General features: G+C 45.6%; 58 protein-coding genes and 1 pseudogene (1 of these 59 running past the window's edge). 19 read left to right on the top strand and 40 right to left on the bottom strand.

Going from position 1 to position 57,671, the window contains the following annotated elements; all coding sequences use genetic code 11:
• The 19 genes from TW84_RS06100 to TW84_RS06010 all read right to left on the bottom strand — a co-directional run.
• Positions 1-378, bottom strand: the 5' end (the start) of a protein-coding gene (locus TW84_RS06100; protein ID WP_045974764.1) for a flagellar hook-length control protein FliK. The gene continues 1,608 nt to the left of window position 1, outside the view; the window shows 378 of its 1,986 coding nt (coding positions 1-378); its start codon is at positions 376-378; its stop codon lies beyond the left edge, outside the window.
• 138 nt (positions 379-516) lie between these two features.
• Positions 517-957, bottom strand: coding sequence for a flagellar export protein FliJ (fliJ, locus tag TW84_RS06095; RefSeq protein WP_045974763.1), 441 nt, complete (start codon positions 955-957; stop codon positions 517-519).
• Positions 958-960: 3 nt separating this feature from the next.
• Positions 961-2,286 carry a flagellar protein export ATPase FliI gene (fliI, locus tag TW84_RS06090; protein ID WP_045974762.1) on the bottom strand — a complete coding sequence of 442 codons (1,326 nt, stop codon included), beginning with the start codon at positions 2,284-2,286 and terminating at the stop codon, positions 961-963.
• Positions 2,286-3,086 carry a flagellar assembly protein FliH gene (gene fliH, locus TW84_RS06085; protein WP_045974761.1) on the bottom strand — a complete coding sequence of 267 codons (801 nt, stop codon included), beginning with the start codon at positions 3,084-3,086 and terminating at the stop codon, positions 2,286-2,288. Before fliH ends, fliI begins: the two co-directional genes overlap by 1 nt.
• 21 nt (positions 3,087-3,107) lie before the next feature.
• On the bottom strand, positions 3,108-4,166 hold the full coding sequence (gene fliG, locus TW84_RS06080; protein ID WP_045974760.1) for a flagellar motor switch protein FliG: 1,059 nt from the start codon (positions 4,164-4,166) through the stop codon (positions 3,108-3,110).
• Complete coding sequence (fliF, locus tag TW84_RS06075; RefSeq protein ID WP_045974759.1) at positions 4,159-5,904, bottom strand: flagellar basal-body MS-ring/collar protein FliF; 1,746 nt, start codon at positions 5,902-5,904, stop codon at positions 4,159-4,161. Before fliF ends, fliG begins: the two co-directional genes overlap by 8 nt.
• Before the next feature lie 16 nt (positions 5,905-5,920).
• Positions 5,921-6,232, bottom strand: coding sequence for a flagellar hook-basal body complex protein FliE (gene fliE / locus TW84_RS06070; RefSeq protein WP_045974758.1), 312 nt, complete (start codon positions 6,230-6,232; stop codon positions 5,921-5,923).
• Positions 6,233-6,330: 98 nt separating this feature from the next.
• A complete protein-coding gene (locus tag TW84_RS06065; protein ID WP_045974757.1) occupies positions 6,331-7,731 on the bottom strand; it encodes a sigma-54-dependent transcriptional regulator in 1,401 nt (466 codons plus the stop codon).
• Positions 7,731-8,792 carry a sensor histidine kinase gene (locus tag TW84_RS06060; protein WP_045974756.1) on the bottom strand — a complete coding sequence of 354 codons (1,062 nt, stop codon included), beginning with the start codon at positions 8,790-8,792 and terminating at the stop codon, positions 7,731-7,733. Before TW84_RS06060 ends, TW84_RS06065 begins: the two co-directional genes overlap by 1 nt.
• Before the next feature lie 122 nt (positions 8,793-8,914).
• The gene (locus TW84_RS06055) at positions 8,915-10,381 is read right to left on the bottom strand and encodes a sigma-54 dependent transcriptional regulator (RefSeq protein ID WP_045974755.1); all 1,467 of its coding nucleotides are present in this window, start codon (positions 10,379-10,381) and stop codon (positions 8,915-8,917) included.
• A 257-nt stretch (positions 10,382-10,638) separates the two neighbouring features.
• Entirely contained in the window at positions 10,639-11,049 is a 411-nt protein-coding gene (fliS, locus tag TW84_RS06050; protein ID WP_045974754.1) for a flagellar export chaperone FliS, read from the bottom strand.
• An 11-nt stretch (positions 11,050-11,060) separates the two neighbouring features.
• The gene (fliT, locus tag TW84_RS06045; protein ID WP_045974753.1) at positions 11,061-11,384 is read right to left on the bottom strand and encodes a flagellar protein FliT; all 324 of its coding nucleotides are present in this window, start codon (positions 11,382-11,384) and stop codon (positions 11,061-11,063) included.
• On the bottom strand, positions 11,368-13,392 hold the full coding sequence (gene fliD, locus TW84_RS06040; protein WP_045974752.1) for a flagellar filament capping protein FliD: 2,025 nt from the start codon (positions 13,390-13,392) through the stop codon (positions 11,368-11,370). The genes fliT and fliD overlap by 17 nt, the downstream gene beginning before the upstream one ends.
• Before the next feature lie 20 nt (positions 13,393-13,412).
• A complete protein-coding gene (gene flaG, locus TW84_RS06035; protein WP_045974751.1) occupies positions 13,413-13,841 on the bottom strand; it encodes a flagellar protein FlaG in 429 nt (142 codons plus the stop codon).
• Between the two features lie 70 nt (positions 13,842-13,911).
• Positions 13,912-15,045 (bottom strand): flagellin, encoded by a 1,134-nt coding sequence (locus TW84_RS06030; protein WP_045974750.1) that lies wholly within the window; start codon positions 15,043-15,045, stop codon positions 13,912-13,914.
• A 228-nt stretch (positions 15,046-15,273) separates the two neighbouring features.
• Positions 15,274-16,407: a flagellin gene (locus TW84_RS06025; RefSeq protein WP_045974749.1), complete on the bottom strand. Its 1,134-nt coding sequence runs from the start codon at positions 16,405-16,407 to the stop codon at positions 15,274-15,276.
• A 245-nt stretch (positions 16,408-16,652) separates the two neighbouring features.
• Positions 16,653-17,786: a flagellin gene (locus TW84_RS06020; RefSeq protein ID WP_045974748.1), complete on the bottom strand. Its 1,134-nt coding sequence runs from the start codon at positions 17,784-17,786 to the stop codon at positions 16,653-16,655.
• 145 nt (positions 17,787-17,931) lie between these two features.
• Positions 17,932-18,834 carry a Dyp-type peroxidase gene (locus tag TW84_RS06015; protein WP_045974747.1) on the bottom strand — a complete coding sequence of 301 codons (903 nt, stop codon included), beginning with the start codon at positions 18,832-18,834 and terminating at the stop codon, positions 17,932-17,934.
• A gap of 82 nt (positions 18,835-18,916) precedes the next feature.
• A complete protein-coding gene (locus TW84_RS06010; RefSeq protein WP_045974746.1) occupies positions 18,917-19,375 on the bottom strand; it encodes a DUF2919 domain-containing protein in 459 nt (152 codons plus the stop codon).
• Positions 19,376-19,581: 206 nt separating this feature from the next.
• On the opposite strand from TW84_RS06010, the gene TW84_RS06005 reads away from it, so the two are divergent.
• Positions 19,582-19,926: a DUF2956 domain-containing protein gene (locus TW84_RS06005; protein WP_045974745.1), complete on the top strand. Its 345-nt coding sequence runs from the start codon at positions 19,582-19,584 to the stop codon at positions 19,924-19,926.
• Between the two features lie 19 nt (positions 19,927-19,945).
• A complete protein-coding gene (locus TW84_RS06000) occupies positions 19,946-20,263 on the top strand; it encodes a DUF4156 domain-containing protein (protein ID WP_240478141.1) in 318 nt (105 codons plus the stop codon).
• Here TW84_RS06000 and TW84_RS05995 read toward each other — a convergent pair.
• Entirely contained in the window at positions 20,260-20,547 is a 288-nt protein-coding gene (locus tag TW84_RS05995) for a winged helix-turn-helix domain-containing protein (protein ID WP_021457988.1), read from the bottom strand. The two genes, TW84_RS06000 and TW84_RS05995, sit on opposite strands and share 4 nt — an antisense overlap.
• Before the next feature lie 212 nt (positions 20,548-20,759).
• Here TW84_RS05995 and TW84_RS05990 point away from each other — a divergent pair, with 212 nt between their 5' ends.
• From TW84_RS05990 to TW84_RS23840, 4 genes are read left to right on the top strand one after another with little or no spacing between them, the layout of a single operon-like run.
• Positions 20,760-21,107 carry an ArsC family reductase gene (locus TW84_RS05990; RefSeq protein WP_045974743.1) on the top strand — a complete coding sequence of 116 codons (348 nt, stop codon included), beginning with the start codon at positions 20,760-20,762 and terminating at the stop codon, positions 21,105-21,107.
• Between the two features lie 17 nt (positions 21,108-21,124).
• Positions 21,125-22,258, top strand: a complete 1,134-nt coding sequence (gene dapE, locus TW84_RS05985) for a succinyl-diaminopimelate desuccinylase (protein WP_045974742.1) — start codon at positions 21,125-21,127, stop codon at positions 22,256-22,258.
• A 2-nt stretch (positions 22,259-22,260) separates the two neighbouring features.
• Positions 22,261-22,944 (top strand): M15 family metallopeptidase, encoded by a 684-nt coding sequence (locus TW84_RS05980; RefSeq protein ID WP_205622466.1) that lies wholly within the window; start codon positions 22,261-22,263, stop codon positions 22,942-22,944.
• Positions 22,944-23,114: a DUF2897 family protein gene (locus TW84_RS23840; protein WP_071209556.1), complete on the top strand. Its 171-nt coding sequence runs from the start codon at positions 22,944-22,946 to the stop codon at positions 23,112-23,114. The genes TW84_RS05980 and TW84_RS23840 overlap by 1 nt, the downstream gene beginning before the upstream one ends.
• Positions 23,115-23,143: 29 nt before the next feature.
• On the opposite strand, the gene TW84_RS05975 is transcribed toward TW84_RS23840, so the two are convergent.
• Complete coding sequence (locus TW84_RS05975; RefSeq protein ID WP_045974741.1) at positions 23,144-23,920, bottom strand: Zn-ribbon-containing protein; 777 nt, start codon at positions 23,918-23,920, stop codon at positions 23,144-23,146.
• Positions 23,921-23,922: 2 nt separating this feature from the next.
• A complete protein-coding gene (gene syd, locus TW84_RS05970; protein ID WP_045974740.1) occupies positions 23,923-24,468 on the bottom strand; it encodes a SecY-interacting protein in 546 nt (181 codons plus the stop codon).
• 89 nt (positions 24,469-24,557) lie between these two features.
• On the opposite strand from syd, the gene queF reads away from it, so the two are divergent.
• From queF to TW84_RS05940, 6 genes and pseudogenes are all read left to right on the top strand, one after another.
• The gene (gene queF, locus TW84_RS05965) at positions 24,558-25,403 is read left to right on the top strand and encodes an NADPH-dependent 7-cyano-7-deazaguanine reductase QueF (protein WP_045974786.1); all 846 of its coding nucleotides are present in this window, start codon (positions 24,558-24,560) and stop codon (positions 25,401-25,403) included.
• 15 nt (positions 25,404-25,418) lie between these two features.
• Positions 25,419-27,689 carry a tetratricopeptide repeat protein gene (locus tag TW84_RS05960; RefSeq protein ID WP_045974739.1) on the top strand — a complete coding sequence of 757 codons (2,271 nt, stop codon included), beginning with the start codon at positions 25,419-25,421 and terminating at the stop codon, positions 27,687-27,689.
• Between the two features lie 111 nt (positions 27,690-27,800).
• Positions 27,801-29,366: a GGDEF domain-containing protein gene (locus TW84_RS05955; protein ID WP_045974738.1), complete on the top strand. Its 1,566-nt coding sequence runs from the start codon at positions 27,801-27,803 to the stop codon at positions 29,364-29,366.
• Positions 29,367-29,574: 208 nt separating this feature from the next.
• The gene (gene ppnN / locus TW84_RS05950; RefSeq protein ID WP_045974737.1) at positions 29,575-30,936 is read left to right on the top strand and encodes a nucleotide 5'-monophosphate nucleosidase PpnN; all 1,362 of its coding nucleotides are present in this window, start codon (positions 29,575-29,577) and stop codon (positions 30,934-30,936) included.
• A gap of 70 nt (positions 30,937-31,006) precedes the next feature.
• Entirely contained in the window at positions 31,007-31,792 is a 786-nt protein-coding gene (gene xni, locus TW84_RS05945; RefSeq protein WP_045974736.1) for a flap endonuclease Xni, read from the top strand.
• 109 nt (positions 31,793-31,901) lie between these two features.
• A pseudogene (locus tag TW84_RS05940) lies at positions 31,902-32,132 on the top strand (DNA/RNA non-specific endonuclease); the annotation flags it as partial.
• 24 nt (positions 32,133-32,156) lie between these two features.
• Here TW84_RS05940 and rlmM read toward each other — a convergent pair.
• From rlmM to pomA, 7 genes are all read right to left on the bottom strand, one after another.
• Positions 32,157-33,248: a 23S rRNA (cytidine(2498)-2'-O)-methyltransferase RlmM gene (gene rlmM / locus TW84_RS05935; RefSeq protein WP_045974734.1), complete on the bottom strand. Its 1,092-nt coding sequence runs from the start codon at positions 33,246-33,248 to the stop codon at positions 32,157-32,159.
• Positions 33,245-33,646 carry a DUF423 domain-containing protein gene (locus tag TW84_RS05930; RefSeq protein WP_420806539.1) on the bottom strand — a complete coding sequence of 134 codons (402 nt, stop codon included), beginning with the start codon at positions 33,644-33,646 and terminating at the stop codon, positions 33,245-33,247. The genes rlmM and TW84_RS05930 overlap by 4 nt, the downstream gene beginning before the upstream one ends.
• Positions 33,633-34,256, bottom strand: a complete 624-nt coding sequence (locus TW84_RS05925) for an alpha/beta family hydrolase (RefSeq protein WP_045974733.1) — start codon at positions 34,254-34,256, stop codon at positions 33,633-33,635. The genes TW84_RS05930 and TW84_RS05925 overlap by 14 nt, the downstream gene beginning before the upstream one ends.
• Positions 34,249-35,157, bottom strand: a complete 909-nt coding sequence (locus tag TW84_RS05920) for a transcriptional regulator GcvA (RefSeq protein ID WP_045974732.1) — start codon at positions 35,155-35,157, stop codon at positions 34,249-34,251. The genes TW84_RS05925 and TW84_RS05920 overlap by 8 nt, the downstream gene beginning before the upstream one ends.
• A gap of 400 nt (positions 35,158-35,557) precedes the next feature.
• Positions 35,558-37,006 carry a tRNA uracil 4-sulfurtransferase ThiI gene (gene thiI / locus TW84_RS05915; RefSeq protein WP_045974731.1) on the bottom strand — a complete coding sequence of 483 codons (1,449 nt, stop codon included), beginning with the start codon at positions 37,004-37,006 and terminating at the stop codon, positions 35,558-35,560.
• Positions 37,007-37,146: 140 nt separating this feature from the next.
• Positions 37,147-38,097, bottom strand: coding sequence for a flagellar motor protein MotB (locus TW84_RS05910; protein ID WP_045974730.1), 951 nt, complete (start codon positions 38,095-38,097; stop codon positions 37,147-37,149).
• A gap of 10 nt (positions 38,098-38,107) precedes the next feature.
• The gene (gene pomA, locus TW84_RS05905; protein WP_045974729.1) at positions 38,108-38,872 is read right to left on the bottom strand and encodes a flagellar motor protein PomA; all 765 of its coding nucleotides are present in this window, start codon (positions 38,870-38,872) and stop codon (positions 38,108-38,110) included.
• A 264-nt stretch (positions 38,873-39,136) separates the two neighbouring features.
• Here pomA and xseB point away from each other — a divergent pair, with 264 nt between their 5' ends.
• From xseB to dxs, 3 genes are read left to right on the top strand one after another with little or no spacing between them, the layout of a single operon-like run.
• Positions 39,137-39,379 carry an exodeoxyribonuclease VII small subunit gene (gene xseB, locus TW84_RS05900; RefSeq protein ID WP_045974728.1) on the top strand — a complete coding sequence of 81 codons (243 nt, stop codon included), beginning with the start codon at positions 39,137-39,139 and terminating at the stop codon, positions 39,377-39,379.
• Positions 39,380-39,401: 22 nt separating this feature from the next.
• The gene (gene ispA / locus TW84_RS05895; protein ID WP_045974727.1) at positions 39,402-40,286 is read left to right on the top strand and encodes a (2E,6E)-farnesyl diphosphate synthase; all 885 of its coding nucleotides are present in this window, start codon (positions 39,402-39,404) and stop codon (positions 40,284-40,286) included.
• Positions 40,287-40,305: 19 nt separating this feature from the next.
• On the top strand, positions 40,306-42,171 hold the full coding sequence (dxs, locus tag TW84_RS05890; RefSeq protein ID WP_045974726.1) for a 1-deoxy-D-xylulose-5-phosphate synthase: 1,866 nt from the start codon (positions 40,306-40,308) through the stop codon (positions 42,169-42,171).
• A 66-nt stretch (positions 42,172-42,237) separates the two neighbouring features.
• On the opposite strand, the gene truC is transcribed toward dxs, so the two are convergent.
• A complete protein-coding gene (gene truC / locus TW84_RS05885; RefSeq protein ID WP_045974784.1) occupies positions 42,238-42,960 on the bottom strand; it encodes a tRNA pseudouridine(65) synthase TruC in 723 nt (240 codons plus the stop codon).
• Entirely contained in the window at positions 42,960-43,274 is a 315-nt protein-coding gene (locus TW84_RS05880; RefSeq protein ID WP_045974725.1) for a YqcC family protein, read from the bottom strand. Before TW84_RS05880 ends, truC begins: the two co-directional genes overlap by 1 nt.
• A 75-nt stretch (positions 43,275-43,349) precedes the next feature.
• On the opposite strand from TW84_RS05880, the gene TW84_RS05875 reads away from it, so the two are divergent.
• Positions 43,350-44,387: a DUF3549 family protein gene (locus tag TW84_RS05875; RefSeq protein WP_045974724.1), complete on the top strand. Its 1,038-nt coding sequence runs from the start codon at positions 43,350-43,352 to the stop codon at positions 44,385-44,387.
• Between the two features lie 3 nt (positions 44,388-44,390).
• Positions 44,391-44,690 carry a DUF3301 domain-containing protein gene (locus TW84_RS05870; RefSeq protein WP_045974723.1) on the top strand — a complete coding sequence of 100 codons (300 nt, stop codon included), beginning with the start codon at positions 44,391-44,393 and terminating at the stop codon, positions 44,688-44,690.
• Here TW84_RS05870 and TW84_RS05865 read toward each other — a convergent pair.
• Positions 44,638-45,156: a GNAT family N-acetyltransferase gene (locus tag TW84_RS05865; RefSeq protein WP_045974722.1), complete on the bottom strand. Its 519-nt coding sequence runs from the start codon at positions 45,154-45,156 to the stop codon at positions 44,638-44,640. The two genes, TW84_RS05870 and TW84_RS05865, sit on opposite strands and share 53 nt — an antisense overlap.
• A 719-nt stretch (positions 45,157-45,875) precedes the next feature.
• On the opposite strand from TW84_RS05865, the gene TW84_RS05860 reads away from it, so the two are divergent.
• Positions 45,876-46,163: a hypothetical protein gene (locus tag TW84_RS05860; protein ID WP_045974721.1), complete on the top strand. Its 288-nt coding sequence runs from the start codon at positions 45,876-45,878 to the stop codon at positions 46,161-46,163.
• Between the two features lie 83 nt (positions 46,164-46,246).
• Here TW84_RS05860 and sucD read toward each other — a convergent pair whose 3' ends face one another.
• The 8 genes from sucD to sdhC all read right to left on the bottom strand — a co-directional run bounded on the left by sucD (position 46,247) and on the right by sdhC (position 55,865).
• The gene (sucD, locus tag TW84_RS05855) at positions 46,247-47,119 is read right to left on the bottom strand and encodes a succinate--CoA ligase subunit alpha (protein WP_006881309.1); all 873 of its coding nucleotides are present in this window, start codon (positions 47,117-47,119) and stop codon (positions 46,247-46,249) included.
• The gene (gene sucC / locus TW84_RS05850; protein WP_004744517.1) at positions 47,119-48,285 is read right to left on the bottom strand and encodes an ADP-forming succinate--CoA ligase subunit beta; all 1,167 of its coding nucleotides are present in this window, start codon (positions 48,283-48,285) and stop codon (positions 47,119-47,121) included. Before sucC ends, sucD begins: the two co-directional genes overlap by 1 nt.
• Before the next feature lie 201 nt (positions 48,286-48,486).
• Positions 48,487-49,692: a 2-oxoglutarate dehydrogenase complex dihydrolipoyllysine-residue succinyltransferase gene (gene odhB / locus TW84_RS05845; protein WP_045974720.1), complete on the bottom strand. Its 1,206-nt coding sequence runs from the start codon at positions 49,690-49,692 to the stop codon at positions 48,487-48,489.
• Between the two features lie 28 nt (positions 49,693-49,720).
• Positions 49,721-52,546 (bottom strand): 2-oxoglutarate dehydrogenase E1 component, encoded by a 2,826-nt coding sequence (sucA, locus tag TW84_RS05840; RefSeq protein ID WP_045974719.1) that lies wholly within the window; start codon positions 52,544-52,546, stop codon positions 49,721-49,723.
• Between the two features lie 92 nt (positions 52,547-52,638).
• Positions 52,639-53,349 carry a succinate dehydrogenase iron-sulfur subunit gene (locus TW84_RS05835; protein WP_045974718.1) on the bottom strand — a complete coding sequence of 237 codons (711 nt, stop codon included), beginning with the start codon at positions 53,347-53,349 and terminating at the stop codon, positions 52,639-52,641.
• A gap of 18 nt (positions 53,350-53,367) precedes the next feature.
• Complete coding sequence (gene sdhA, locus TW84_RS05830; RefSeq protein WP_045974717.1) at positions 53,368-55,134, bottom strand: succinate dehydrogenase flavoprotein subunit; 1,767 nt, start codon at positions 55,132-55,134, stop codon at positions 53,368-53,370.
• Positions 55,135-55,479 carry a succinate dehydrogenase, hydrophobic membrane anchor protein gene (sdhD, locus tag TW84_RS05825; protein WP_045974716.1) on the bottom strand — a complete coding sequence of 115 codons (345 nt, stop codon included), beginning with the start codon at positions 55,477-55,479 and terminating at the stop codon, positions 55,135-55,137. It abuts the gene before it with no gap.
• Positions 55,473-55,865, bottom strand: a complete 393-nt coding sequence (gene sdhC, locus TW84_RS05820) for a succinate dehydrogenase cytochrome b556 subunit (RefSeq protein WP_045974715.1) — start codon at positions 55,863-55,865, stop codon at positions 55,473-55,475. The genes sdhD and sdhC overlap by 7 nt, the downstream gene beginning before the upstream one ends.
• Before the next feature lie 396 nt (positions 55,866-56,261).
• On the opposite strand from sdhC, the gene TW84_RS05815 reads away from it, so the two are divergent.
• The gene (locus TW84_RS05815) at positions 56,262-57,551 is read left to right on the top strand and encodes a citrate synthase (protein WP_045974714.1); all 1,290 of its coding nucleotides are present in this window, start codon (positions 56,262-56,264) and stop codon (positions 57,549-57,551) included.
• The last annotated feature ends 120 nt before the right edge of the window (positions 57,552-57,671 follow it).

Genomic DNA, 57,671 nt, shown 5'->3' with positions numbered 1-57,671 from the left:
AGAGAGCTCAGCGTCTCCTTTGTCGGCCAGTGTGTCTTGGTTTGTTTCTGATTTGAGCAACTCATCAGTAGAAGCACTTTTAGCATCAGAGGCTACCACCTCTCCTAGTTGAGACTCATCCTCTATACTGACGTCGTCACTATCGCTAACTTCTTTATCGAATGATGCTTTGATACCATCCTTGCCTTCAACGAGTTGAGCAATTTTTTTTGACTCCATATCAGAAGCTTTTTCTTCGCCAGATTCACCCTTGATAAGTGACGCCAACTTGGAGAAAAAGCCCTCAGACTGCTTTGCGTCCTCACTAGCTTCCACAGATTGAGGTGACGATGTTGCCCCTTTAGAGGCATCGGAAACCGGAGTTAAATTCACATTCATAAATAGATCACTCACGCATAATTGAGAGGACAGTCACGGCCAATAATTCAAACAGTAAGTAGCGGCAACACGTTATTCAACGAGGAAAACTGCAAGAAGTGCGCCAATCAGAAAGGTAAACAGCTCATTAATGTGATGCTAGTTCAGTGTACGACGAGAATATTGGAGGGTTGAGAACTCATCCATTTGTTTTTGTTCACGAATATTCTGTAAGCGTTCTTTCTCGGTCTGCTTTTTCTCAATCAACCACTCGTAAGAGCGGCGTTGTTTGCGACATTCGAGCCAATTTTGCTCACAACTGTCAACTTGTGATTTGAAATGCTCCTCTGCCTGCTTCTGCTTAGCTAAGGTTTCATCTAATGTCGTGAGGAAGCGGTTCAGGTGAGAGTATTGGCTAGCTGTCAGCCCTTGCTTGCCTCTTTCGACCAGTTGATTACAGTAATCAAGACGATAGTTTTCTATCTGCTCCAGTTGCTGATAGTAACCATCCAATTCTACTCGTGCCTGATTGAGCGCAAGTACCGCTTGGTTCTCTCGTTCCTGAGCCTGGCTTAATAAAAAATCCAACGCATTATCCATAAATTACGAATCTCCCTGTAGAAGATTGCGTAACATATTGACACACATGTCGAATGGAACGGTCTCTTTCATCGCCTGCTGTAAATACCCATCCAGTCGTGGTTTTAAAGTAAACGCACTGTCAATGGCTGGATCAGATCCCGCTTTATACGCACCAATCGATACCAGATCCTGATTTTTACGGCAAACAGACAACACCTGACGTACCGCTTTGGACATCAACATTTGCTCTTCGGAGGTAATTTGTGGCATGACACGGCTGACTGATTTCTCGACATCGATCGCGGGATAATGGCCAGCATCCGCCATTTCACGAGACAATACTATATGACCATCTAAGATCGCTCGCGATGCATCAGCAATCGGATCTTGAAGATCGTCGCCTTCCGTCAACACAGTAAAGAATGCCGTAATAGATCCTTGTTCTTGGCTGCCATTACCCGCTCGCTCCACCAAGGCTGGCAGCTTGGCAAATACCGAGGGGGGATACCCTTTGGTCGCTGGCGGCTCACCAACAGATAAAGCGATTTCACGCTGAGCCTGAGCAAATCGCGTCAAAGAATCCATCAACAGTAGTACATCTAAACCTTGGTCACGGAAATATTCCGCAATCGTCAACGCAGTCTGACAACCTTTAAGTCGCATCAGTGGAGAAGAGTCAGCCGGCGCAGCCACGACAACCGAACGTTGACGTCCGTCTACCCCAAGAATTTCTTCAATGAATTCTTTTACTTCACGTCCACGCTCACCAATTAGACCAACAACAACGACTTGGGCCGTCGTTCCTCGAGTCATCATACCTAAGGTAACCGACTTACCCACACCAGAACCAGCGAACAGGCCAATACGCTGACCCTTGCCTACCGTCAGAAGTCCGTTAATGGCTTTGATACCAACATCGAGAGGCTCAGAAATGGGTTTACGCGCAAGAGGATTAATAGGATCGGCGTTGAAAGCTGCTCTTTTCTCTGTATACAAAGGCCCTTGGCCATCTAACGGATTACCAACACCATCGATCACTCGTCCAAGAAGTTCCATACCAACAGGTAAGCCGGCGTCACTCGTCAAAGGCGTTACTTTAGCACCAGGTAACACACCAGTGATTTGCTCGCTCGGCATTAAGTAAAGGTTGTCACCTGAGAAGCCGACGACCTCTGCTTCCATTTCTCCGTGCATGGTTTCGACTTTGCAGAGACTGCCAATGGGAGCGCGACATCCGGTAGCTTCAAGGGTTAATCCAACAACCCGAACGAGTTTGCCTGAAGCAACAGGGCGACAAGTTAACCCTTGAGTTTGGTACTGAGATAGGCGTTCAGCCAGTGCTAACATTACTCACCACCTTGGTGGCGATTTACCCCACAAAAACTCTGCAATACATTACGTACTCTCTCTTCAAGGCGATAGTTAACACTCGACTCACCCGCTTCGATCTGCACATCTCCACGATTTAGTGCAGGCTCTGCCATCAAAGTCCAGTTACGAAATTCCAATTCTTCTTCACCATATGCAGAACGAATGGTTTCAACATCTTCTGGATGAAGTTTGAGGGTAATCGAATGACCAGATACTGGCAGAGATTCAACAGATTGCTTAATCGTATCAAGTACAACTTGAGGGTTGGTTTGTACTTCGACATGAACCACCTCTTTAACCAAAGTCAGTACCATGTCGACTAATTGCTTTTCAACCTGAGCATTCATTAACTCAAGCGGTTGAGCAAACTGATTCGCAAGTCCAACCAATGTTTGGACTTGCTGTTGAATGAATTCTTGCCCTGCTTCGATGCCTTCGGCTTTACCCGCATCCAACCCTTCTTGATGACCTTCTTGCTGGCCTTGTTCTTTGCCTTTATCGTAGCCTTGCTTAAAGCCGGCTTCCTGCCCCTGAAGCAAACCTTCTTCATAAGCTTGCTGTTTAATAAGCTCGATGTCTTCAGCTGTCAGCTCTTTAGGCGCTTCTTCTTCTGGCTCAGAAGAAATGGGCATCCAGCTTGGGTCATAATTCATCGCAGTTTCTTTCGCCTGCTTATGAGTTTCCGGCGTATAGTCCGGCATTCCCCAGCGCTCTGGCTTTTGAATTTGCTCGTCATTGTCCAAGCGCAGAAAACCGCGCTTTCTTTCCCCAGACATAAAATGATTACCTGTTTTTAATTACAAGAATTCGTCTGCACCGCCACCTAGCATTATCTCACCGGAGTCAGCCATACGGCGAGCCACAGCCAATACTTCTTTCTGTGCGGCTTCCACATCAGAGACTTTAATCGGCGGCATCGCTTCAAGATCATCACGCATCATCTCAGCGGCACGTTTAGACATGTTCTTGAAGATCTTCTCACGCAGAGGCTCATCTGCGCCTTTAAGTGCACGTTGCAACGCGTCTTGTGGAACGTCACGCAACAGCTTCTGAATACCTTGGTCGTCGACTTCGATAAGGTTCTCGAAGACAAACATAAGATCCTGAATCTGGGTTGCCATGTCTTCGTCCTGATCGCGAATCTGCTCCATCAGGATACCTTCAACATTGTTGTCCATGTAGTTCATGATTTCTGCTGCTGCCTTCAGGCCGCCAATTTTGGCAGCTTGCGCACCGGCTTGACCTGCGAACTGTTTCTCCATGATTTCATTCAACTCAGCAAGCGCTGAGGGTTGTACTTCTTCTAAGTTCGCGATTCGCATCATCAAATCGAGACGGTCACGTTCGGCAAACTGAGATAAGATTTCTGCAGATTGATCCGGTTCGAGGTAGGACAACACAATAGTTTGAATCTGAGGGTGTTCGTTAATAATGATACTGGCAACCTGACGAGGATCCATCCACTTAAGTGAATCCAAACCCTTCGAGCCAGTACCCAGCAATATTTGATCTACAAGATTATTGGCTTTGTCTTCACCAAGGGCGGCAACCAATGCATTTCGCATGAAATCTTCACTGCCCATACCTATGTTGGTGTATTTCTGAATATCTTCCAGAAAAGCTCGGTGTACCGCTCCGACTTTTTCTTGGCTTAAGTCAGCAGCACGAGCCATCGCGCTACCAACACGTTGTACTTGTTTAGGTTCTAGGTGACGAATGATACCTGCTGCGTCTTCCTCATTTAAACTCAACAGGAGTATCGCTGCACGTTCTTCGCCCGGTATAGTTTCTATATCCACGGTGTTCTCTACAACTTCGCCACCGCCTTCTCCCTGTGGTACGACTTCGTTAGGCATCTTCCATCCAGTTCTTCACTACTTGTGCCGCCAGTTCAGGCTCGTTAGCAACTAGCGCTCTAACTGCTTTCAGCACATCTTCATCTTTATGGAGGTTAGGTAAGTCAATACTGGAGCCAAATTCAAACAACTCACCACCATCCATATCTCCACCAATCAGACTGGTTTCACCATCAGCCCCAATCGGTAACCCATCTGGCCCATATAGCTGATCATCGTCTTCCGATGCAGGGTTGAGCAGTTTCTTCAATGCTGGGCGAACCAGAACAAGCACAACCACTATGATCACCAACGCACTGGCAAACCAACGGACCCAATCGTTGAAGTTAGGGTGCTCCCAGATAGGGACATCTGCAATTACTTCAATTTCTGGTTCCGCGAACTGCATACTCAGTACATTGAGCAAGTCACCCCGGTTTTCATCAAAGCCAACGGCACCAATCAACACCTGACGGATAGACTGCAGTTCTGCATCCGATAGAGGCTGGTACGTCGTTTCACCGCTATCAGGGTTAACCGAAGCGCGGTTTTTAATCGCAACGGCGACCGTTTGACGATTGACGATACCTGTCTGACGACGCTCATGGCTGATGGTCGTATCCAACTCAAAGTTACGTGTTGCTTCCTTATGTACAGAACCCTGTCCCATCAATGAGCCGTCTTTCATTTGCGCGACATCTTGAGGAATAGAAGCGTCTGCTGGAGGCTGGTTACTCAACGCACCGGGAACACCTGCCACTACATTACCATTATTATAGTCTTCCAGCGTGTATTCACTTCTGGTTGATGGTGTATTGGGATCAAAACTTTTACGCGTTTGCTCTATGGCGCTGAAGTCCAACTGGATATCGACTTGTGCGGTATAGTTGCCAAATCCAAGGATAGGAATAAGTACAGAGTCAATTTTGTCACGTAGTGCTTGTTCCTGCTTACGCTCTAACTCGTGCTCTTTACGCCGCGCCGCTGAAGCTGGATCTTGCGAACCCGAACTTAGTAAACGACCATGTTGGTCTGTCACAGTAATGCGAGTCGGTTTCATGCCGGGGACTGCACTTGCCACCATATCCACGACAGAGTCAACTTCTTCTTGCTTGAGTGACGTGCCAGTACGAAGTGTAAGGAAAACGGAGGCCGATGCTTCTTGATTATGACGTACAAAAACGCTTTGTTTCGGTAAGGCCAGCAGCACGCGTGCTTTGCGCACTTGTTTCATTTCTTCAATCGCTTTGGCTAACTGACGTTCACGGCTGAGTTTTAAGCGTTCCTGCTCTAAACGCTGAGAAACACCGAATCCCATGTCTTGCATCAGAATTTCATCGCCAGCTTGCTTCTCATTGTTTAAACCAGCACGAACCATGTTCAACTTGAGCGAGTTGTATTCACTGGCCAGAACAGAGATGGTGTTCCCTTCCAGTTTGTAATCAATTTTCTGTTGATCAAGGTAATCTAGGACAGGAATTAACTCTTCTGTATCGTATGCTCCGAGTGGACGCATTTCTGGCTCTCTTACCCAGAAAAACAGCATCACTATTAGGGCGACACAGATGGAGATGGAAAGCACCAAGACCACTTGACGAAGGAGATCAAGATCCCCCACCGCCATATCAAATTTGGATGAGCTTTGTTCATCCAAGTCTGGGTTTTGAACATCAGTATCCATTTCTGATGTCGCCATCATTGCAGTATCAGGACCACCGTCCGACACCGCAATATCCGTTGATTGATTTTGTTCAGCCACAGACTATACCTATCACTTAAACGGGCATGTTCATCAATTCTTTGTACGCTTCAACTAGCTTGTTACGTACTTGAATCGTTGCCTCAAACGCAACGCTGGATTTATTTCGCGCGATCATTACGTCAGATAAAGACACATCCTCATCGCCACGATCAAATCTCATTTGCAAGTTACTTGATGTCTTTGACAGTCCATTCACATTGTTGATGGCATTGTTAAGCAGATCACCAAAATCCGCACCAACCGTATGACCAGTCGCGGCAGGTTTAGTGTTCGCTGCTTCGAACATCATTGCTTGCATTTCGCCTTGAAAACCATCAACTTTCATAGAGCACCTCGGACGTCAATTCTTTGACTACAATTCTTGCTGTAAATATGACGCTGCAATCTACATGCCATATCAATTTGAGCGTCGAAAATAGCACGTTAGTTTGGAATATCAATCCCTGCATCACGCATTTTTGCTAACTTGTAGCGCAAGGTGCGTGGGCTGATACCTAATTTCTCAGCCATTTCCTTTCGACGGCCATTGCATTCCGATAATGTCTCCAGAATGATAGCGTATTCCTGCTCTCTCAGTTCACCACCAAGACCAACGCCAGTAGCGAATACGTTATCAGGCTCAGCGATCGGTTTAATATTGGGGGCCGTAATTTCACCCGTTTCGACTACATGCTGTAAACTGCCAGCATCCTGCCAGTCTAGGCCTTCAAGTAAAATATGATCGCTCGAAACATTACCATTCTCACTGAGAATTAATGCTCGTTGCACAACGTTATCCAACTCGCGTACATTTCCCGGCCAAGAATACGCCAATAATTTACTCATAGCGCTTGATGAAAGCACAGGAACAGGTAGCCCTAGCTTCTTACAATGACGCTCTATTAGGTGGTTCGCTAGTGGCTCAATGTCACCTTTACGCTCACACAATGCCGGCCAAGCTAATGGGAATACATTCAAACGATAGTATAAATCTTCTCGAAAATTGCCTTCCTGAACATACATTTTGAGATCACGGTTACTGGTGGCCAACACTCGGACGTCAAGCTTAATGCTCTTACGACTACCTAAACGCTCTACCTCACGCTCCTGCAACACACGGAGTAATTTGGCTTGAAGGTTTAAATCCATTTCACTGATTTCGTCTAGCAGAATGGTACCGCCCTGTGCTTGTTCAAATTTACCTGGACACGCTTGAATAGCACCAGTAAAAGCGCCTTTTTCATAGCCAAACAGCGTTGCTTCAAGCATATTGTCCGGAATCGCAGCACAGTTGATCGCGACGAATGGCCCATCTTTACGATTCGAGGCGTTATGGATATAGCGTGACATCACTTCTTTACCTGAACCACTCGGTCCTAACACCATAACGTTGGCATCTGTTTTGGCTACTTTGTCAGCCATTGCAAGTAGCTTCAGGCTTTTCGCATCCGCCACAACCGCATCGCCATTGTCATCCGATTTGACCGGCGCATAGCGGCTGACCATATTCAGCAAAACTTCAGGGGCAAAAGGCTTGGCCATATAGTCAATGGCGCCATCTTTCATGGCTGAAACAGCATCTTCAATATTGGCGTATGCCGTCATGAGCAATACAGGTAAGTTTGGCCAGTGTTGTTTAATGTTACGTAACAGTGCCAATCCTCCCATACCAGCCATTTGAACATCGGACACAACAATATCAACGGCGTGAGCCTTGAGTTTAATCAAAGCGTCTTCAGCACTATCGGCTTCTAACCACTCATATCCAGCCAGTGCTAGGGTATCGACCAAGGCTTCGCGTAGACCTTCATCATCTTCTACGATTAGTACTTTGCTTTGTGCCATTATCCTTCTCCTGTCATTATATCGTGGTCAGCATGCGGAGCACGCTCCAAAGGAATGCAGATGGTAAAACATGCGCCATCACCTTCTTCTGAAATCAGTTCTAACCTTCCGTCGTGAGCACGGCATACCATTTGAACAACGGCTAGGCCAAGTCCCGTACCTTGGGATCGAGTAGTGAAGAAAGGTTCCATTATTTGGTTATGTAACTCTTTAGGTACACCTGGGCCGCTGTCTTGTACCGAAATTTTCAATTCGTGGTTAACTGGTCGGAAAAAAACATCAACTTGAGATTCCTTTCCAGCGATTTGAATGGCATTCATCACCAAATTACTTAGCGCCGAAGCAACCGCATTCGCATTGCCCAATAGCTGAGTGTCTTCTTGTTCGACTTCAAGGTGATAATCAATCTGGTTGTTCTTAAGAGCGGTTTCCACCATGGGAGAAAATTCAGATACCAATTCTGAAATGGTGAAAGGCTTCACCACTTTGTTGTCCCCTCCCTTGGCAAACAGCAACATGTCGTTGACCTGTTTTTCCAGATCATGCAAGCGATCCATCAGCTTGTTTTGGAAACGATCTTTCGTCGCAGGTGGTAAGTTCGGTGCGCCCAGATTTGATGCGTACAACATCGCACTGGAAAGAGGAGTTCTAACCTGATGCGCTAAAGAAGCAACCATACGCCCTAACGAAGACAAACGCTGCAAATCACTGATGCGAGACTGCAACAGGCGTGTCTCAGTCAGATCGGTAATCAAAATCAGCTGGCCTGTCGTAGACGCTGAAATCGCCAAACGCACTTTACGGCCATTACGAAGAGAGATTTCATGACCGTCATCTTCACGGGGAGAAAATGCTTGTTGAATCACTTCAAACCATTTTTGGCCTACGAGAGGCATCTCTAGCAAACGCTGAGCTTCAGGGTTCGCTTCATGAACAACGCCTTGAGTATCGAGCAAGATCACGCCTGCAGGCATGACGTCCAATACCTGTTTGTATCGTTCAACTTGTTCTTCGAGTGTTCCAAGTGGTTGCTGTTTCATGATCGCCTGAGCTGATTGCATGTCGAATTTCTGCCTTAAAAACTACAATAGCCTGACATGCAATAAACAGGCCAGGCTATTTTTCATATATTTCAGTAGCTTATTGAAAAGTCGATATTTTGACAGCGTCGAAAATACCCAAATTAACGCTGCACATTGTATTTTCTCATCTTCTCAACCAGCGTTGTCCTACGCATTCCAAGCATATCAGCAGCACGGGCAACTACGCCTCCCTGAGCCTCTAGCGCTTGGTTTATCATGTTAACTTCCAACTCGGCTAACATCTCTTTAAGGTTAACACCTTCAGGCGGTAACTCTTTAGGGGCATTGGAGTTTTCATGTAGGGCTTCAGTCGCATCAAGGCTGAAATCTTCAGAAAAAATATCCTGCAATACGTCACGTTCCTGTTCTTCAACAGAAACAAACACATTATGCTCTGGCTGAAACTCAGGGATATCACTATATCGATACTTGGTCGGTAGGTGATTGACGTCGACCAAGCTATTCGGATAAAGAATGATCATTCGCTCGACAAGATTCGCCAGTTCGCGAACATTACCCGACCAATTGTGCTCCATTAGTGAGTTGATTGCTCTCGGCGTAAAGCATATTGGCTGAGCGCCCTCAGCTTCCATTCGCGTCATCAACTCTTGCAACAGCAACGGGATATCCTCTATACGGTCACGTAGTGCTGGCATTTCGATTGGGAACACATTGAGTCGGTAATATAAGTCTTCACGGAAAGACTCATCATCAATCATGGTTTCCAAATTACGGTGAGTTGCCGCAATAACACGAACATTGACGCGAATAGTAGTGTTACCACCAACACGCTCAAAACAACGTTCTTGTAATACTCGTAGCAATTTGACCTGCATTGGCATCGGCATATCACCGATTTCATCAAGGAACAAGGTACCGCCTTCTGCCAGCTCAAAACGCCCTTTACGAGAGGTAATAGCTCCAGTAAAGGCCCCTTTTTCATGGCCAAACAGTTCACTTTCGAGCAGATCAGGAGGAATAGCACCACAATTGATTGGAACAAATGGCCCAGTTCGACGTGTCGAATGGTAATGAATGTTGCGTGCAACGACCTCTTTACCTGTTCCTGATTCACCAAGGATGAGCACATTGGCCTCAGTAGCGGAGACTTGCTCTATCAGGTGGCGAACTTCTTTAATACCAATACTCTGCCCAACCAAACTTCGGAATAGAGTATTTTTTCTTGAGGACGAAACTACATTGACACCTTTACGACCAAGGAAATCTTTGCAATGACGAAGCGCTTCACTTAACTGAGGATAATTTAAAGGATACTCCAGTTCACCAACATAATTGGTCATTTCTTCAACTGGATAAGAATGTGTTCCCACGATAAGTAAAGGGATATGGTTAGCTTGGGAGAGTCGAGTACTCATCTGCGTTGAGAAGTTCTGGCTCTGAAGAGAACCAACAATGCATCCTGCCCAAACATCCGACCAGTTAACGTCGTTCAGCTGTGCGGAACTGATCGCCTCACATTGTTCTCCGACAAATTCTAATATATTACTCAGATTGATGCGTGCTTGAGCATCATCTTCAATTACGAGCAGCTTTGCTAAACCTTGCATAGGTGAGAATTATTGCCTTTATCTTGAAACGTTGTGTCTGTTATTTCTGTTTCTAACAACTAATCTAACTATAGAACAGGATTAGTGATAGACAATTTATAAACTTCAGCAACAAAATAAGCCACTAGGCTACTAAGTGGCTTATATTCTATTTGATAAAAAAATAAAGGCAACCAAGCAATTAGGCGATGTGATATTTGCCCAAAAGCTTTTTATGCAAGATATTTCAATACAACTGTAAAAAGTAAACTTATATCTTAGATTCCTACATCAGTCGCAGTCAGATTATGGTATTCCGGTGGAATTTGTTCCCATGCTGATTTAATCTCGCGAATGATATCAATCACGTCATCAATAGGTTGAGGATCATTCTTATGATTTGCCTCAGTGATTTGGGTAATCATAAACTCGTATAACTGATCCAGATTCTGGGCAATATCACCACCATCGTCCATCGATAAACAACTGCGTAAGCTAATGATGATATCTAGGGCTTTACCCAGTCTCTCACCCTTGATCGGAATATTGCCCTGCTCCATTGCCGCTTTGCCCTGAATCAAGCGCTCGATAGCGCCCGCCATCAGCATTTGAACAATTTTATGCGGGGAGGCAGCACTGAGCTGGCTATCTACCGATACCTTCTTGTAAGCCTGTAATGAACCACGCATAACAATCCTCTTTATAAAAATTTCTTGTACTGCTGCACTGATTTGTTGCCATAGCGGTACTTTTTCAAACTACTGCCAAGTTCTGCGGTTTTCTTCTGCATCAACTCAACAGTCAACCGAGTACGCTCGATGGCACTATGCCATTCTGGTAACTGAGCTAACTCTTGTTGTTCATTAATAGTACTTATCAAGGTTAGCAATAACTGTTCCCTTTTATCGACCAACTGAACGATTTCTTCAGCATTAATGTCACCAACTGAAAGATTATTGGCAATATCGCGATCAAGATCACAAAGAAATGAGATCTGTGCCAAAAAATCATCCGCCGAGTGCATTCATCATACCTGCTAACTGAGATTGCATATTACTCGTCGCATCTTGCATCGCCGTAAATTTGGCGTGTGTACGTTTCTCTAGACTGTCCATACGGCGATCTAGAGATGCTTGATCATCATCAAGGCGATAGTTTTGTTCGACCATGCTACGCTCGCGAGTGCGAATTGAGCCAGTAACGCCCGTTATCCCCTGAATCGCATCTTCAACTTTTTTCGCAAATCCTTGGTTACCGCCAAAGAAATCTTCTAACTTACTGAAGTTGTTATTGAGCTGGCGATCCAACATGTCGTAGTTGATTTCCAATGTCCCCTGGCGTGTCGTTGTAATACCGAACTCAGTCAGTGTTTTCAGATCTTCAGGGGCAGGTTCAACTCTTGAAGAAAACACCGATTTCAATCTTGAATCGGCACTACGAACCACACTATCACCCGCCAGAGGGCCTGCGGATCCAGTTCGTGGATCGACTCCTGAAAGCTCTTGAGAGACCTGATAAAACTGGTTGTATGCCGAAACGAACTGCTCAATATCATCTCGTACGCCCTGACGGTCATATTCGATATCAATCTCTGAAGGTGTTTTGCCGCGCTCGGAGCGACCTTTCAATGTCAGATCGACCCCTTCAATGGCATCTTCAATGATGTTGTTATCACTGGAAAGTTGAGCAACACCATCAAGCAGTACTTTCGAATCCTGCGCGGCTTGTACTTGGCTCATACCACGATAAGCATCAAATGATTCCTGCGCCGATTTCAGGTCAGCTTGGGCCTGGTCAATTCGTTCCAGATATTCTCTTTCTTCTTGCGGCAGTTTGGCACGTTCAAGCTCTTTAGCTTGCTCTGGGCTCAATTCACCTGCCAGAACGCGTGCTTGAAGCGAGGCTTTTTCCTGAGCAAGTTGCTCTTCCAACTCAGCTTGTTTAGCATCTAATGCGGCCTGCGCTTCTTTTGGTGTGACGTAGGAGTCCGTCAGAGTACCTGAAGCCGTGACACTCCAACCAGGAACATCAGGGGCTTTTTCCAGCGCTTTAGCATCTAGCTGAGGCTCGGGCTCCCAATACGAGTCAAGCAACGTACCGGACGCGGTCGCGGTCCAGCCAGGAATACGCTCTTCTGGCTTTAAGTACTTATTAGCTTCGGCACCGGCCGCAGCAGCGGCTGCAGCAGCTGCATCTGATAGCTCGTTACCGACACTTGCATCTTTTGCCGCATTGGGATCGGCAGCAACTGCCGCTTGTTTGGACGTATCGGCAATCTCCTGATCGACAACCTTTGCCGCCTCGATGTTTTGCTCTGCGATACGATCGGCAACAGCTTGTTCTTCATCAGTGAGCGGTTTGAGGAGATCTTGTGCCGTGGCACGAGCTTGCTCAAGGTCTTTAACACGCTGTTCAAGCGTTTTGTATTCGAGTCTTTTGAGAAGATTGTCCGGTGCTGATTCCACACTCAATTTCAGAGCGTTTTTTTCACCTGAATTACTCGAGGCAACGATAAGACGTGGGCCTTCGACATCATTGATGACCGATGCTCGAACGCCTGGATTGGTTTTGCTGCCATTGATACCGCGAACAATATCACTCAGCTTAGAATTTTTCTGTACATCAACGGTGAACGTTTCTTCACCGAGAGAAACTTGCAGCTTACCCGGGCCAAATTTCGCATCTTCTGGTACAACGTCAGACGCAATTTTATGACTCTGGGCAAGCTGCAACACATCGATAGCATATCTACCAGCGATAGCTTCAGTGGTTGCCGTCGCGGATACAACAGTATCATCCGTAGATTCTACTTTTCTTGCAGCAAATGCTTTCTCTTGACGAAAGCTCGCCATCAAGTTTTTCATCGTATCCAACGACTCTCTGAGCCGTCCGTAGGCACTGATACTGGAATCAATTTTGCCACGCTCATTGTCGATTCGTTGCTGCTTTGGTACGCGCTCCGAATCAACAATTTTGCTGACCATGGCATTGATATCCATGCCAGAATTCATCCCTACCGGGCCAAAGCTCATTCAATCACCTCAAAATACGATCATACCCTCTGGTTCAAAAGTCCCGATGAATACCGAGCTGTTTGATCCCTCAGGCGTCGCAGTATTTCTAACATTTCCTCATCGGGTATCTGACGAATTATGTCGCCAGTATCCGCTTCATAAATGGTAACTACATCTCTTCCCGATTCTTCGTCGACTCGAAAAGATAAGCCAGTGTTAATGGACGCAATGAAATCGTTCATTTGCTGTACCATACGTTGCCGCTCTTCCCTGTTAAGCTTTTCACGTTGTTGAGACGCTTCTATCGCTTGATTAACAGCTTCAGCAGCTTGTTCTCTCACTTCGGCTGTAGAAACCTGTTCTTTCCGCGAGGAAACTTGCTGTGCACCATCATATTTTGAAGCAACTTTAGTGCCACTTTCTGAGCCGTAAGGCTGGATGTTCGATGTGTAGGATGGTATTTCCATAACAATCTCCCTTCCACCTTATAGGTTGGTAATCACGTTACCTACCAATAAGCTCGTTCGAACCTATCGATTAACCTAATAAGCTAAGAGCTGCTGATGGTGATTGTTTTGCCTGCGCCAGTACTGAGGTACTTGCCTGCTGCAAAATCTGCGACTTAGTCATCTGAGTCGTTTCTTTCGCGTAATCAGTATCTCGGATACGGCTACGAGACGCGTTAACGTTCTCGTTGATGTTATCCAAGTTGCTGATCGCATGGCTGAAACGGTTCTGGAATGCACCCAACTCCGCCCGCTGGCTATCTACCGTTTTCAGGGCACCGTCGATGACCGAGACCGCCATCTGTGACCCTGCTACAGTAGAAACATCAACATCGGAAACCGTTTTATTTTCAGCAGCACCAAAACCGATATCACCACCTAACGCACCACCAATAGTGACATCTGTCGCGACTTTGTTGTTCGCAGCGAATAACTGCAACTTCCCTTCGTCACCAACCGACGCTTTTACATCTTCACTTTGACCATTGATGTAAGTCGCAAGCTGCTCGATATCGTCACCAACCTTAGCATTTATGGTTAACTGTTTAGTTTCCCCATTTACGTCAGTATAGTCCAGAGTAAGGTCTGTTGTACCTTGAGAGACGGTCCAATCATTACCTTTACCCTGTTGCGCGATGTATGCTTTACCACCCATTCCAGAGGTATCTGAACGCATATTACCCATAGTGAGCATTACAGCCTCACCTGAGCTTGCACCAATCTGGAATGACTGACTACCAAACGTACCATTAAGCAGTTTGTTACCACCAAATGAGGTGGTTTCTGCGATACGGTTTAATTCGTCATTGAGTGCGGTAACCTCTTCTTGAATCGCAACACGCTCTGAACGCGAGTTCGAACCATTTGACGATTGCAACGACAGGTCACGCATACGTTGAAGGATATTGGTTGTCTCATTCATTGCACCTTCAGCCGTCTGTGCAATGGAGATACCATCGTTTGCGTTTTTCACCGCCATGTCTAAACCACGACTTTGCGATGTTAAACGGTTGGAAATTTGGAGGCCTGCAGCGTCATCACGAGCACTGTTAATTTTGTAACCCGACGATAGACGCTCCATCGATCTCTGCATGCCATCAGCTGCACCATTAAGGTATCGCTGAGCAGTCATCGCAGACACATTGGTGTTTACGTTAATTGCCATATTGATCTCCTTAGGCATTAAGGGTGATGCACCTCAGCGTCTCTCACCTCACTTTGGTGCATCTCATTTCTCTCAGTCTTTTAACGGCGAAAGAAATATATCCTTTAGAAAATTTTTTAAAAAAATTTCTGTGACGAGTATCAATAAGCTATAAATATCTTTTAAATCAAAGAATTATACAAACAAAAAAAATCCAGCCGAAGCTGGATTTTTTTGGAGATTTTAAACTTAGCCTAGAAGATTAAGAGCTGAGTTTGGTGTTTGTTTTGCCTGAGCAAGAATCGAACTTGAAGCCTGAGAAAGAATTTGCGACTTAGTCAATGCCGTTGTTTCTTTCGCAAAGTCAGTGTCTTTGATTCGGCTCTTAGATGCATTCACATTCTCGTTGATGTTATCTAAGTTGCTAATCGCATGGTTGAAGCGGTTCTGGAAAGCACCCAGCTCAGCTCGGTGGCTATCTACATACTTCAATGCCGAGTCAATGATTGCCACAGACTCTTGAGCACCACCCACTGATGTCACATTAATCGTATCGACAGTTACAGCTTGACCTTGACCCATGCTAAGTTCGCCAGCCAGACCACCGCCAAAGCTTACTGCACCTTCAACTTTATCAGTGCCAGCGAATACCTGTAGTTTACCATCTTGGTCGACGGACGCTTTTACCATGTCAGTCTGACCATTGATGTATGTCGCTAGCTCTTCAATATCGTCGCCTTCTTTGGCATTGATGTTAATGGTTTGCTGTTGGCCAGCAGTATCAGTCAGTGTGATAGCCAAATCGTTTGCACCTGCCTGTACTGTCCAATCTTTATCTTTACCATTTGCTGCTTGGTAGCTCGTACCGCCCATGCCAACGTTGTCTGAACGCATGTCGTTCAAAGTCAACATCACGGCTTCACCGTTGTCTGCACCAATTTGGAAAGATTTCGTCGCGTAAGTACCGTTCAGTAGTTTGTTACCACCAAAAGAGGTTGTCTCTGCGATACGGTTAAGTTCGTCATTTAGTGCGGTTACTTCTTCCTGAATCGCAACGCGCTCTGATTTAGAGTTAGAGCCGTTCGCCGATTGTAGCGAAAGGTCACGCATACGCTGCAGGATGTTAGTTGTTTCATTCATCGCACCTTCAGCAGTTTGTGCGATAGAAATACCGTCATTCGCGTTACGCACTGCAACATCTAGACCGCGGCTTTGCACATTCAAACGGTTAGAGATCTGTAGACCTGCTGCGTCATCTTTAGCGCTATTAATCTTGAAGCCAGAAGATAGACGTTCCATTGAAGTTTGTTGTGCATTGTTAGCGCCATTTAGGTAACGCTGTGCTGTCATTGCTGCTACGTTTGTATTTACATTCACTGCCATGGTGATTTCTCCGTTTGATTTTCCGATGTAACCGGTTTCCGACGTCTCGGAAAACCAAAGTAGTTCTCTCAAAGTTACTTTTATTAACGGCTCAATTTCGAGAACCTTGAGTATTTTTTTAAGTTTTTTTTGAAAAAAATGCTTTTGGAGAAGGAAAGTTGACCAAATACGAAAAAACTTAAAAAAACGCAATTTTTCGCTAAAGCTTTAATTCACTCAGTCGATAATATTTTCTTTTTTGACAATTAACCCAATAGGGTAAGGGCTAGATTTGGCTGTTGTTTAGCCTGTGCTAGGATGGATGTGCTAACTTGCTGTAAAATCTGTTGCTTAAGCATTTGAGTGGTTTCTTTAGCGTAGTCAGTGTCTTTTATACGGCTATTCGACGCGGCCAAGTTTTCATTGATATTACCTAAGTTGTTAATCGCATGATTAAAGCGATTTTGCATCGCCCCTAATTCAGCACGATGGCCATCAACATACTTAAGCGCAGTGTCTATTACCGATACCGCTCGCTGTGCGCCGCCAACATTAGAAATATCCAGATTATCAACCGCTTCATAACCAGCTAGCCCCATTTGCAGTTCACCTGCAAGGCTGCCAGAAAAGGAAATAGTACCTGATGTTTCTTTACCTGACATAAAGACTTGCAGCTGCCCATCTTCATTTACTGAGGCCGAGACTTTATCCGTTTGACCATTGATATAAGTGGCTAACTCTTCGATGTCATCGCCAGCCTTAGCCTTAATCTGAATAGATTCCAGCTGGCCCTCAGCATTGGTAAATTCCATGACCAACGTTTGACTCCCTTGAGAAACCTGCCAGTTATTGTCCGCTTTTCCAGCGGAAATATAACTGAAGCCCCCCATCTCAATACTATCGGAGCGCATGTTTTTCAGAGATAACTGAACCGCTTCACCGGAACTGCCACCAATTTGGAAAGAAGAACTGGCAAATGAACCATTGAGCAATTTTCGACCACCAAAAGAGGTAGTTTCGGCAATTCTATTCAATTCATCATTCAAAGCCGCCATTTCTTCCTGTAATGCTTCTCTTTCTGCACGACTGTTCGAACCATTCGCCGATTGTAATGAAAGATCACGCATGCGTTGAAGAAGGTTGGTCGTCTCATTCATCGCACCTTCGGCTGTCTGCATGATGGATATACCGTCGTTCGCATTGCGCATTGCGACATCCAAACCACGCATCTGAGACTCAAGTCGATTCGAGATCTGCAAACCTGCTGCATCGTCTTTGGCACTATTAATACGATTCCCCGAAGATAACCTCTCCAGAGATTGGTTCAGCATGTTCGTCGCATTCGTAAGATAACGCTGCGCCGTCATTGCTGATACGTTGGTATTAACAGTGATTGCCATAACGATAGATAGTCTTTCCTCAACAGGGTTATCTGTTATATCGGCCTGAGGAGATTTTCTTTAGTCTTTTTGCACAAAAAAACCGAGCGTATTAGCTCGGTTTAAGATCGGTATAGTCCACAGGCTTTAGTTTGCTTTCATTGACTTACTTAAGCTTTAACCCGTTTAGCATTTCTACAGACGGGGCAAAGAAGTATGCACCTGTCACGGCTCTAGTAAAGCGCAATAACTGGTCTGTTTTACCATCGGTCTCGCCATACATGCTTTCCAGCATGGCTTTAAAATTGTGTAACGTATTGCAGTAGGCAATAAACAGCAGGCCATGCTCACCCGACACACTGCCATAAGGCAAGCTATGGCGAACAATCTTCAGGCCTTTACCTTCTTCTTTAATGTCCACACGGCCAACGTGGGACGCAGCTGGCACATTATCTAACTCAATCGAATCCGGTTTAGTCCGCCCGATGACTTTTTCTTGAGCAGACACATTCAGTCGATTCCAAGAAGGCAGGTCATGGACAAAACGCTGGACCATAACGTAACTGCCACCAGCCAACTCTCCTTGAGGTATAATTGCCACTTCATGACGCTGGCTCTCTTTCGGGTTTTCTGTCCCATCGACAAAATCCGTCATATCTCGCGAGTCAAGATAGCGATAACCATAGGTTTCATCAACCACGACTACGTTGTCTGAAGCTTGTGCAAAGAATGTGCGCAGCAGATAAAAGTGCAAATCATGACGATTCGAATGGCAGTGGATAAGCACATCTACATCAGAACTCGGCGCTATAGTGCTGCCTTCGCCAAGCTGTGGGAAGTCAATCAGTTCGTCTGGCATTGCAGCATCACATTTTGACCAGAACGACTTGCTGAACGCAACCGTAAGAGTCAATTCAGCCCCAGGCTGCTGCTGATTAAGCTCTTCTACAAGTGTTAGTAGAGCCTGTAGCTGTTCCAGTACGGCAGCATGTTCCTGTGTCACCTTAAGCAGTGTGTATTGAGCGAAAGGTCCTGCTTCAGGAAGGATGGCACTTTGAGGGATTGTCATTTTTATGTCCTCACATTTACATATTTGCTCAGTGTATTGTGTTCTGTTTTAAGCGTATTGATAGCGATCATCACCTGTTACGTCAATCAGATGGCGGCGCAGAAAAACAATCGCGTACGCTGCGACTCTTATAGATATAAAGCATAAACCACAGCAGAAATAGCAAGGTAGCGGCATTCGCCCAACGAAAAGCGCCATGTTCTAGATAGACGTGATAAAAAGTTTGAACAAACTGGCCGCCAATCGCTAGCATGGTAATCGTTTTACCCCAACAGACTAATTGGCTTATCCATTTTCGTTCCGGGCTGCGCAAGCTGATCATCCACATTAACGCGATGCTAGGCAGCCCCATCGCCAACCCCAGATACAGCATTGAATGATCGGGGTAGACAATATTGAGGATCTTAGTGCCGCTTTCTCGGCTAGCACCAGCGACAACAAAAACCACCCACGCTTTGGCGAGAAACAGCCAACCAAGCCAGAGCCATTTAGGGGCTTTGAGAAAACCATGTTTATCGTATTGTTCTAAAGCGTATCGCACTGATTGGTCACTGCGGTTGAGAGATTAAACTCCACTCTATACCAATTGAATTTTTTTGCTATCAGATATTAGCCATAAAACTCATTGGCCATTAGATGATAAAAAAGTACATCTCGTAACATGCTATTTAGTGGAGTAACTTCAATGATGAACAAGATTAGATCGTGTTAAAATAAAGCGATATTAATCTCGCGGTAACAACCTTAATGAACAACAAAGTCGTGCCATCACAGGAAACACAAAAAGAAGCGATGAATATTGCCAAAGCTACCCAGAAACCCGGCCAAACCAAAGAGCAAACCAAGTTGATCGCTCAAGGCATAGAAAAAGGCATTGCCCAATACAAGAAACAGCACAAAGAAAAAGCCCGCCAGGCAGACAAGGCTAAGAAAAAAGCGCAGAAAGCCAAACAAGCTCAACACGCTGCACTAGTGCAATCAAAAGCTGAAACAGTGACAACGATAGAAGCACAATCAAAAACCAATATGCTACCATGGGCATTGTTAGCCCTTAGTTGGATTGGTTTTATCATTTATGTCACTCAAGTTTAGTCAGGTATGCAAAATAGTTATGTCGCTTGCTTTAGTCGCAGGCTGCACAACCCCAGCCACTCCACTCAATCATGATGCCAACATGGTCCAGATTAGAATGGACAGCAGTTTCGATCCCACGAACTGTCAATGGCAGGGCGATCTTACTGGCAGTGAGGGACACTGGTACACTTACCTATTCTACCCTAACGATATCATGGTTCAGGGAGCCGTTAATCAAATAAAAAATCGCGCCAGTCAGCTTGGCGCGAATACCGTTTTTATGACCTCACCACAAGACTTCACCACATCATTTACCATATTGGGCAGCGCTTATAACTGCCCTGCAGGTCGTTAGGCACAAAATCCCAAAGAAGCAGCGATGTCAGCTTCTCTATCCAATACCCACTGGCTATCGAAAGGCCCCCAATCAGACAACTGATAATATCCATCATTGTGTCTGCGACCATCCTGAATAAACATCAGTTCGATGCCAATACCAGGCAGAGCTTTTATTACGTCTTGAATCGTCCGACGCGGCCAACCTGTTTCCTCAATCAGTTTCGGCACATTCGGCCTGTCGAGATTCTGAACCAGTAATGCTAGATATAAGCGCCTTGCAAAAACAGGACTCAATTCCATTGATACCTCCTATAAATTTCTAGAGTCATTATTTCTGTTTTGCTTTGCGGTGTGTTGCGTTTGATCAATAACTCATCGATCCTCAGCTTTTGAAACACATTTTTTTTGTAAGATAAAATATATTAGAGACACTTTTGTCTCTGATAACAGTTCCTGCTAGGATGCCAAAAGCTTCTAATAACTTTATATAAGTCACTCTCAAGGGTTTAACTATGACAATCACCATGTACGGAATTCCCAACTGCGACACCATTAAAAAGGCCAAAAAGTGGCTGGAAGCAGAAGGTGTGGAATTCCAATTCCATGACTACCGTAAACAGGGCGTTAATAAACAAATAGTTGAAAAATTTTGCCAACAACTCGGCTGGGAAAATGTGCTTAACAAACGCGGCACGACTTTTCGTCAGCTAACTCAAGAACAGAAAGACAACCTGAATGAAGCCAACGCCATTGATCTGTTGGTAGAGCAACCAGCCATGATCAAACGTCCAATTTTAGTTTCTGGTGATGACTACCATCTTGGCTTTAAAGCCGATCAATACTCAGCCATTTTCTCTTAAGCAAAAGGAATTCAAGGATGACAGACAGCCCTACTTTGGCGCTTGCAAAAGACTTACTTAGCCGCCAATCGGTAACACCTGTGGATGCAGGTTGTCAGGATGTGATGATTGAACGCCTGAAAGCTTTAGGATTTGAAATTGAAGTGATGGTGTTTGAAGACACCACAAACTTCTGGGCACGTCGAGGCACAGAAGCCCCACTGTTTGCATTTGCCGGTCACACTGATGTCGTGCCAGCGGGCAACGTCGAGCTATGGGATACGCCTCCATTCGAACCGACTATGGTTGACGGCTACCTACATGGCCGCGGAGCGGCTGATATGAAAGGCTCTCTGGCAAGTATGATTGTTGCTGTTGAGCAATTCATTGCCGAAAATCCTAACCATAAAGGTTCAATTGGCTTTCTGATTACTTCAGACGAAGAAGGCCCATTTATCAATGGCACAGTCCGTGTTGTCGAAACCCTAATGGCGCGCGACGAAAACATCGACATGTGTATTGTCGGTGAACCATCAAGTACTGAGCTAGTCGGCGATGTGGTGAAAAATGGTCGTCGAGGTTCTATTACCGGAGACTTAACAATCAAAGGTATTCAAGGCCATGTAGCTTACCCGCATTTAGCTAAGAACCCCGTTCACCAGTCACTGATGGCGATTCATGAGTTGGCATCAACCGAGTGGGACAAAGGCAATGACTACTTCCCACCCACCAGCTTCCAGATCCCTAATGTACATGCGGGAACGGGTGCTTCTAACGTGATCCCGGGCGAGTTCAATGTTCAGTTTAACCTGCGTTTCAGCACCGAGCTTAACAACGACATGATCGTTAAGCGCGTCACTGATACCCTTGATAAACACGACTTAGACTACGAGCTTAAGTGGACCTTCAACGGCGACCCATTCCTGACAGATACTGGCGCACTTCTCGACGCTGTGGTTGATGCCGTTGATACCGTCAATCAAACCAAACCAGCTCTACTCACTACTGGAGGCACATCCGATGGTCGATTCATTGCCCGTATGGGTGGTCAGGTAGTGGAGTTAGGTCCGGTTAATGCAACCATCCACAAGGTGAACGAGTGCGTGAAAGTGGACGACCTTGAGAAGCTGACCAAGATGTATCAGAAAACACTGGAGAATCTTCTGGCGTGAACATAACCCCTGAGCAGCTGACTGGCAAAGTTTCAACTCACCTAACTGACACTATGTTTGGTCAGAAGGTTTTCGCCGTGCACCCTAATGTCGAAAACGATTTACAAGCTTTGCGACAAGCGGCAGCTCAGGCTGGTTTCAACCTCAATATTGCCAGCGGTTTCCGCGATTTTGAACGCCAGAAGGCTATCTGGAACAAAAAAATGGCTGGTCAAACAGCCATTCTTGATCAAAACAGCCAACCTCTAGATAGCCAACGGCTTTCTGATGCAGAAAAGATTATGGCTATCTTACGTTGGTCTGCACTACCGGGCGCCAGCCGACATCATTGGGGATGTGACTTCGATGTATTTGATGGCAGCAGTCTACCTCAAGACATCCAGTTACAACTTGAACCATGGGAATACCTAACAGGCCATCAGGCAGATTTTTATCGCTGGCTCAGGGAGTCTCTGACTGAATTTGGTTTCTTTTTTCCATATGCAAAAGATCAGGGCGGTGTCGCAGCAGAGCCATGGCACATTAGTCATGGCGTAACAGCATCGTCTTGTTTATCACTGCTTAGTCTGGAGACACTTCAAAAAGAGCTGACAAACAGTGGAATACTGGGTGAGGAAGTGGTGTTGTCGAATCTCGAAACGATCTACAATCAATTTATCACCAATATCTCCAATGAGGTGGATTAATGGAACTACTCACCAACCCTTGGGTGATCATCTTTATCGTCTTGAGTGTCATCATAGGTAATATTGCCGCACTGAAGTACACAGCCAAAATGAAGTTCGGACAAACGGATAAAAAAGCTCGCTCGCAGGACGAACAATCCACTGAACAAGAGGAAAAAAAAGACCCGTAATAACACGGGTCTTTTTCATTTAAGAGGCACTATTTGATGTGATCCCAAGAAATATTGGAGACAATTCGGCATTCATCGCACTTAAAGTGGAAAATGTCATGCAGTGGTTCATCCAATAACCACTCTCCGCCACACTTAGGGCATTTACGCTGTTTTTCATCTGTCAGACTTTTGCCACCGACTCGGTACTGATAGTAATAGGTCGGAATTTCCGTCACATATTCGATCCGACCACGTAAGTCCCAGCCACGTCTGAAAAGGACGCTGTCGGCATCGCAAATCTCATGCAGTGCAGCATGCTCTGCTCGGCAAGCACCAGCCATCTGAATTTCATCACACGCCTGCCACTCAGTCTGCCATTTGATCACTGCTTTATGGTCGCCATTGAGCGTTGGTCCATTGCGATAAAGAGGAATTGGCAACAAACTTTCCCCACTGCGCAAAGGCGAACAAGTATGCACATATGTGGTGTAGAGTACCTGCCATTTAGGAGTGGTTTCTTCTGCCGCTTGCTCTGAATTCAAGTCTCGCCCAAGTAAGCGGGCTTTAGGCGCTAACAAGCACGCTTCAGCTAGTCGCTCGATGCAAACATTAACAAAATCCGAATGATATTTAGGGTGCAAACTTTCCTGCTCTGGGCACACGACTCGAACAAAAAATTCCCCTTCTCCCATCACGATAGGGAACTCACGCCCAAGTACCTGACCGTTATAACGCAACGCGTCCATCAGGCCATTAATCGCTTTATCGACGGCAGAAATGGTGGTGTTATCAAAACACTCAAACTGTAATTCAACAACGTACATAGTTATACCGCAGGCTCTAGGTTAACCAAAAATTCCGCTACATTCTCGGCAAGAACATCGCGTTTATCAGTACCCAATCGCTCGAGAATGACGTTACCTGTCAGGTTACAAATGGAAATCACGTCCAACTCCGCATCGGTTGCTGCGATGAAAACCGTTGGCTTCAGTTTAAGTCGACGCTGAGTGACTAGATGGCCAAGAATGTTTTCCTGCAAACGAACAAAGTCTTCATCACTCCATACCTGAAGTAGAGTCAACTCGTTCCCGTTCCAAGTCGCCTCCATATCCGCACTGTACTGCGAACCGTAGAAGGTTTTAATATCTTGATGGAGTGTCAGTTCGATACCATTTTCAACATTAGTGAAATCCGCTGGTTGCTCACGCTCATCTGCCTGCCATTCAACATAGTCAGTCTGCTTTGCTTCAACGCAAGGTGACACGAGCTCCACCAGCTCTTCGCTTCTTGGCAAATGTCCATGGGTGTCAAGACAGCTCTGACGGTACTTTTCACTGAACGAGCGCAGCGCTTGCAAGGCAGTTTCAGCCATTAGATTCTCCAATTGAGTCTTCGAATGTTCGCTTTTAACGACAGGATTGCGTAAAATTCTCGCCATTCTAATCCAAATCTATGCAAAGTATGAGCAAATATTCTGACGCAAAGGAACTGGCGGGGTTAACGCTCGGTCAAAAAACCGAATACGCTAACCAATACGACGCTTCTTTACTTCAACCTGTGCCACGCAGCTTAAACCGCGATGACCTAAACCTTGGTGATGAATTACCATTTCAAGGCTGTGATATCTGGACACTGTACGAGCTGTCTTGGTTGAACGAGAAAGGTCTGCCACAGGTAGCCATTGGCGACGTGTCCATTCCTGCGACCAGTGCTAACCTGATTGAATCCAAGTCCTTTAAGTTGTACCTCAACAGTTTCAACCAAACCCGCTTCAGCTCATGGGATCAGGTTGAACAAACATTAGTAAAGGATCTCTCCCACTGTGCAGGTGAAGAGGTTTCAGTCACTCTTCGTTCTGTCGTCGACTATACCGACAGTGTGGTCGTGACAATGGACGGGGACTGCATTGATGATCAGGATATCGAGATTGAAAGCTACGAGTTTGATACCAGCTTGCTAGAAGGTGCGGTTAAACAAGAACACGTCTCAGAAAGTCTGCATAGCCACCTTCTCAAGTCCAACTGTCTGATCACTAACCAGCCAGATTGGGGCAGTGTTGAGATCCAGTATCAGGGTCAAAAAATCAATCGTGAAGCTCTGTTACGCTACTTAGTATCATTCCGTGAACATAATGAGTTCCATGAGCAGTGCGTTGAACGTATTTTTACTGACATGATGAAATACTGTCAGCCAGAAAAGCTCACCGTGTACGCTCGATACACGCGACGCGGTGGTCTAGATATCAACCCTTATCGTTCAACAGAGCATGCACAACCCGCTCACAACCAACGTATGGCACGTCAATAAGGATTGGACTCAAGAATGCAGATTTTGCGCTGGGAACGTTTGTTTGGACTATTGGTTTTATTTCTGTCATCTCAAGTGATGGCGTCGACCGTATATTCATCGGCAATGCTCAATGAAGCCAGTACGCTGGTGGATATCGTACCAAAACAATCCAAACAACTCGCGTCCAATTATCTCGCACAACGCAAACTGACTGACCAAACAGAAAAGAGCCCATCAGCCATCTCACGAGATGACTCTGACAGCAGAGTTAGAACCCCCGGCGGTTCCATCGACGCCCTAAAAATTCTCGCCCGCGCAGAGTTCAACCTTGGTAATCCTGAACAAGCCCTTGAGTATCTTCACGAGGCTAAAACCCTGACGACCACTTATCGTCTCCCATATTTGCGTCTCGATTTACGTATACTCGAGATCCGCTTGCGCTGGAAAAATGATGGTGATGCAGAAAGCGCTAGAAACGATATTTTGAAGGTTGAACAAACGTTTAATGCCATCCAGAATCCAGAGCAACTGGCTAAGGGGCTCAATTATAAGCTGAAGATGCTTAAGGCAGACATCGCCTCTGCTGAAGGCAAGATAGCACTAGCTAATCAGTTATACGAGGATATGATTCCTTACATAGAACAATCGAAAAACAAGCATACTGTCATCGCCTATCATATTGCGTTGGGTAAACACTTTCTTAGCCATAAGATTTACAACAAGGCACTTTCTGAACTGTTAACTAGCTACTGGGGGGCGATTGAAGATACATCAGGACTGCAACTGGCTGAAGTTAACCGTCTATTAGGACAACTGTTCTACGAACGACGCGTACTCGATAAAGCAACCGATCACTTTTCCCAAGCTGCCGATTTTTACGACAACTATGAAAATTCACCGATTCTGCCTCCAATTCTCAAACGAATGGGCGATATCTATTATCATCAGGGCAAATACAATCTGGCCTTAGTACACTATTTCAATGCCATCGATCATGAACGTATTCAGAATAACATTGAAAACGTCATCGCCATTCGTCTCGCTCTGGCAGCAACGTACTTACAACTCGTTAACTTTCCTCTCGCCGAGCAATACTTGGAACGTGCCGAGGAACTTCTGGCCTATGTCGACATTCCAAAGCTCAAAGCACAAGCACTACTGTTAGAAGCTGGCTTAGCCTCACATCAGAGACATCCCAAAGAGGTCGTAGCCAAAGCGAATAGAGCATTAGACATCGCTATCAAACTTGAAGATCTTTCCATACAGAAACATGCCTATCAGATGTTGAACGTCGGTAACGAACTATTGGGTAACTACAAAGCGGCTTTGCAATATCTCCAACAATACAACGCACTGGCCAGTATTGAACAGCAAGAATTGGATCTGATCAACGAAGATGACTTCCGCCAACAAAAAGACGTCGTTGAACAAACGCTTCATCTAGTCGGACAAAAGCAAAAGTTGGAGCAAACTGAAAACGAATATCATAAATTCCAGAAAATCTCATTCACACTGTTTGTGACCTGCGCACTACTGTTTATCTTCTTACTCCGCCGCGGCCACATCATGAGTGTGCAAAAAGATGAAATCGATGAGCTGAATGATGATCTCTATACTCACTCCCGTTCCGGTCTTAAGAACTTGCGTATGCTCCATGCCAAGCTACCTGCGTCGTTGGAAGCAAGCAGCCACAAGTTTGAAAAGTGGCATGTGGGAGAACTCATTCATGAACCACTGAATGATCGGCTGCGCTTTGTGATGATCGATGTCCCTTTCTTACGCAACATGTACCTACAACATGGATACTCACACGGACTCAAGATTGAGAAAGCCTTTGGGCAGTACCTAAAAGAGAAGGTACAACGCCCAGCAAGGGTGTATCATTTCTCCGATGCAAACCTACTCTACATCGAGCCGAACAGCGATAGCATGGCGGATCCAGAGCAAGGCTTTGAAACAATACAACGCTGGGTGGATGAGTTCGCTCAGAAATATGGGCTGAATAATATCATTCGTATGGGAATGGCTGACTACCCATTTTTACCCAGAGCCTATACCGCCATCAATGACAAAGAATTGTTGGATATTTTGCTCATGTCGACCAGTGCTGCACGCACTTTGAGTATGAAGGAACATTCAAGCCAATGGGTATATTTAAAAGCCATTGAGAACGCGCCTGCGGCCAGCCTAGCAACCGGTAATATTCGCAAAGCGTGCAAACATTCCATCAGCCAGGGGCTAATAAAAGTGCACTCTTCTTACAAGAATGAGGAGAGCATCAAAAAATTATTAAAAGATGAGTAAAAGCTGCTCAAACGGATAATGTTGAACGTGACGCGGTAATTTTATTTGTTATTATCGTTCGATTAATTAATAAGATCCTCTTCGATCTTATCTTCATAAGTATAGATTTTCATGGACGTCCTCGAGCAAGATATTCAGTCACAGCTGCACAATCTGAAATCTCAATTAGAGCAGGTTCGATTGACACAAAGAGATACCTCGTTCAAATTTAAAAGAGAACAAAAGGTATTAAAGCGTATCCTTGCGTCACTGAGTGATGCATGTGGCGGTGAAGATCCAAGACTAAAGTCAGGGCTAACCGAACTTAGACAAGCGATAGAGCAACAAAAAGACGTCAGTTCACTGATCCCGAAGCTGGCAGTGCTTGAGCGTTTGCTCAAGCAACAGAGTGTGGCTATGGAAAAACAGACTGAGCATCTGGACTCCCAGATAAAACACAGCGGCGAAACTCTGTTACGAGTAACGGGCCTGCCAGCAAAAGTAAAACGCGACCTACGCGATTTGCTCAGCTATTCTAGTGGCGTCGAGCGCCCTAAAGCAGACTCAGCAATGAAGTTGCTCGCGATTTACGAACGCTCCTTGAAAATCATCACATCCAACCCTGACTCGGCCAGTAACCAGATCACTAGCAGCGCTGACAAAGAGCTGTTGTTGCGCCTGTCGGATGAACTACAACACGTCATCACTGAACTGGACTTTGAAGGTGAATCTGGTGACTTACTGACAGATATTCGCGCTAAGTTGCTCCTCGGTGTCAATACGCATGTGTTGATTGAACTGACTCTTCAGGTACTGAAGTTAGTCATCGATGGCACTAAATATGAACGAAAAACCTCAGAGCAGTTCTTGGAGCAAGTCAATGCATCGCTTTCCTCGACGCTAAAAAGTTCTTCCCAGAATGTCGATCAAAGTCAAACCTACTTTGAGCATCGTCAGGACATGAATAGTGAACTGGATGAATTAGTTGCTGAGACTAAAGCAAAAGTCGACAGTGCTAGCTCCCTCGATTTGCTACAAACACAACTCAACCCAATACTGGCGAAACTGAGTTCTCTTTCTGAACGCCTCCATCACGCCGAGCAACGTGAACAAGCTCTGATTGAACGTATGGGGTATGGCAAAAACCAGCTGGAAGCCTTATTCGAAGTCACACAAGATTATCGTCGCCGCCTCGAAGATCAAGCACAGAGGGTCCTACTGGATCCGCTTACCAAAGTGTACAATCGTACCGCTTTTAATGATCGCTTGGAATTGGAATACCGACGTTGGATCCGGTCACAGAACAACCTACGTATTGTTATGCTCGATATTGACGGTTTTAAATCGATTAATGACAGCTTTGGCTATACCGCAGGTGACAAAGCACTGAAGATCATTGCCCGTACGATAAAAAAAGAGCTATCTGACACTGACACCGTGGCACGCTTTTCTGGAGAAGAATTCATTTTGCTAATGCCAGACGGCTCAGATAGTGACTGCTTTAATACTATCCAAAGTATTCAAAGCAAAGTTGCAAAACTACCGTTCAAGTTTCGTGAACAAAACCTTGTTATTACTATGTCTGCTTCAAGCACAGGCTTTAAAGAATCTGACACACCGGAAGAAGTGTTGGAGCGTTTAAATCGCGTATTAAACGAAGCGAAGACCATAGGCCCGAACCAGCTAGTGTGGAAATAACGCTCTTCTCTGCTTTCTTCAAAAGCCATCCACAGCGTGATTGATCTAGTTATATCAATCAGTTAGCCTTTTATATCCTTCAAAGCATGCTAAGATTGTTAGTACCTGTCGTATTTACAATGCGCTATTAACGGCGACGCATACGCAGAGTCACAACCATTATAAGAAGAGTTTTGTAGAGAAGTTTTCTCTCATCAAGGAGGTTACTATGATCACGCATATCAGTCCGGCTGGTAGTATGGATCTGCTTTCTCAGCTCGAAGTTGAGCGTCTTAAAAAGACTGCCGCCAGTGATCTTTATCAGCTCTACCGAAATTGTACACTTGCGGTACTGAATTCAGGCAGCCACACAGATAACTCCAAAGAACTGCTCGATAAATATAAGTCGTTTGACGTCAATGTTGTTCGTCGCGAGCGTGGAATAAAGTTAGAACTCAATCATGCGCCTGAACATGCTTTCGTCGATGGACACATCATCAAAAGTATTCAGGAACATCTATTCTCTGTGCTGCGCGATATTGTCTACGTCAACATGCACCTTGCAGACAATCAACGCCTCAACCTAACCAATGCCAGCCACATTACCAACTTGGTATTTGGCATATTACGCAATGCCGGAGCCCTGACTCCAGGTATTGAACCTAATCTTGTCGTTTGTTGGGGTGGACACTCTATCAATGCGACTGAGTACCAATACACACGAGAAGTCGGTCATGAGCTCGGCTTGCGTGAACTCAACATCTGTACAGGTTGTGGACCAGGGGCAATGGAAGGGCCAATGAAAGGAGCGGCGATTGGCCATGCAAAACAACGCTACTACGATCAACGTTATTTGGGTCTCACCGAACCATCCATCATTGCGGCTGAGCCACCCAACCCAATCGTCAATGAACTGGTGATCATGCCAGATATCGAGAAACGTCTCGAAGCCTTTGTGCGTATGGCACATGGTATCGTGATCTTCCCAGGCGGAGCAGGAACCGCAGAGGAACTACTTTACATTCTTGGTATCATGATGCATCCAGACAATGCGCATCAACCATTACCTATCGTCCTTACGGGACCGAAAGAGAGCGAAGAATACTTCCGCTCCATTGACCGATTCATCGGTGAAACTTTAGGTGAAGATGCTCAGCGACACTACGAGATTGTCGTTGATGATCCAGAAAAAGTAGCGCAAATTATGAAGCGCGGTATGGCAGATGTTCGCCAGCACCGTAAAGACACAGGTGATGCGTATAGCTTCAATTGGTCACTTAAGATAGAGCCGGAGTTTCAACTGCCTTTCGAGCCAACCCACGACAATATGGCAAGTCTTGATCTGCACCTAAATCAACGCCCTGAAAACCTATCAGCCGCTCTTAGACAAGCCTTTTCAGGTATCGTAGCAGGTAACGTAAAAGCAGAAGGTATTCGTGAGATTGAGCGTCATGGCCCGTTTGTGCTTGATGGGGATGTTGCGCTGATGAAGAAAATGGACAAGTTGCTACGCGACTTTGTTGCTCAGGATCGTATGAAGTTACCTGGTGGCACCGCTTACGAGCCATGCTATCAAATAAAGACAAGCTGATCGCAGCTGGTAATCTGTTTTTCATGCTTTACAATAAGGGCCTCTGGCCCTTATTTTTTTTCTGATTTTTATGTCTATTCATCTTGTTATTATTGATGCTTTGAACCTGATTCGACGCGTCCATTCGGCGCAACCCGACCCAAACGATATAGCAAGAACCATTACCACAACCACACGAACATTGAATCGAATCATCAGCGAATCGCAGCCAACGCATATCATTGCAGTATTCGACCATCACCTCCAAGAAAGAGGTTGGCGCGCTGCAGTGCTCCCTGAGTACAAGCAAAACCGCAAACCCATGCCAGAGCCATTGCTTAACGGCTTGGATGCAATTCAGCAAGCATGGTGGGAACTGGGGATTGACTCTCTGCTCTCTGAAGGCGATGAAGCCGATGATTTGGTGGCAACGTTGGCAATGAAAGTGGCGAGTCATAAAGAAAAAGTGACGATCATCTCAACAGATAAGGGCTACTGCCAGCTGCTGTCACCGACTTTACAGATCCGCGATTACTTTCAACATCGTTGGCTTGATGCACCTTTTATCGATAAAGAGTTCGGCGTCAAACCCTCTCAGTTGTCTGACTACTGGGGGCTGACTGGCGTGAGTTCCAGTCAGGTGCCGGGAGTCCCCGGTGTTGGACCGAAGGCGGCCAAAGAAATCCTTACCCAGTTTGAAGATATTGAAAAAGCCTATGCATCCGATGAGCTAGTCGCTAAATATCGTAAGAAACTCGATGAGCACATCGATTCCGCCCGCCGATGCAAAAAAGTTTCGGCGCTGAAAACAAACATTGAGTTGGGTTTCAATCTACAAGATATTCGCTTTACTGGCCCCCATACTCCTTCAACCTAACGCATCTCAAGCTAAGGCCTTTAATTATAAAACAGTGTTTATAAAATCTGTTGTAAAATCCTTTTCTTTTAAATAGTTAACACTCACCAAATCAATACCAGATTGAGATATCGTGGTTCCAAATCTCTTCTATAAAGTCATTCTTGATCCCTACTTCAACGATGCGTTTGTCGTCCCACATCGAGATGTTTCCAGTAGCGAACTGGCAAGCTTTGTCACCACTATTGACGATGTCGAACAACAAACCGGGCTGGACTTCTTCTCACTACTTAGTGATAGCGTTGAGAGTTCAATGGAGTCCCAGCTTTGGGAGATGTGGCCGACATCAGAGCAAATGTAAAAAACGCTCCCGAGGGAGCGTTTTTTATCTTGGCGAGATGTTCGATAAACACTGAACATGTACCGTGATCTCTTCACGATCGTGGTAAAGGTGTTTCGCCTGGAGCTTAAATTTCACTTTATTCTCAATCAGGAAGATCTTGAGGTTTTCAATATCTTCCAGAACTTCATCGTAACGACCTTTCATTGGCAATTTCAGGTTAAACAGAGCTTCTTTAGCCCAACCGCTGATGATCCACTCACCCATCAATTGAGCAACGCGAGATGGCTTCTCTACCATGTCACAAATTAACCAAGTCACGTTTTTACGTGCAGGCTCAAATTTGAAGCCATCTTCCTGATGATGCTTAACCTGACCCGTTTCCATCAGGCTATCAGCCATCATGCCGTTATCCACCGCGTGAACAAACATCGAGCGCTTAACCAGCTGATAAGTCCAACCTCCCGGGCACGCGCCCAAATCAACACCCCACATACCAGCAGCCAGACGTTCATCCCATTCTTCTCTTGGAATGAAGACATGAAACGCTTCTTCTAACTTAAGCGTTGATCGGCTTGGTGCATCTGCAGGGAATTTGAGACGTGGAATCCCCATAAAAAACTGTGAGTTATTGCTTGGCAAAGAATAACCGACAAAGCAGTGACCAGGAGCGACAAAACAAATGTGCAGAACAGGCTTTTTAGGGCTGTCTTTCGGCAACAAAATGCCTTTGCCGCGCATGGCTTGACGCATAGGAACCGTGAACTTACGACAAAACTTAAGCAGTTCTTTCGCTTCGTTGGTATCTGGTGTTTCGATGCGGATATCGCCACAGCGTGGGAAAGATTCAACCTCGCTGAGCTCTTCTAAAATAGGAGAAATGCGGTCTTCGCGTGGAAGGTCTTTAATCTCCACCGCAACTGCAAACATCTGACGTGCGAAAATCAAAGACTTAAAGTCGAGTTCTTTCGCCAGACGTTCCGCATCACCCGGCTGATAACATTCAAACAGTACGTAACCAGTGTTGTTCTTTACACGAGGGAAGCCAAACACTTCAAGTTGAGTTGCGCGATCCTGAATCTCTCCAGCACACTCTTTTTCAAAACCAGATCGGCAGTAGAGCATTAAGTGTTTCACTGATTCACCTCTTTAATCTGTAACGCTGCGAAAACAAACAGTCCCCAGCCAAGCATAAAGGTCAAACCGCCGAATGGAGTGATAGGTCCAAACCATTTGATTGCGGTTAATGCAAGGGCGTAAAGGCTGCCACTAAAACAAAAGATGCCGATGATAAAACAATTTGCAGCAAGGGCGAAATATTTTTGTGCTTTCTCAACCATGCCTATCCTAAGTAAGACTCCACAAAGTAAAATCGCTAGAGCATGAATAAATTGATACTGAACGCCTGTATTAAAGACATCCACTAAATAAGGCGATAGTGATTGCTTTAACCCGTGAGCGGCAAAAGCGCCGAGTGCGACGCTAACTCCGGCAAATAAACCACCAACGGTAAGTAGCTGCTTACTTTTCACCATGGCTCTCCAATATAAAATCCGCTAGATGCTCAACCGCCAGAGCGATATTGCCCGCTTCGGTATGACCAGAGCTCTTTCTAGGTTTGAAACTATGATCGCCATCAGGGATAAATTTCACCTTGATGTCATCTGAGAGAGCGAAATCTTTAAACTCATCCTGCTTACCAAAAGTATCCCTCTCCCCCTGAAGGATTAAACACGGCTTATTGAGCGTCGCCAGATGCTCGCCTTTGTATTTTTCGGGTTTACCCGGTGGATGAAAAGGAAAGCCTAAACAGGCAATCGCTGCCACGTTACCATCTTCAGCAAGCAAGCTGGCCATGCGCCCGCCCATGGATTTCCCGCCAATCACAACAGGTACATCAGAAAACTCGCCAATTACGGCCTGATACGCTTCTAGAAGCTTGGGCGCTCGATCTGGCGGGCGACGTTTGCCATCTTCGGCGCGTTTAACCATATATGGGAAGTTAAAACGGACAACTTGAATCCCTTTCTTCGCTAACCCTTTCGCTACCACCGTCATGAAATCATGATCCATACCGGCTCCCGCACCGTGAGCAAAAATAAAAACGGGTCTACCTTGCTCACCATCAATCAGAAAATCAGTCATCCAGTAGCTCCTCTTGCTCACTTTGTGCCTTGGCAAGCATCCAGTCACGGAATGTGGCAATGCGCCCCATGTCAGCCTGTTTGTCGTGACACACCACGTAGAACGCGTTCTTAGACACTAACAGCTCATCAAATGGCGCAATCAGTCGTCCCGCTTCCATTTCTGGCTTAGCTAAGACGTTGTTACCTAACGCAACTCCCTGCCCATGTGCTGCAGCTTGCAACACCATAGTCGAATGACTGAATATAGGGCCGTGATTAACGTTAATGCCTTCAATACCGTGTTCTTTAGCAAACTGCTTCCAATCTTTTCGCGAAGTATCATGAAGCAATGTATGGTGCTTAAGGTCACTTAGAGTTTCTAATGGTTTATTGCTCAACAACAGAGATGGAGAGCAGAGCGGGATAAGAAATTCTTGATACAATTTATCCGCACGTAACCCCGGCCAATTTCCTCTACCATAGTAAATCGCAACGTCTACATCGTCAGTAAGTGAGCCTTCATCCATGTCTACTGCTTTAATACGAACATCAATATCCGGTTCCTGTTGATTAAAGTCGGCTAGACGCGGAACTAGCCATTGAATCGCGAAGCTGGGCGGTAGGCTGATAGTCAATGCGCCTTTTTCACTGCGCTCTAGCACTTTATCTGTCGCTTCTGAAAGCGAAGTAAAGATATCTTTGATATCCAGAAAGTAGCTTTGACCTTCTTCCGTTAGCAGCAATGAACGGTTGCGTCTCCTGAACAGTTTCAGGCCGAGAAACTCCTCTAACGCTTTAATTTGATGACTAACTGCAGCCTGAGTCACAAATAACTCCTCTGCTGCTCTAGTAAAGCTCAAATGACGTGCAGCAGCTTCGAACACTTTTAAAGAGTTCAAAGGTGGCAATCTTCTAGACATGGCACCCTTCCATAAATTGGATTAGTTTTTTTAATCTGAAACATTATAAAATGTCCATTGCCTGACGACCAGAGAAATTCTATATTTCCCCACGCAGCAAAAGCCAGAACGGCTTGATTCTTTTTTGAATCAATTGGCACTTTGTTGCGATGTTGTGTTTGCAAACTCGTATTTCGAGTTAGGTAGGTTTCTACCAAGTTTCGCCTCTCTAGCTAGAGACGAAACACATACTTCCTGTATTTATTTTGACCTGTCTGTCAAATTATTTAGCACCGCCTAACGGCGGTGTTTTTTTATCCATTTCACTTATCAAGATACCCGTTAAATATCATGAATAAGCCATACAAATAAAAAAGCGCAAACCGAACGATTTGCGCTTTATAGGTGCTTAAAATCCGTATTAAGGGCGGTAAACCTTAACGTTAGTAAAACCTTGGTCTAGCAGATATAACGCTTGTAAACGACTCATAACCCCACGATCACAGTACAGCAGGTAAGTCTTCGTCTGATCTAAATCACCAAACTGTGTACCCAACTTATAGAAAGGCAAGTGTTTCACTTCAACACCGTCGATCTCAAGTGGATTATCTTCTTCTTCTTCTGGACTACGAATATCGAGTACAGTCGCATGCTGCTCAACCGCTTGAACTTGCTCTACTTCAGGAGCCGCTTCTTCAGACTCTTTCGCAATATCACGGATGTCCATCTGACGAGCATCACGGACCACTTGCTCAAGAATACTAAAATCAAACTTGTCTTCTTCAGCGTCAAGTTTCGCTTTGACGGCTTTCACTGTCGGTTTCTTCGAAATCACGCCACAGTACTCAGGCATTGTCTTGGCGAAGTCTTCCGTACCGATATCGCGCGCTAAATTGATGATATCTTCTTTGTCCCAGTTAATAAGCGGGCGTAGAATCAAAGTATCAGTAACGTTATCAATATGGCGCAAGTTAGTTAGGGTCTGACTTGATACTTGACCTATTGCTTCACCAGTGACCAAAGCCTGAATACCAAACTTCTCAGCGACCATACCAGCAGCACGCATAAACATACGCTTGAGAATAACCCCCATTTGGCCATCGTCGACCTTTTCAAGAATTTCAGCTACGACAGGCTCAAAATCAATCGAGATAAAGCGTACTTTGGCAGAAGAACCATACTTGTTCCACAGATAGTGTGACACCTGCTTAACACCGATTTCGTGCGCAGGGCCACCAAGGTTAAAGAAGCAGTAGTGCACTTTAGAACCGCGCTTGATGTGTAGGTAGCTTGAAACACCAGAATCAAAACCACCCGAGATCAGGCTCAATACATCTTCTTGGGTACCAAGAGGGAAACCACCCAAGCCTTTGTAACGTTTAATTACTTGGTTGAGCTTTTCGTTTGCCACTTCTACTTTGATCGTCACATCAGGATTACGCAGTTTCACGCTTGCACTTTCAATCGCTTGGTTCAGGCCACCACCAACGTAGCGTTCCAGCTCGATGGAGGTGAAGTCGTGCTTACCGCGACGCTTAGCTCGAACAACGAATGTTTTTCCCTCAAGGCTAGGACGATTAAGTTCAAGTACCTGCTCGAAGATATCATGCAAATCTTTAAACTCTGACTGCTGAACTTCCAATACATGATGGATACCTGGAGTTTGAGTCAGCACTTCCACTGTTTCTTTGTAGAAGTCATCCGACTCCGCTGTAACTTCAATATGGTCACGACGGTTGAAAACAGCAACAGACTCTGTACGACTCTTAATAATGTTACGGATATTGCATTCAAGAATCTTTGTGAAGCGCTTACGCACAGATTCACTTTTTACAAAAATTTCTGGATGGGGCTTTACGATAAATTTCATAATTCACTTCACAAGTTTACTGTTTGCTATTCTCACGCTCTACTGAGCCTAGCAGCTTAGCGTTACGCTGCCTCTAAGGGCGCAAGATTATACATGAAGCAAAGACCATAAAAAAGACGAGCATTTAGCTCGTCTTTTTCTCAGTTAGTACTTGGTAGAGATGGGACCTCATCACTATAGAGAGGTTCTCCCTGCATAATACTGATTTCAACACGTCGGTTACGCGAACGCTGAGCTTCAGTGTCGTTTGGACCTAGCGGCTGTGTATCAGCCATACCTCGCACCTGAAGGCGTTGATGAGAGAAACCACGTACTTTTTCCATTTCCTGCGCGACAGAGACAGCACGCTGAGCTGACAGGTCCCAATTCGAGCGATACAACTCAGAGTCTAGGCGTTGATTGTCGGTATGTCCTGAAACTCGCACTATACCCGGAATATCTTTAACCAATTCCGCAATTTGCCGGACTAAAGGTCGAAATTTGGGCTGAAGAAATGCAGAACCCTCAGGAAATGCCCCTTTCTCACGAATACGGATATCAATCTGCTGGCCTAAGTTCTCAACTTCAACCGCGCCCTGCTCAATTTCACGCTCCAACGCTTTCTTTATACTCTCCATCAAAGTTTCCAGCTCCTGCGAGAGTTCTGCTGATTGCTGTTGTTCGCTGTCTGATTCTGAGTTTTGACTGTCCTGAGTTGAGGTATCGGGTGACTTGCCACCGGTTTGTTTCCCTTTATCACGCTGCGTACCACCAGCACGATCAGATTCACCTTCATGAAATTCCAGTGTCTGTTGAGTAATATCAATGGTTTGCTGCATGATGACATCAATCGGAGTCGGCTCAGGACGCCCAGGGCGAAATTCCTGAGCAATAATGCTTGTTCCTTTAGGAATATCTTTAACTTCCAATCGGTTCTGTACACCGAACGCAAATTTCATTGAACCTGCGATTTGCTTAAACTTCAGAACGTCCATCTCAGAGAACGACAACAGAAGTACGAAGAAGCACATCAACAGTGACATTAAGTCAGCAAATGTTCCCATCCATAGCGGTAAGCCGGGGGGCGGGCATTTTGGTTCTTCATCTTCCATACCAACGACCTTACTCGTTATCTACATCAAGAGCACGTTTACCTTCGTTAAGGTAATTCTTAAGATAGCTGTCGATAACGCGCGGGTTTTGTCCATCTTGAATAGCGAGTACACCATCCATGATTAAGCGACGATTGAGTTTTTCCTGATCACGACGCAGTGACAGCTTGTCAGCAATAGGGAAAAACACCATGTTAGATAAGATAGCACCGTATAAGGTCGTCAGAAGCGCAACCGCCATGGCTGGACCGATAGCTTTGGGGTCATCCATGTTAGACAACATGGCAACTAGACCAACCAAAGTACCTATCATTCCCATTGCGGGCGCAACGTCGCCAAATGCCCGAAACACACTCGCACCAAAGTCATGACGCTCATCGGTTAGGACAATATCTTTTTGCAGTGCAGCTCGTACAACATCTGCATCATGGCCGTCGACCAATAAATCGATACCTTTTTGCATGAAGTTGTTGGTGATTTCCATTTCTTCAAGTGCTAGAAATCCCCCTTTACGTGCTGCGTCTGCCATTTCGACCACCTTGGCGATCAAATCTTCTGGCTCATCGACTTTGAACATGAAAGCTTTGCCCGCAATCTTCGCTGCACCGAAAAACTGCCCCATGGTAAATTTCATTAGGACAACAAATGTCGAGCCGCCCACAACGATAAGTATGGAGGTTACATCGATGAACATCATTATGCTTCCGCCAAGAATCATCGCCATGATGACGAAAGCAAAGCCGCCAATGAGCCCTATCAGCGTTGCTAAATCCACAAAGCACTCCTCATGCTATCTTTTAAGCTATCTGGTAAATTATATCGGCAACATCTTCAGATCTTTAGTGTTTTATTGGTATCGTACTCACACAAATATAGATGTTATAGCGACATAGTAAACCAGACTAAAGCCGTGGCGTGACCTTTATAAGATAATATTGACCGCGCCACCTCGATTTTTCTGTCAATTTTCCTCGGTTAAATTTGACCATCATTACCTGCTAAGGTAAGTTTCGTGCATCTTTTCAAATGTAGAAATATTATGGCGAGCAAGAAACCTGAAAACATGTCCTTTGAGGCAGCAATTGAAGAACTCGACTCTATTGTTGAACACCTTGAAAACGGTGATCTGGCTCTTGATGACGCACTGAAAAAGTTCGAACGTGGTATCGCACTGGCTCGCGAAGGCCAGAATAAGCTCAGCGATGCAGAACAACGCGTCAGCATCTTACTTCAGAACGACGATGAAACCCCGCTTTCAGAGTTCTCTACTCAGCCAGAATAATTACCACAGAAGAATTGCTGCTATGCACGAGGCGTTAACCTCTCTACAACAAAGAAACAATCGACAATTAGAGCGCTGGTTAAACCAGCTTCCTCATCAGGAACAGCCTCTGATTGAAGCCATGCGCTACGGCCTGCTATTAGGTGGAAAACGCGCACGCCCGTTTCTGGTCTATATCACAGGCCAGATGTTGGGCTGTAAAATGGAAGAGTTAGATACCCCAGCATCGGCGATTGAATGCATCCATGCATACTCGCTTATCCATGATGATTTACCTGCGATGGACGATGATGAGCTTCGTCGCGGACAACCAACCTGCCATATCAAATTCGATGAAGCCACAGCTATCCTGACTGGCGATGCCCTACAAACTTTGGCATTTACTATTCTTGCCGATGGCGAATTGAGTCCTGAAGCGGAAAACTATCGTATAAAGATGGTGAAAGCACTGGCAGAAGCATCCGGTGCTAATGGTATGTGCCTGGGACAAGCTTTGGACCTAGCGGCAGAAGGTCAAAAGGTATCGCTTGCAGAGTTGGAAAATATTCACCGTAATAAAACCGGTGCACTAATGAAATGTGCAATCCGACTTGGAGCGCTTGCTGCTGGGCAAAAAGGCTCTGAAGTCTTACCTCAGTTAGACCAGTTTGCCGACGCAATTGGCCTAGCGTTTCAGGTTCAAGACGACATTTTAGATATTATCAGTGACACAGAGACCTTAGGTAAACCTCAAGGTTCTGATCAGGACTTAGGCAAAAGTACCTATCCTGCACTGCTTGGTTTAGATGGCGCTGTTAACAAAGCTCACACTCTGTTAACGGAAGCGCTTCAAGCTTTAGAAGCAATCCCATACAATACAGAATTACTCGAAGAGTTCGCCCGATACGTCATCGAACGCAAGAACTAAACTAAAAGCGCGCATTTATATGACTCTTGATATTTCAAAATATCCAACACTGGCTCTGGCAAATACACCAGACGAGCTGCGTAGCCTTCCCAAGGAAGCATTACCCACGCTGTGTGACGAATTACGCACCTACTTATTGAACTCTGTCAGTCAGTCCAGTGGTCACCTCGCCTCTGGCCTGGGTACAGTGGAGCTTACTGTGGCGCTTCACTATGTTTACAACACTCCGTTTGATCAACTGGTTTGGGATGTTGGCCATCAGGCCTACCCACACAAAATCCTGACTGGTCGTCGCGATCAAATGTCGACTATCCGCCAGAAAGACGGGCTGCACCCTTTTCCTTGGCGCGAAGAAAGTGAGTATGACACGCTATCTGTCGGCCACTCATCAACCTCTATCAGCGCTGCGCTAGGAATGGCAATCAGTGCAGAAAAAGAAGGTGAAAATCGCAAAGTGGTCAGCGTGATTGGTGATGGTGCCATTACCGCAGGTATGGCATTTGAAGCTATGAACCACGCAGGTGACGTTCATTCAGACATGCTAGTCGTACTGAATGACAACGAGATGTCGATCTCTGAAAACGTCGGAGCACTGAATAACCACCTTGCTCAGGTGCTTTCTGGCAGCCTCTACACCTCGATTCGTGAAGGCGGAAAAAAAGTACTGTCAGGCGTTCCACCAATCAAAGAATTGGTTCGCCGCACTGAAGAGCATCTTAAAGGCATGGTCGTACCCGGCACCCTGTTTGAAGAGTTGGGTTTTAACTACATTGGACCAGTTGACGGTCACGATGTTAGCGAACTGGTCAAAACATTGAAGAACATGCGTGAACTAAAAGGTCCGCAGTTTCTTCATATCATGACGAAAAAAGGCAAAGGTTACGAGCCTGCTGAGAAAGATCCTATCGGTTATCACGGCGTTCCTAAATTCGACCCTGCCCATACTTCATTGCCAAAGAGTAACGGCAATAAACCAACCTTCTCCAAAATTTTCGGTGATTTTCTGTGTGATATGGCCGCTCAGGACCCTAAATTAATGGCCATCACACCAGCGATGCGTGAAGGTTCCGGCATGGTTCGCTTCTCCAAAGAGTACCCACAGCAGTACTTTGATGTCGCAATCGCCGAGCAACATGCCGTCACATTGGCGACAGGTATGGCGATTTCAGGCAACCATCCGATTGTCGCGATATACTCCACTTTCCTTCAACGCGGTTATGACCAGTTGATTCACGACATCGCCATCATGGATCTACCAGTCATGTTTGCAATTGACCGTGCTGGATTAGTAGGTGCTGATGGTCAGACTCACCAAGGCGCCTTTGATCTGAGCTTTATGCGCTGTATTCCAAACATGGTCATCATGGCGCCAAGCGATGAGAACGAATGTCGCCAAATGCTCTACACAGGTCATAAGCACACAGGGCCAAGTGCTGTACGTTACCCTCGTGGCAGTGGCATCGGAACTGAAATTAAGCAAGATTTCACTGCGTTAGAAATTGGCAAAGGCCGAGTCGTACGAAAAGGTGAAAAAGTGGCGATTCTCAGCTTCGGTACCTTCTTAGGCAATGCACTTGAAGCGGCCGAAAAACTCAATGCCACTGTCGCTGATATGCGTTTTGTCAAACCACTTGATGAAGCTTTGATCAAACAGCTTGTTGATGAGCATGATGTGATTGTCACATTAGAAGAAAATGCCATTGCAGGCGGTGCTGGTGCTGGCGTGATCGAGTTTATGATGCAAGAAAAACTCATTAAACCCGTACTGAATTTAGGCCTTCCTGACCAATTCATTGCTCAAGGAACTCAAGATGAGCTGCATCAAGCGCTAGGGTTAGATGCTGTGGGTATTGAACGGTCGATTAGAGACTATATCGATAAATAAGCGCCACTCTCTTAGTCCTACCTACATTACGGCTAAAAAGCTCTCTTTCCGAGAGCTTTTTTCATTCTATTCAGGCATCTGCCAAGCAAACTCATCGCAAATCTTCTGCCATGTGTCATCGACCTTCGCTTTAATCAGTACCGTCTGTTTAGTAAACGGATGCACAAACTCTAATCTTGAGGCATGCAAAAGCAAGCGGTGAGAGTCATAGACTTCTCTAAACAGCTTGTTGTGCTTGCCATCGCCGTGAGTAGTATCACCAACTATCGGATGACGGAGATGAGCCATATGGCGTCTGAGTTGATGTTTACGCCCAGTCAGCGGCTTTAGCTCCATCAAACAGTAGCGTGTTGTGGGAAACTTCCCTGTTGAATAAGGGATCTCTGTTTTGGCCAATGGACAATAATCCGTGATTGCCTCCTGAGCTTCCTTTTCTTGGCTTGCGTGCTTATCAGCTATCTTATCCAGCTCAACTTTTAAGGCGTAATCTAATCTTCCAGCTTCTTCAATCCAACCGCGCACTACGGCGTGATAGGTTTTAACCATTTCATGGTTAGCAAACATCGGCATCACTTGAGAAGCCACATCACTCGACAAAGCAAAAATCAGTACACCTGATGTCGGTCGATCAAGGCGATGAAGTGGAAAAACATGCTGACCAATTTGGTCACGTAGTGTCTGCATCACAAACTGAGTTTCGTGTTTATCTAACCAACTACGATGAACCAGCATTCCTGCAGGTTTGTTGACAGCAACAAAGTACTCGTCCTGGAAAACAATATCTAACATCATGCACAGGCCTCGTCTATTGCTCTAAGTAAATCAAGCAATGGAGCATATCCCCCATGCTCTTTCCAACACTCTTCAAAGTAAGGCGTGATAGCAAAGCCTGTGGGTAAAGGCATATTCTGCTCAAGAAGATAGGCCATTTGGGGTAGGAATACCCATTGCAGCCATTGCTCTGGTTTTAGCGTATCAACAGAAAAAGGTTCAACGCTTTGTAGCGCTTGCTCAGAAGGCTTGCTGTGTTGCCACAGTTTTAGCTCACGCATGACAGAGGGTAACTGGTCGAGAAGTGGTACTATTTGCTGTTCTTTTGTCATAAAACTGAGTGGAAACCTTGAAATTAAGCATAAGAGTACCATTTATAGAGGAAAGAAAGTTAGGACTATTCAGCAATGGACACCATTCATACTCTCAGTCAGTTATTAACCAATAGCGAATGCCAATATCAGGTTTACGACCTAGGGCGCCGAATAAAGAATATTGACAACAAAGTGTTTGTCGATGTAGAGAAAGGTTTTCAGCCCTATCCGTACCCTTTACAGCGTAAAGCGCATCTCGCAATTGCTTACTGGAATGAACATAGGCAACCTTGGATTTGGTTCTTAAAGTTTGAATTGGATGAACGTGGTCTATTAAAACAAGCTGACGTGGGCAACTTCATTAAATATGTTGTTGAAGCAATGGGGACGCGCTTAAGTCAGGAAATGACCGAAGAACAGCAACAAAAACTATCGAATAACCCTTATACCTATAAGCCTGCTGAAGATAAAATGGCTGTGTTCCACAGTCAAATAAGAGCTCAACTCGACTTGCCATGCAGTCAGTACTATGAGCATGCTCAGCACTATTTCTCTGGTGGTCTCGGCTGGGATAAATGGCAGACCGTCGGCCTTCAAGGTGTAACCGATATTTGTGCACGCCTTGGGCAAAACCAAAATGGCGTCAACTTACGTAAAGCTTTAAAGCACCTGCCTCATGAACCGCTTTATGCCTTGCTCGGGGCACTGGAACACACTCCTTTACCAGATAAGCTGGCAGAGCGAATACAGGAAATAGCCCTTGAGCAGATAGACAGCAATGATCCTGATATCTTCCTGCTTGGCGCTCTCGCACGAGCACTGTCTGGAGCTAACTCTTCGTATTCAGGCGTGATACTCAACAAAATTCTTGCCTCTCCTCGCCTCAGCCATCAAGAGGTGTTGATTGGCATTGCAGGCCGCAGTTGGCACCTTCTCAGTGACCCACAGCTTGCACAGCAATTTCTTCTGCGTTTAGCTCAGACAGGTAATCAGGCGCTATTTAATCAACTGTTTGCCGATCTGGTGATGCTGCCGGAATTGAGGATGGTGTTACTGCCCCTGCTTCATTCTGCACCATCTAAAGAGTTGGCTGAGGCGCTGGTAAAACTTCAGCAAGCGACTAAGGGCTAAAAGATGATCGGTGACCTTATAGCCATTCTAGGATTGGCATTCGGCTGTTTTTTATTCTGGCAACAAAGAAGGCAAGCTGAGCTAGCCAAATCCATCGCGGCCAGCAAATGTAAACAGCTCGATCTGCAGCTGATTAGCGTCGCGCTAAAAGGTCATAAACTGAAAACGCCAGACGGAATCTGGCGTTGGCACTCTGTTTACCAATTTGAATTTTCATCACTTGGTGATGACTGCTACCAAGGCAAGTTAATCATGCAAGGCTTTCGACTGATGAAGGTCGATCTACCACCTCATCGGATGTAAACACATACTCATTATACGGACCAAATGCATCACGGTTTTGACCGCAAAGCTCAAAACCCAGTTTGCTTAGAATACGAATCGATGCAATGTGCCCAATGTTAGCAGTTGCTGACACACGAGTTAAGTTGAGATCGCGCACCGCCTTCGGGAAAAAGGCCTTCAGCACTTCACTGGCATACCCCTTTCCCCAGTAGGCTTTATCAAAAATATAACCTAGCTCTGGCCCACTATCCAAATGATAGATAAAGACATGCCCGATGTATTCTCGCGAGTGGCTGTCTAAGACAGCTAAGGTATAAATGGTATGATCATGTAACACTTGCTGGAAAAGCTGTTTTGCTGAAGAAACCGTGTGCGGTCCATTCATCTCAGCTCGATTCTTGGCACAACAGTTCAACATCAAGAATTCTGACTGCAATGATTCATTGTATGGCACCAGTAATGTTCGGCGAGTTACGATAGTCACAACACATCCTTATTGACAGCATGCCCCCGAAGAACAGGGGCTAATATTTGTTTACAAACACAGAAACAAAGCTGAAAAGTTATACTAACTGATAAGTTTAGTTATTGATCTAGATTGTTATTTTGACGTTGTTAGTGTGAGTTATGCCTAAGGTTAAAGAAAAGCCCCAATACGCGAATATCGGGGCTGTAGTCTTACTCGTAGCAGTCCGGCCACAAAAAGGGCTCCATGCCTCTTGCTTAATAGTCACTGAGTCCTTTAGTGTTATCTTGGCTTAGTCCTAATCGTCCTGATAGCTACCTAAACTGTTAACACACGTTACTTTTTCCCTTAGCGGTGTCCTGTATCATCCTGATACTGTCGCACCTCTTCCCAGAGGGGCCCTATCCGTTCCTTAGTACTGAGTTCCCATCAGTAGCTGCATCCCTACAGTATCCTTTGTTCCGTGTCAGCATCCCGTCCAACACTCATTAATCTACCCTACCTCTTGCTATCAGCAATGTGATAAACCAATACACTGGTGACATCAATACGTCTATTAGATTTAATATCTAATAAATTCAAAAACATAAAATGACAATGCGTTTATCACACCAGTGTAAGACCGTTTTATCGCACACTAATCGTAAGATATTTCGCACATTGGCAGCGTATATTTTCTATTCGCATTCCCTGGTTGCGTTGAGTATCATGACGCTAAACGCATTCAAGGAGGTCATATGCTCACTCAAGAAGTTAGTCAGGAGCTTAAAGAAATTTTAGAACAGCTCCGAAAAGAGGGGAAAGAGCCAACCGTCGCCTTGGTGAAAGCACGCCTTAGTACAGTCATCCCTATGCCTGCTCTTATCACAACCATTAAAAGCTGGAAAAGTGCTAACCGTGTTCCTAAGGTAGAAGTTGCCGCTAAGACAACTAATGATGCATGCAGAATTACTGAGCTGGAAAAACAAGTCGCTGAGTTGACCGCTAGGGTGGCGCTATTAGAAAAGAAGATTGAGAACTCGTAACTGAGTTTGCCTCGCTGATATGACCCTATATAGAAAAGGCTTGGCGCAATGCCAAGCCTTTTTTGTTTAGACAAATTGGCGAATTACCAACCTGTTACTTCACGCAGACCTTTACCGATGTCTGCTAGAGACTTAACCGTCTTAACGCCAGCTGCTTCTAGTGCTGCAAACTTGTCTTCCGCAGTACCCTTACCGCCAGAGATGATTGCACCAGCGTGGCCCATACGTTTACCTGGAGGAGCCGTTACACCAGCGATGTAAGAAACCACTGGCTTAGTGACGTTCTCTTTGATGAACGCTGCTGCTTCTTCTTCAGCTGTACCACCGATTTCGCCAATCATTACGATTGCTTCAGTTTCTGGATCTTCTTGGAACAGTTTTAGGATATCAATGAAGTTTGAACCTGGAATTGGGTCGCCACCGATACCAACACAAGTAGACTGACCGAAGCCTTCGTCTGTCGTCTGCTTAACCGCTTCATACGTAAGAGTACCAGAGCGAGAAACGATACCAACTTTACCTTTCTTGTGGATGTGACCAGGCATGATACCAATCTTACACTCGTCAGGAGTGATTAGACCTGGACAGTTAGGACCGATCATGCGAACGCCAGTTTCTTCTAGCTTCACTTTCACGTCGATCATATCTGTTGTTGGAATACCTTCAGTGATCGTTACGATAAGCTCGATACCCGCATCAATCGCTTCTAGGATTGCATCTTTACAGAAAGGTGCTGGAACGTAGATAACTGTTGCAGTGGCGCCAGTTGCTTCTACTGCTTCACGTACAGTGTTGAATACAGGAAGACCTAGGTGAGTTTGGCCACCTTTACCTGGGGATACACCACCAACCATCTGTGTGCCGTATGCGATAGCTTGCTCAGAGTGGAAAGTACCTTGACCACCAGTGAAACCCTGACAGATTACTTTGGTGTCTTTATTAATTAGTACAGACATTATTTGCCCTCCGCAGCAGCAACAACTTTCTGAGCTGCGTCAGTTAGTGACTCAGCAGCGATGATATCAACATCAGAATTAGCAAGAACTTCGCGACCTAGGTCTGCGTTAGTACCTTCAAGACGAACAACAACTGGTACGCTTACACCTACCTCTTTAACTGCACCAATAATACCTTCTGCGATCATGTCACAACGAACGATACCGCCGAAGATGTTTACGAGTACTGCTTTTACATTGTCATCAGATAGGATGATCTTGAATGCTTCTGCTACACGCTCTTTAGTTGCGCCGCCACCTACGTCTAGGAAGTTAGCTGGCTTACCGCCGTGTAGGTTTACGATATCCATCGTACCCATTGCCAGACCTGCACCGTTAACCATACAGCCAACATTGCCGTCTAGTGCTACGTAGTTCAGTTCCCACTGTGCTGCGTGTGCTTCACGCTCATCTTCTTGCGAAGGATCATGCATTTCGCGTAGCTTAGGCTGACGGTACATCGCGTTTGAATCGATGTTGATCTTACCGTCAAGGCATAGCAAGTTGCCTTCACCAGTAATGACAAGAGGGTTAATCTCTAGAAGAGCAAGGTCGTACTGAGAGAACATGTTGCCAAGACCCATGAAGATCTTAACAAATTGTTTGATTTGGTCACCTTCAAGACCTAGCTTGAATGCTAGCTCACGACCTTGATAAGCCTGAGGACCGACTAGTGGATCGATGGCTGCTTTGTGAATCAACTCTGGAGTCTCTTCTGCAACTTTCTCGATTTCAACACCACCTTCAGTCGATGCCATGAATACAACTTTACGAGTTGCGCGGTCAACAACCGCACCAAGGTAAAGTTCGTTAGCGATATTTGAAGCTTCTTCTACAAGAATTTTCGTGACAGGCTGACCATTTGCATCTGTTTGGTAAGTTACCAGATTCTTACCTAGCCATTTTTGCGCAAATTCTTTTACGCCATCTTTTGTGTCATGCAGCTCGACACCGCCCGCTTTACCGCGACCACCAGCGTGAACCTGACATTTAACAACTTTTTTCTCTGTGCTAATGCGACCCGCCGCTTCGAAAGCTTCTTGAGGGGTATCACACGCATAGCCTTCCGGTACAGGCAAACCGAATTCTGCAAACAGCTGTTTGGCTTGGTATTCATGCAAATTCATTTTGTTATTCCGTTTGTTTTCCCTTGAGGGATTATTATGTCCATGACGTTTTGATCAAAACAATCTAACGTCTGTAGGGTCTTCTCAAATAAAACACTAGCTGTTAGCTTAACTAGCACTCCAAATGAAGGCTGAGCGTTGAGCAGCTCAGCCTAAAACTTTTAGCGCCTAAGAGAACCGTCCCTTAGGTGCCTGAGTTCATTACACATCTAGCAGTAAACGAGCTGGATCTTCTAATAGTTCCTTGATTGTCACTAGGAAGCCCACAGACTCACGACCATCAATCAGGCGGTGGTCATAGGATAATGCTAGATACATCATTGGTAGAATTTCTACTTTGCCATCAACAGCCATCGGGCGCTCTTGGATTTTGTGCATACCAAGAATTGCAGATTGTGGTGGATTGATGATTGGCGTAGACATTAGTGAACCAAACACACCGCCGTTAGTAATAGTGAAGTTACCACCAATTAGCTCGTCAACAGTAAGCTTGCCGTCACGACCTTTGATTGCTAACTCTTTGATGCCTTTTTCTACGTCAGCAAAACCAAGAGTGTCACAGTCTTTAAGAACCGGAGTGACAAGACCACGTGGCGTAGATACCGCCATGCTAATGTCGAAGTAGTTGTGGTAAACGATATCATCACCGTCGATAGATGCATTCACTTCTGGATAACGTTTGAGTGCTTCAGTTACGGCTTTCACGTAGAAAGACATGAAGCCTAAACGGATACCGTGACGCTCTTCGAACTGGTCTTTATACTGCTTACGAAGATCCATGATTGGCTTCATGTTGACTTCATTGAACGTCGTTAGCATTGCCGTGCTGTTCTTCGCTTCTAGCAGACGGTTAGCCACCGTCTTACGTAGACGAGTCATTGGTACACGTTTCTGACTACGGGCAGCTGCAGGTGCTGCGGCTACAGGAGCATCGGCTTTCGGTGCCGCTTTGGCATTCGCAAGATGCGCTTCAATATCTTCGCGCGTAATACGACCGCCAACACCAGTCCCCTTAACTTGGCTTGCTTCCAAGTTGTGCTCTGCAAGCAGGCGACGAACTGCTGGGCTTAATGCATCGTTGCTTTCTTCGTTTAGAGAAGCTTTATGGCGTTTATCTGGAGACGCTTCTGCTTCCTCAGTCGTATCTTTTGTTGGTTCACCCGCTACTGCACCAGGCTTAATTTTAGCAATCAGTTGCTTAGAAAGAACTGTTGCCCCTTCTTCTTCAATAATCGCTTCTAGTACACCCGCTTCAGGCGCTGGTACTTCTAGCACAACTTTATCTGTTTCAATATCAACCAGAACTTCATCGCGCTCAACTGCGTCACCTGGTTGTTTGTGCCATGTTGCTACTGTCGCGTCCGCAACAGATTCAGGTAAATCTGGAACCAGAATTTCAATTGTCATATCTGTTTCTTCCTTTAACTTCTAGTTCTTAGTCTGAAGTTTTTGTATTCACGGTAAGTGCGTCTTCAACTAACGCTTTCTGTTGTTTCAAGTGTACTGACATGTAACCTACTGCAGGTGATGCTGACGCTGGGCGTCCAGCGTATTTAAGATCTGCACCTGCCGGAATAGCAGCACGGAAGTTGTGTTGGCTTGAGTACCAAGCGCCTTGGTTTTGCGGCTCTTCCTGACACCAAACGAAATCTTCTACATTTGTGTATTGCTCGATAGCAGCTTTAACCTCTTCCAGAGGGAATGGGTAAAGTTGCTCAATACGCACAATTGCTACGTCTTCTTGCTCGTTGTTACGACGTTGTTCTAATAGGTCGAAATACACCTTACCCGAACAAAAAACAACACGTTTCACTTTCTTAGCATCCAACTTGTCTATTTCAGCAATCGCTGGCTGGAAGGTACCTTCCGCAAGCTCTTCAAGCGATGAAGTACATAGAGGATGACGAAGCAATGACTTAGGAGACATCACGATAAGAGGACGGCGCATTGGACGCACAACCTGACGGCGAATCATGTGGTACACCTGAGCGGGTGTCGATGGCACGACAACCTGCATATTTTGCTCCGCACAAAGCTGTAGGTATCGCTCCAAACGTGCGGAAGAGTGCTCTGGGCCCTGACCTTCATAACCGTGAGGAAGAAGCATAGTCAAACCACACAAACGAGCCCATTTTTGTTCACCTGACGAGATAAATTGGTCGATGACAACCTGAGCACCATTGGCAAAATCACCAAACTGAGCTTCCCAGATAGTCAAACCACTTGGCTCTGCCGTGGCATAACCATATTCAAATGCCAGCACAGCCTCTTCAGACAAAACAGAATCGTATACTTCGAACGGACCTTGCTTGTCATGAACGTTGGCTAAAGGAACAAACGTGCTTGCATCTGTTTGGTTGTGAAGTACTGAATGACGGTGGAAGAAAGTACCACGACCAGAATCCTGCCCAGAAATACGAATACGCTTCCCATCATCGACAAGTGTCGCATACGCTAGTGTTTCGGCCATTCCCCAATCAATCGCTTTTTCGCCAGCGATCATTGCTGTGCGATCATTGTAAAGCTTGTTTACACGGCTTTGTAATTTGTGACTTTCTGGGTACTGACAGATACGCTGACCAAGTTCAACCAAGCGATCTTTGTCAAAAGTACTATCCCAGCTAACATCCCAGTCATGACCGAGGTATGGAGACCAATCAACAGAATGCAATGCCATTGGGCGCCACTCTTTAACGACAACTTCACCACGATCTAACGCATCACGATATTCGTTCACTAATTGAGTTGCGGTATCAATGCCAAAGTCACCACGCTCGATCAATACATCAGCATATAGCTTGCGTGGCGTTGGGTGCTTTTTAATCTTCTGGTACATCAGTGGCTGAGTTGCATTTGGCTCGTCAGCTTCGTTGTGGCCATGACGTCGATAACACACTAAGTCAATCACTACATCGCTCTTGAACTCGTTTCGATAATCAAGCGCAATACGTGTAACAAAAGCCACAGCTTCAGGGTCATCTGCGTTCACATGGAAAATAGGTGCCTGTACCATTTTCGCAATATCAGTACAGTACATCGTAGAACGCGTGTCGTTAGGGTTTGACGTAGTGAAACCCACTTGGTTGTTCACAACGATCCGAACTGTACCGCCAACACGGAAGCCGCGTGACTGAGACATATTGAAGGTTTCGGCTACAACTCCCTGACCTGCTACCGCCGAATCGCCATGAATTGTAATAGGTAACACAGTATTACCTTCATTATCCCCTAGGCGATCCTGACGAGCACGGACGGAACCAATGACTACTGGGTTTACAATCTCAAGGTGAGATGGGTTAAATGCAAGTGCAAGGTGAACATCACCGCCTGGCGTTGCAAAATCTGCAGAGAAGCCCTGATGGTACTTAACATCACCAGTACCCCATGTTTCATCATGCTTGCCCGCAAACTCGTCAAACAGATCCTGAGGCTTTTTCCCCAAAACGTTGACTAGCATATTTAACCGCCCACGGTGCGCCATACCAATAACAACTTCGCGCATACCATTTTTACCAGCGTGGCGAATCAATTCTTTTGTCATCGGTATCAGTGCATCCCCCCCTTCTAGCGAGAAACGTTTAGCACCTGGGAATTTAGCTCCTAGATAACGCTCCAAACCTTCAGCGGCCGTCAGCTCTTCAAGAAATTCTTGTTTTTCTTGTTTAGAAAAAGAAGGTTGACCAACAACTGACTCCAAACGTTGCTGGATCCAACGTTTTTGTTCAGTGTTCGTCATGTGCATGTATTCTGCACCGATAGAACCACAGTAGATTTTATTCAGAGAAGCGTAGATGTCTTTTAGCAACATGGTATCTTGACCAATAGCAAAAGAACCTACATTGAATGATTCTTCGAAGTCATCTTCGGTGAGAGTATGGAATGTTGGGTCTAGCTCCGCCACAGTTGGGCGTTGCCATAATCCGAGTGGATCAAGTTTTGCAGCTTCATGACCGCGGAAGCGGTATGCGTTAATAAGTTGCAATACTTTTACTTGCTTAGCGTCGACATCTGGATCACTAACTTGGACATTGTAATGCTTTGTTTCTTGAGCGAGTCGTCGGAAGTAGTCACGGACACGTGAGTGAGGCTGTTCAGCCACCTCTTCAGAAGGCTTAGGTAAGCCATCAAATACACGTTTCCATTCCTCACTTACCAGATCGGGATCACTTAGATACAGTTCGTAGAGATCTTCTACATAAGTTGCATTGGCGCCAGCCAAGTGTGAAGACTCGAGCCATGCCTTCATCACGCCGTTGTGCATATTTTCCCTTAACCAGTAGTTTTCACGTTTGCTTCGGTCTATGCCGAGCTATTAAGAGCCGACCACCTAAGTGATCGGCAATTTTTATTAATTTAAACCGAACGATTGACCAGCATAGTCTTAATGTGACCAATGGCTTTCGTTGGGTTGAGTCCTTTAGGACAAACACTTACACAATTCATGATGCCATGGCAACGGAAAACGCTAAATGCATCATCAAGATTTGACAGACGTTCATCTGTTGCTGTATCGCGGCTATCAATCAGCCAACGATAAGCAGCCAGCAGGCCAGCAGGACCAATGAATTTATCAGGGTTCCACCAGAATGATGGGCACGAAGTCGTACAACATGCACACATAATACACTCGTAGAGCCCATCAAGATGCGCGCGCTCATCAGGAGACTGTAAATTCTCGCGGGATGGTGGCAAGGCGTCATCATCAATCAAGAATGGCTTCACTTTCGCGTAGTTGTCGTAGAACTGAGTCATATCAACAATCAAATCACGAACAACAGGCAAACCTGGTAGTGGACGGATGACTATCTTGTCACCACTTAATGCAGAAAGTGGTGTAATACAAGCTAGGCCATTCTTACCGTTCATATTTAGACCATCAGAACCACAAACACCTTCACGGCAAGAGCGACGGAATGAGATGCTTGGATCTTGCTCTTTCAGTAGGATCAATGCATCTAGAAGCATCATGTCCGAACCTTCATCAACCTCAAGCGTGTAATCTTTCATGTACGGCTTTTGGTCAACATCTGGGTTGTAACGGTACAAAGAGAAATTCAGTTTCATAATTATGTCCTCCTTTCCTTAGTACGTACGTGCTTTAGGCGGAAACGCTTCACGATGAATCGGTTCCATGTTGACATCGCGCTTCGCCATCGCTTCCGTTTCCGGGTTGTAAATTGAGTGACATAGCCACTGCGCATCGTCACGGTCAGGGAAGTCAAAACGAGCATGTGCACCACGGCTTTCTGTACGGTAGTTCGCCGCAACAGCAGTCGCGTAGGCAGTTTCCATCAAGTTCTCTAGTTCTAAACACTCAATACGCTGTGTGTTGAACTCAGTTGATTTATCAGCAAGATGAGCATTCTTCAGTCGTTCACGGATAACTTTCAGCTCTTCCAAACCTTTAGCCATTGCATCACCCTCACGGAATACCGAGAAGTTGTTTTGCATACATTGCTGTAGATCTTTACGGATTTGCGCTGGGTCTTCACCCTCAGTGCTGTTTTCCCAACGGTTGTAACGCTCTAAAGAACGCTCAATGTCTGCTTCAGTAGCCGGTTTCGCTTCTGCTTGCTTAGCTAGAGTTTCACCTAAGTGCAAACCTGTTGCACGACCGAATACAACCAAGTCTAATAGTGAGTTACCACCCAGACGGTTAGCGCCGTGTACTGATACAGATGCGATTTCACCACAAGCGAATAGACCTTGAACTTCTACGTCTGCACCGCTTGCGTCTTGCTTAATAGCCTGACCTGAAACCTGAGTTGGGATACCACCCATCATGTAGTGACATGTTGGGATTACTGGAATCGGCTCTTTAACTGGGTCTACGTGTGCAAACGTACGAGACAGTTCACAAACACCCGGTAGACGTGACTCAAGAGTCTCTTTACCTAGGTGATCCAGTTTCAGTTTAATGTGAGGACCCCAAGGGCCATCGCAGCCGCGACCTTCACGAATTTCGATCATCATTGAACGAGCAACAACGTCACGACCAGCAAGGTCTTTCGCGTTTGGAGCATAACGCTCCATGAAGCGCTCACCGTCTTTATTGAGCAGGTAACCACCTTCACCACGACAACCTTCAGTTACAAGAACACCTGCACCAGCGATACCCGTCGGGTGGAACTGCCACATTTCCATGTCTTGCATAGGTACGCCTGCACGCAGCGCCATACCAACACCGTCACCCGTGTTGATGTGAGCGTTAGTAGTCGATGCATAAATACGACCCGCACCACCCGTCGCTAGGATGGTTGCTTTTGATTTGAAATAACAAACTTCACCAGTTTCCATACATAGCGCAGTACAACCTAGAACAACACCATCTTCGTTTTTAACAAGGTCAAGTGCATACCACTCAGAGAAAACCGTTGTTTTGTGTTTGATGTTTTGTTGATAAAGAGTGTGAAGAAGCGCGTGACCTGTACGGTCAGCTGCAGCAGCTGTACGAGCAGCTTGTTCACCGCCAAAGTTCTTTGACTGACCGCCGAAAGGACGCTGGTAGATAGTACCGTTGTCAAAACGAGAGAAAGGAAGACCCATTTTCTCTAGTTCAATAACTGACTCAGGACCGTTCTTACACATATATTCGATAGCGTCTTGGTCACCGATGTAGTCAGAACCCTTGACCGTATCATACATGTGCTGCTCCCAGTGATCTTCGTGCGCGTTACCTAGCGCGACCGTAATACCACCTTGAGCAGAAACTGTATGTGAACGTGTTGGAAATACTTTAGAAAGCAACGCACATGAAAGGCCTTGCTCAGAGATTTGTAGTGCAGCACGCATACCTGCACCACCAGCGCCGATTACAACGGCATCAAATTCGCGAACTGGAATAGACACTTACGCACCCCACAGAATAAATAGACCAGAGAAGAAGTAACCAAATAGCACTGCAATCACACCTAGCTGTAGGAAACCGCGAAGCTTAGCGCATTTGATGTAGTCTGTAAGAACTTGCCATAGACCAATCCAAGCGTGGATAAGAACGGATACCAACGCAAGCATGGTAAAGACTTTAGTAAAAGTCCCACCAAAGAACTGTGTCCAAGATACGTAAGAAATATCTGAAAAAGCACAGAAGCTCACCAGATAGATAGTGTAAAGCGTCATAATGATTGCTGTTGCACGAATTAAAAGGAAATCGTGCACACCATTACGACCAAAAGATGAAATGTGTTTTACCATACCAGAATCCCCGCAAGTACAGACAGAACGGCCGTCGCTGCGAATGCAACCTTAGCGCTCATAGCGCCAGATTCCAGCTCTTCAAAATGACCCAGATCCATCAGCAAGTGACGAACACCACCTGCTATATGGTAGGCCAAAGCCGTCAAAATACCCCACAAAATAAATTTCGCAAAGAAACCGTCAACGATATCGACAGCTTGTGCATAACCTACAGGGGAAGACAGGGATATGGATAATAACCACAGAAGTATCCCGATCGCGACAAACGTAATTACACCTGAAACTCGGTGCAAGATAGATGCGATTGCTGTGATCGGAAAGTTGATAGTCTGCAAATCTAAATTAACAGGTCTTGACTTTCTTTCTTTCACGGGCTTGCTCACTCAGCTCCATTGAAGCATTTATTGTTATGAACGAAATTTGATTGCAAACCTACAAAAGTTAACATTTATTTAACAATAAGCAGGCAAAAAACCGGAGTAAACTTGTAAAATATTTGTTAACAACAAGCCTTAAAACATCACCTCACATCTGTTTCAAGACTTGAATTTATAAGGTTTCCACCAAAATTTACGGCGCCACTATACGGCTGGACATATTTTAGCACAATTGATGTAACAATTTTTGCTACACAGAACAGATTTTTAACTTTATACGTATAAAAAATCAAAAGAAGTGCACAAGTCGGAGGAGAAAAATTGACTTTGATAACGAACACACGTACAAAAATGTCACACAAACATCCTGGACGGATTAAATAATAAACAAAGGAGATTGTTATGGCAGATAAGAAAGCGACCCTTCACGTTGAAGGTCAAGCGCCTGTCGAACTGCCAATTATGGAAGGTGCCCTTGGTACTCCTGTAATTGATGTTCGTAAACTTGGAGCAAATGGATATTTCACGTTTGACCCAGGTTTTCTTGCCACTGCATCCTGTGAATCTCAAATCACCTATATCGACGGTGGCAAGGGCATTCTTTTGCACCGCGGTTATCCTATTGATCAGTTAGCTAATAACGCTGATTACTTAGAAGTTTGCTACATACTTCTTTATGGTGAAGCCCCTACACGAGAACAATACGAGCAATTTAAAAAGACTGTCACCCGCCATACTATGGTACACGAGCAAATCGCGAGCTTCTTCCACGGATTCCGTCGCGACGCTCACCCAATGGCAGTCATGTGTGGTGTAGTCGGCGCTCTGGCAGCCTTCTATCACGATTCACTCGACATCAATAATGACACCCACCGTGAGATCACGGCTTATCGTCTACTGTCAAAAATGCCTACCCTGGCGGCGATGTGTTACAAATACTCTATCGGTCAGCCATTTATCTACCCACGCAACGATCTAAGCTATGCGGAAAACTTCCTACACATGATGTTTGCTAACCCATGTGAAGAATACGAAGTGAATCCAGTCGTGGCTCGTGCAATGGATAAGATCTTTACACTTCATGCAGACCATGAGCAAAACGCTTCAACGTCAACAGTACGTCTAGCCGGCTCATCTGGCGCGAACCCATTTGCGTGTATCGCAGCGGGTATCGCATCGCTTTGGGGTCCTGCACATGGCGGAGCTAACGAAGCCTGTCTGAAGATGTTGGAAGAAATAGGTAGTGTTGACAACATTCCTGAGTACATCGAACGTGCGAAGGATAAGGATGACCCATTCCGCCTAATGGGCTTCGGTCACCGTGTTTATAAGAACTATGACCCACGTGCAACGGTCATGCGCGAAACTTGTCATGACGTATTGAAAGAGCTAAACATTGACGATCCACTGCTTGATGTAGCAATGGAGCTTGAGCGTATTGCTCTGTCTGACGAGTACTTCGTTTCTAAGAAGCTTTACCCGAATGTCGATTTCTACTCTGGCATCATTCTAAAAGCGATTGGTATTCCAGTCTCTATGTTTACCGTGATCTTCGCGCTATCACGTACCATTGGTTGGATTGCTCATTGGAACGAAATGCACAGTGACCCACTCAACCGTATCGGCCGACCTCGCCAGCTTTACACGGGTGAAGTTCAGCGTGAGTTTTCGCCAATACACGAGCGTGAGTAAGCGTTAGAGAATCGAAAAATATTAAGGGCTGACGTGAAAACGTTAGCCCTTTTTCGTGGATGCGGGATTTCGGAACGGACTTCGTCCTACGGAAAAAGCTGGAGAGCTGGAGAGCTGGAG

The organism is Vibrio neptunius (assembly GCF_000967495.1).
GTDB lineage: Bacteria > Pseudomonadota > Gammaproteobacteria > Enterobacterales > Vibrionaceae > Vibrio > Vibrio neptunius.
Note: the sequence above shows the minus strand (reverse complement) of the source record. Positions and strands in the feature narration are given on the sequence as shown.

Bases quoted from the DNA above. Each gene is read 5' to 3' on its own strand.
- fliJ (WP_045974763.1), bottom strand. From the start codon at position 957: ATGGATAATGCGTTGGATTTTTTATTAAGCCAGGCTCAGGAACGAGAG.
- fliI (WP_045974762.1), bottom strand. From the start codon at position 2,286: ATGTTAGCACTGGCTGAACGCCTATCTCAGTACCAAACTCAAGGGTTA.
- fliH (WP_045974761.1), bottom strand. From the start codon at position 3,086: ATGTCTGGGGAAAGAAAGCGCGGTTTTCTGCGCTTGGACAATGACGAG.
- fliG (WP_045974760.1), bottom strand. From the start codon at position 4,166: ATGCCTAACGAAGTCGTACCACAGGGAGAAGGCGGTGGCGAAGTTGTA.
- fliE (WP_045974758.1), bottom strand. From the start codon at position 6,232: ATGAAAGTTGATGGTTTTCAAGGCGAAATGCAAGCAATGATGTTCGAA.
- TW84_RS06065 (WP_045974757.1), bottom strand. From the start codon at position 7,731: ATGGCACAAAGCAAAGTACTAATCGTAGAAGATGATGAAGGTCTACGC.
- TW84_RS06060 (WP_045974756.1), bottom strand. From the start codon at position 8,792: ATGCAATCAGCTCAGGCGATCATGAAACAGCAACCACTTGGAACACTC.
- TW84_RS06055 (WP_045974755.1), bottom strand. From the start codon at position 10,381: ATGCAAGGTTTAGCAAAGCTGCTCGTAATTGAAGATGATGCTCAAGCA.
- fliS (WP_045974754.1), bottom strand. From the start codon at position 11,049: ATGCGTGGTTCATTACAGGCTTACAAGAAGGTATCGGTAGATAGCCAG.
- fliT (WP_045974753.1), bottom strand. From the start codon at position 11,384: ATGCACTCGGCGGATGATTTTTTGGCACAGATCTCATTTCTTTGTGAT.
- fliD (WP_045974752.1), bottom strand. From the start codon at position 13,392: ATGAGCTTTGGCCCGGTAGGGATGAATTCTGGCATGGATATCAATGCC.
- flaG (WP_045974751.1), bottom strand. From the start codon at position 13,841: ATGGAAATACCATCCTACACATCGAACATCCAGCCTTACGGCTCAGAA.
- TW84_RS06030 (WP_045974750.1), bottom strand. From the start codon at position 15,045: ATGGCAATTAACGTAAACACCAATGTGTCTGCGATGACTGCTCAGCGA.
- TW84_RS06025 (WP_045974749.1), bottom strand. From the start codon at position 16,407: ATGGCAGTGAATGTAAATACAAACGTAGCAGCAATGACAGCACAGCGT.
- TW84_RS06020 (WP_045974748.1), bottom strand. From the start codon at position 17,786: ATGGCAATCACTGTTAATACCAACGTATCAGCAATGACGGCGCAGCGT.
- TW84_RS06015 (WP_045974747.1), bottom strand. From the start codon at position 18,834: ATGACAATCCCTCAAAGTGCCATCCTTCCTGAAGCAGGACCTTTCGCT.
- TW84_RS06005 (WP_045974745.1), top strand. From the start codon at position 19,582: ATGAACAACAAAGTCGTGCCATCACAGGAAACACAAAAAGAAGCGATG.
- TW84_RS06000 (WP_240478141.1), top strand. From the start codon at position 19,946: ATGTCGCTTGCTTTAGTCGCAGGCTGCACAACCCCAGCCACTCCACTC.
- TW84_RS05995 (WP_021457988.1), bottom strand. From the start codon at position 20,547: ATGGAATTGAGTCCTGTTTTTGCAAGGCGCTTATATCTAGCATTACTG.
- TW84_RS05990 (WP_045974743.1), top strand. From the start codon at position 20,760: ATGACAATCACCATGTACGGAATTCCCAACTGCGACACCATTAAAAAG.
- dapE (WP_045974742.1), top strand. From the start codon at position 21,125: ATGACAGACAGCCCTACTTTGGCGCTTGCAAAAGACTTACTTAGCCGC.
- TW84_RS23840 (WP_071209556.1), top strand. From the start codon at position 22,944: ATGGAACTACTCACCAACCCTTGGGTGATCATCTTTATCGTCTTGAGT.
- TW84_RS05975 (WP_045974741.1), bottom strand. From the start codon at position 23,920: ATGTACGTTGTTGAATTACAGTTTGAGTGTTTTGATAACACCACCATT.
- syd (WP_045974740.1), bottom strand. From the start codon at position 24,468: ATGGCTGAAACTGCCTTGCAAGCGCTGCGCTCGTTCAGTGAAAAGTAC.
- queF (WP_045974786.1), top strand. From the start codon at position 24,558: ATGAGCAAATATTCTGACGCAAAGGAACTGGCGGGGTTAACGCTCGGT.
- TW84_RS05960 (WP_045974739.1), top strand. From the start codon at position 25,419: ATGCAGATTTTGCGCTGGGAACGTTTGTTTGGACTATTGGTTTTATTT.
- TW84_RS05955 (WP_045974738.1), top strand. From the start codon at position 27,801: ATGGACGTCCTCGAGCAAGATATTCAGTCACAGCTGCACAATCTGAAA.
- ppnN (WP_045974737.1), top strand. From the start codon at position 29,575: ATGATCACGCATATCAGTCCGGCTGGTAGTATGGATCTGCTTTCTCAG.
- xni (WP_045974736.1), top strand. From the start codon at position 31,007: ATGTCTATTCATCTTGTTATTATTGATGCTTTGAACCTGATTCGACGC.
- TW84_RS05930 (WP_420806539.1), bottom strand. From the start codon at position 33,646: ATGGTGAAAAGTAAGCAGCTACTTACCGTTGGTGGTTTATTTGCCGGA.
- TW84_RS05925 (WP_045974733.1), bottom strand. From the start codon at position 34,256: ATGACTGATTTTCTGATTGATGGTGAGCAAGGTAGACCCGTTTTTATT.
- TW84_RS05920 (WP_045974732.1), bottom strand. From the start codon at position 35,157: ATGTCTAGAAGATTGCCACCTTTGAACTCTTTAAAAGTGTTCGAAGCT.
- thiI (WP_045974731.1), bottom strand. From the start codon at position 37,006: ATGAAATTTATCGTAAAGCCCCATCCAGAAATTTTTGTAAAAAGTGAA.
- TW84_RS05910 (WP_045974730.1), bottom strand. From the start codon at position 38,097: ATGGAAGATGAAGAACCAAAATGCCCGCCCCCCGGCTTACCGCTATGG.
- xseB (WP_045974728.1), top strand. From the start codon at position 39,137: ATGGCGAGCAAGAAACCTGAAAACATGTCCTTTGAGGCAGCAATTGAA.
- ispA (WP_045974727.1), top strand. From the start codon at position 39,402: ATGCACGAGGCGTTAACCTCTCTACAACAAAGAAACAATCGACAATTA.
- dxs (WP_045974726.1), top strand. From the start codon at position 40,306: ATGACTCTTGATATTTCAAAATATCCAACACTGGCTCTGGCAAATACA.
- truC (WP_045974784.1), bottom strand. From the start codon at position 42,960: ATGTTAGATATTGTTTTCCAGGACGAGTACTTTGTTGCTGTCAACAAA.
- TW84_RS05880 (WP_045974725.1), bottom strand. From the start codon at position 43,274: ATGACAAAAGAACAGCAAATAGTACCACTTCTCGACCAGTTACCCTCT.
- TW84_RS05875 (WP_045974724.1), top strand. From the start codon at position 43,350: ATGGACACCATTCATACTCTCAGTCAGTTATTAACCAATAGCGAATGC.
- TW84_RS05870 (WP_045974723.1), top strand. From the start codon at position 44,391: ATGATCGGTGACCTTATAGCCATTCTAGGATTGGCATTCGGCTGTTTT.
- TW84_RS05860 (WP_045974721.1), top strand. From the start codon at position 45,876: ATGCTCACTCAAGAAGTTAGTCAGGAGCTTAAAGAAATTTTAGAACAG.
- sucD (WP_006881309.1), bottom strand. From the start codon at position 47,119: ATGTCTGTACTAATTAATAAAGACACCAAAGTAATCTGTCAGGGTTTC.
- sucC (WP_004744517.1), bottom strand. From the start codon at position 48,285: ATGAATTTGCATGAATACCAAGCCAAACAGCTGTTTGCAGAATTCGGT.
- odhB (WP_045974720.1), bottom strand. From the start codon at position 49,692: ATGACAATTGAAATTCTGGTTCCAGATTTACCTGAATCTGTTGCGGAC.
- sucA (WP_045974719.1), bottom strand. From the start codon at position 52,546: ATGCACAACGGCGTGATGAAGGCATGGCTCGAGTCTTCACACTTGGCT.
- TW84_RS05835 (WP_045974718.1), bottom strand. From the start codon at position 53,349: ATGAAACTGAATTTCTCTTTGTACCGTTACAACCCAGATGTTGACCAA.
- sdhD (WP_045974716.1), bottom strand. From the start codon at position 55,479: ATGGTAAAACACATTTCATCTTTTGGTCGTAATGGTGTGCACGATTTC.
- TW84_RS05815 (WP_045974714.1), top strand. From the start codon at position 56,262: ATGGCAGATAAGAAAGCGACCCTTCACGTTGAAGGTCAAGCGCCTGTC.